The organism is Clostridium sartagoforme (genome assembly GCF_039521405.1).
Taxonomy (GTDB): Bacteria; Bacillota; Clostridia; order Clostridiales; family Clostridiaceae; genus Clostridium; species Clostridium sartagoforme.
In genome coordinates, this window is sequence record NZ_BAAACH010000032.1 from 115,344 (window position 1) to 164,733 (window position 49,390).

The following is a 49,390-nucleotide window of genomic DNA, read 5'->3' on the forward strand; positions in this document are numbered from 1 at the left end:
ATAATGATATTAGATGATTACTTACCATTATATAATGTTATTATAAAATAGGAAATACCAATTTTATAATTTATTGTAAAAAAAGAGTTATACTAAATTCATTAGCATAACTCCATTTTCTTTCAACCAAATTTTACTTTTTTTATAATCATTACAATAATAATTTACTAAACTCCAAAACTCCTTTGAATGATTCATATGTTTTATATGACATAATTCATGAATTATAATATACTCCATAACAGCATATGGCATTAAAACCAATCTCCAATTTAATCTAATTTCTTTTTTGGAATTACAGCTTCCCCATATGCTTTTTTGATTCTTTATTATAATTTTTGAAGGCTTTATTGAAATCTTATTAGATACTTCCATAGCTCTCGTTCCAATAATGTCTGTAGCTATTTTTTTATACCAATCTACTATTAATTTTCTTGTATAAGTTTTTTCTAGTGAAACAGTATTAATTATAACTTTATCTTTTTCTATAAAAACTCTATTAATATTAGATTTTTTTATTATTGTTTCATAGTATTTTCCTAATAAAATCACTCTATCTTCTTCTACTAAATTACCTTTTTCAATATTTTTCATAGATTTTATTATCCATTTACTTTTTTCTATAATTAGTTTATCTAAATACTCATAAGCTATTCCTTTAGGAGAATACACAAGTATATTCATTTTATTATCTATCTTTATAGAGATATTTTTCTTATTCTTAAAAATAATAGAGTATTCTATTTCTATATCTTTTAAAACAATTTTTCTTTTCATAATTTTCAAGCTTTAATCATATTATTTTGTCTATTAGCCTTTGGAAGGAATATAACTAATATTATTATTGATATAAATACTAATATAGCTCCAGATATATACATTCCGCCATAACCAAACTTTTGCTGCATAAAGCTATATATGGATGGATATATAAAATTAGAACCTCCAGTACTTAGTACAGAAAGAATTGCAAAAGATGTTGCAATTAAACTTTCGTCTAATATTTCTCTTAGATATTTAAATATAAAGGTTAAATATAATCCATACAATATACCATGAAGCTGGTCCCCAAAAACTATAAGTAATAGGTTACCACTTGAGAATAATAGCAATCTAATACAAGCTATTAATAATGCTATTATAAGACATCTTTTACTATTAGCTTTACTTAAATATTTAGCAATAATTAAAAATGAGAAAAACTCAATTACAACTCTAAAGCTTATTGAATAACTATATATATTATTTGCTTTATCAAAATCTCCAACAATATCAACTAAATATGATGAATAAGCAAAATCCAATCCCATATAGCTGCCCATACCTAAAAAAACTACTAATATAAGCAGTATTAGATTTTTATTTCTAAATAAATCTAATACCTTTGCATTTTTTTTCTGTTCTTTTCTATCTAAAGTCTCTTTGAAGTTAAAGAATATTATTGCCATGATTACTAAGATAATTGCTAATGCAATAATGTGCAATGTCTTATAACCAAATTTGTTAATTATAATTCCTGAAAGAAATACTATAAATCCAAAGCCTATAGATCCCCATTTTCTTATATCTGAAAATTCATACCCATTTTTTATAGATAATTCTTCTATATATATTTCAAATACTCCTACCATTGGACTTAATAATAAGCCATAGAAAGGTGCAAAAACAATAGCTAAATCCTTATTTATAAACATAAGTCCAACTATAGCTATAAAAACTATTGCTAAATAAGTTAATATAAATTTGTTCTTGTTTTTTGAATTTGAAAACCTATTAGACAATAAAGGTTGTGCAATTATTGTAAACAGCGCTCCTATTGAAACTACCTGTCCAACTTCTACCAGCGATAAACCTATTTCTTGATTTAAATAAGGAAAATAAAAAGTTGTTAAAATACTATAAATTCCAATAGTTAAGAAGGTAGTCATATTATAATACTTTTTCATTTGTATTACCTCCGTTTTATTCTTACTACCTGTAAATTCTATCATTTGTGATTAATAAAGTAAATAAAAAGGTTGATATATGTAAGTTTGCTTATCCCGTCGCTTCACTCCAAGTCAACTTAAACTTACATATATCAACTTGAAAACTGAAGGAAACTCTAAAAAGCTATCCTAGTATATCTAAGATAGCTTTTTATTTTTCTTATTATTTATTACTCCATAATCCATGTAAATTACAGTATTCTCTTACTCTATCAACATTTCCACTTACGTTAAATTTAGCTTCTGGCTTTTCACCTGGTTTCAATTCTTTTCTTATAACTTCACCTTCAGTAGTTATAACTTCTACCCATTGAATAAAGTGCTCGTCCAACATTGGATGTGCAACTTCTCCAACTTTAACTAAAAGTTCTCCATTTTCTTCTACTGCCACAGGAATATGTTTTTCTACAGCTGCATCAACTGTGTTTTCATTTAATAATGTCATTGGTTTACCGCAACATACTAATGTTCCACCTGCTTCATTTAATACTTCTACCATAGATCCACAAACTCCACATTTATATACTTGTAATTTTTTAACCATAAAATTTCACTCCTTAATTATTTAATTTAATATATTTTACTATATATTGTTTACATTTACAAAGTTTTCTTAAAGTTCAATTGCATCCTCAGCTAATGATCGAACATAGCTGTATTCACTTACATCAAAGTATTCAAAATTAACATTAAGTTTCAAACTTTTTATAAATATTTTTAGCTTGTCTACTAATATTTCAGTACTAGCACTAATATCAACATGCTTTTCATTTAAATAATCTACTAACATTAAATTAGATATATATACAGTTACACTTTCAGCATCTTTTGATTTTGAAATAATATCTATTCCATGTAAAATAGCATAAATTTGAGCTTCACAACAAGTCCCAGTACCTACATTTCTTGAAAATGATGTTTCATCTCCATAATCGTTTAAGATTACTCCTCCTATTCCAATATTACTTTGAAAACTTCTATAGTTTTTACATTTCCCATTTACATAAAGTCTATATTTCATATATCCTCCATTTATAAACTTATATATTATAAAATTATTCAATTTATAATATTATTATTCTTAAAGGATATATAAATTTTTATACTTATCTATAGGAAAATTTTTCATTATTAATATATATTTATGATAACATAAGTAATAATAGTTATCAAGTAAAATAAACTATTTATATTTTAGAGTTTTAATTATACATATATTTGATTTTTTATATTATATTTTTTATACTTTAATTTAATACTAATTATTATGGAGGTTTTTATGAAAAGTATATTAAAGATAAATGATACAATTGCATTAATTGCTTGTTCAAATGGTCTAGATAAAAATACTACGACTAAAATAAATGAATTAATTAATATATTAAATTCTTTAAATTTAAATGTAGTTTTATCAAATTCATTATATAAAGATGAAAATAATAACTCTTATTCTTATGAAATAAGAGCTAAAGAGCTTATGAATTTTTATAAAGATAATACTATAAATGCCATATTCGATTTGTCAGGTGGTGATTTATGTAATGAAATTCTTGACTTTTTAGATTATGAATTTATCTCTACATGCAATAAACCTTTTTTTGGATATAGTGACTTAAGTGTAATCTTAAATGCTTTACTAACAAAATCAAATACTATCAATTATAATTACCAATTAAGAAATCTTATAAGAGAAGACTCTGAGAATCAAATTATAAATTTCAAAAATAGTGTTTTAGAAGGAACTAATGATTTATTCAATTTTTCTTACAAATGGCTTCAAGGAAAGTCCATGATGGGAGAAGTAGTTGGAGGAAATATTAGATGTTTTTTAAAATTAGCTGGAACAAAATTTATTCCAAGTTTCAATGGTAAAATACTTTTTCTTGAAGCTTTAAGTGGAGATATTAATAAAATTTCTACATTTCTAACACAATATAAGCAAATTGGAGCCTTTACTAATATTAATGGGATTTTACTAGGTTCATTTACAGAATTAGAAAAGGACTTTTCTGAAGAAGAAGTTATAAATCTACTTTTAAGAAAAATAAATAATCCTGATCTTCCTATAGCCAAAACAAATGAGTTAGGTCATGGTTCTAATTCTAAATGTATAGCAATTGGTAAAACTTTATTTTTAAATTAGAATTTTACTTATTATTAGTTTTCTTGCAATAATATTCCTTAAAGTATATAATTTTAACAGAGATAAACGACATTGTTTATTAAGAATATTCTAGTGAGGTGAAAGTAATATGTTAAAAGAGGAATTAAAGAAAAACGAAATAGCTGCTATGAAAGCTAGAGATAAAGCAACTGTTAGTGTTTTAAGATTAGTTAATTCAGAAATAAAAGCATTTGAAGTTAATGAAAGGAAAGATATTTCAGATGAAGATGTTTTGAGAATTATAGAAAAACAAATTAAACAGCTTAAAGAAGCTCTTCAATATGCTATACAATTAAATGATAATGATAAAATTAATGAAGGAAATTTTGCTATTAACTTATTAACTCCTTATCTACCTGCACAACTTGCAGATGAAGAAGTTGAAACTATGCTTAGAGAAATAATTACAAATGGTAATTATGCTTCATCTGATATGGGAAAGATAATGAAAGAAATTATGCCAAAGGTAAATGGTAAATTTGATAAATCAAAAATTAATCCTATGGTAAAAAAAATATTAGCATAAAATAAAGCCTCTCTGTATGAGAGGCTTTATTTATATATTTAATTTATAGTTAAATATATAAATAAAAAAATAATTATCTTAATTACTTTTTTCAACTTTATCTAACTTCTTATTATAAATAAACATATAATAAGATGAAGCAAAAATAATAAAATATCCAATAAAACTTAGTAAATCTGGCAATACCCTAAATATTATGAAGCTGATAATAGCAGAAAATAAAATATTGGAATAATCAAAAATAGATATTTCTTTTGCTGGTGCATACTTATATGCAATTGTTATTCCAAATTGTCCTATACTAGCAAATACTCCTGCCATTAATAAGTAAAATAATTGTTCACTATTCATAGGTACATATACTGACATCATAAATGGAAAGATTACTATTAAAGAAAATAATGAAAAGTAAAATACTATTGTATAATGATTTTCTTTTCCTCCAAGGAACCTAAGGCAAGTATATGCCCCTGCTGCAAAAACTGCACCCAATACTCCCATAATAGCAGGAATCATGTCTAAATTAAAACTAGGTTTTATTATAAATAATGTTCCAATAAATGCTACAATAATTGCTAAGAATTGTTTAAAATTAATTTTTTCACTTAAAAATAAAGCAGAAAAAATAATTACAAAAAATGGACTTAATTTATTTAACATATTTGCGTCTGATAACACCAATTTATCTATTGAATAGAAATTTAATACTATTCCAATTGTTCCTAAAGCTGATCTTAATATTAACATCTTCTGATTTTCTCTTTTACCAAAAAAGCTTTCTTTATTTTTTACAATAAAAAATAAGGCTATTATGCAAGATACTAAATTTCTAAAAAAAGTCTTTTGAAATGATGGTAAATCACCTGCTAATTTTACAAATGCAGACATTACTGCAAAACCAAAGGCTGAAAAAATTAAAAATAAAATTCCTTTAGTTCTATTACTTAAATTATTCATATAATCACTCCCTTTTGATATAATATCATATTATTTTATATAAGTTATAATGAGCACATATATTATTGAACTATTAATTTATAGTTTAATGAAAAAATAACAATATAAAATAAAATTAATTAAAAAAACTCCCGTAGGAGTTTTAAAATTAAAATAAACTAATAGTTAAATTTAATTTTTAATTATTTGTCTTTAATTTGAACATCATCTTAAGATATTATTAATTTTCTATTTCCTTCATAAACTCTTCTTCTGTTTCAGTTTCGATATATTTTCCATTAGCATATCCTATAATAAGACCATCTCTGCCACCACATTCTCCAATGCATCCTACTTCTATATTATCTTCTCCAAACTTTTTTTCTAATTTTTCTATATCTATTCCTGAGCATACTGGACAAACTGATATCATTTTCAAATCTCCTTTTATATTAAATTATTATTATTAATTTAATTATATTAATAATAATTATTATTTACAAATGCTAATTATTTAAATAGATTTTATTTAGCTAATAAAATCTTTAACTTTCTTAAAAATAATCGAATTTTTACAGTTTTTAATTTTATAAAATTAAATTTTCATCAATAGTATTTAGCAAAATACTATTCATATTTCTTATTATTACTACATCTCCTAACTTATTACTATATATATATAATTTATAATCACATACAGATTTTTTCTTTTGAAAAGGATTTTCTCTTGTTTCTACAGATTGTAAATATTCTTGTTTAATTAGTGTTGTAACTTTTTCAATACTTCCGCTACTAGCTACTACTAAATCCTTATTAATAGACAATGATGTATTCTTATAATTTAAAAATCCTAAAAATATGTTTAAGATAATTAATATAATAAAAAATATTAATTTAAGTGTCAAATAAACTTTTGGAATTATAAAAAATAAAGGAATTATAAAAAAAACAATTAATATAACTGTTCTTTTTATTATGAATCTGCTTAATACGTGTTTAGATGGCTTATTGATTTCTCCATCAAATTTAAATGTTGGTAATACTGATTTTAATATTAAATTTATAAAGTTCTTGTTTCCTACTGGATATAGTATAGCCTGCTCATTCTTTTCATCTCCATATCCTACCGTCACAACTTCTATCTGAAATATTTTAAATAATTGTTGTAATAAATTCTGCTTATATCTTATTGCATATATTTTATTTCTTGGAATTGAATACTCTTTTACTGTTAATAATCCATATCTAATTTTAATATCATTCTTACCAGCAATTAAAGTAAAATTATAAAGCCTAATTATTTCAAATATGATAAATATAATACTTATAAGTATATATATTCCTATAATCGCTAATATTATTAAACAAATAGATTTAAATAATCCAATAGATAATAAACTTTTTACTTCAACATTTTCTACAATATCACTTGCTATAGAAAGATTAAATTTTTCCTCTAATTTTTGTAGAAAATCTCCTATTAAAAAGATTCCTCCAAATGCCCAAAATATCTTTGATTTACTTATTGAATATAAGAATATTTCTTTAAATGATATAGTTTTTAAAAATTCTTGTTCTTTTCTATTACTAATTCCTTCTAGGTTTTCATATATTTCTTCATCATTTGATTTATTTATAAAATTTCTAATTTCATAGGCATCTTCTTTTTTTACTTTTATTCTTATTTCCTGTCCAACCTCTTTTACAGCACCGGTATCAATTTTTAAAGTACAAACATTAAATATTCTATCAATAATATTTTTATTTATATCTATGGTATTTATTTTATCAAAAGGTATCTCTAATTTCTTTGAATTTATTATTCCACTTTTATATATTAACTCACTATCTTTAATGTAGAACTTTATAATTATCCATTTTAATATCGAAACTATAATAGATAGTACTACTAAACCAAGTGTTACATAAATTCCCCCTTCATCAAATTTAGCAATTGATAATGCTATAAATATAACTAATCCATTTACCAATTTTATAATTTCTTCTAATATAAAACTTATATGATTTTTTTTATATTTATCTTGTTTCATCATAACTATCTAAGTCCTTATCTGATAAAATATTTTCTTTAGAAATTTTATTTTTTATTACTTCCTTTAAATACTCACTTATCTCTTCTGCTCTTTCACTATCAATATTTGGGATTTTATGTTGTCCACCAGCGGTAAAAATGCTTATATCATATAAATCAAAAAATTTATTTATTGGTCCTTGATTTAATTGAATATGTTGGATTCTTATTATAGGAATTATGACTTTTCTTACAAAATATATACCTTCAATAAACTCAATTTTATCATTTGTTATTTTATACCTCCATTGTTTGTATTCAATTGTTGGGGATATAAAAGAATTAATTAGAAGTATAATTACTAGACTGATAATAGAAATCGTAAAAATAAACCTTACTTTATTAAAATCATCTATTATTCTTGAAAAAAATATTTCACCTGCTATTAAAACTATACTAGTAATAAAAGCACCTATTAATCTTGATATAGTCCATGACTTTATAGCATTTTTATTAAGTTTTTGATATTCCTGCATTATTACTCCCCCTTGATATAATAGAAATTCTTTATTATTATATCATTTATCTAAGTTACTTTTAAGCAAAATATGTAAATTATAACATTTTTAAAATTTAATTTCTTATATTTAGTTGAAAAGCTAAAAAGCAGTTCTTAATAAAGTTTTCCTTGTTTATAGTAATAGTTTATTTTAACTTTCTATAATAAAGGATTTTTCTTAATAAGATCTGCTTTTAAAAATTATATTTAATTTGGACTATTTATTTATTAACTTTACTGTATCTCTAGCAATCATAAGCTCTTCATTAGTTGGAATTTCATAAACTTTTACTTTTGAATCTTTAGTTGATATTTCTTGAATTTCACCTCTTATAGCATTTTTTTCATCATCTATATTAAATCCTAAGAACTCAAGACCATTTAAACATTCTTTTCTTGTTAAAGAAGAGTTTTCTCCTATGCCAGCAGTAAATACTATAACATCTACTCCTCCCATTATACCTGCATATGCTGCAATTTGAGCTCTAACTTTGTAATGGAATATATCTAATGCAAGTTTTGCTCTTTCATTTCCTTTATCTGCTGCATCAATAACATCTCTAAAGTCAGAAGAGACTCCTGAAATACCTAAAACTCCAGATTTTTTATTTAATAATTCATCTATATCACTAATTTTATATCCATGCTGTTCTGAAAGGAAACTGATAACTGATGGATCTATACTTCCTGATCTTGTGCCCATCATTACGCCTGCCAAAGGAGTAAAGCCCATGGACGTATCTATTGACTTTCCGGCTTTTACTGCTGCTAATGAACATCCATTTCCTAAATGGCATGTTATAATCTTTAAATCCTTTATATCTTTTCCCATTACCTCTGCTACTTTTTGAGATACATATTTATGTGATGTACCATGGAATCCATATTTTCTTATTCCATACTTTTCATATAATTCATATGGAAGAGGACATATGTAAGCTTCTTTTGGCATAGTTTGATGGAATGCTGTATCAAACACTGCTACCATTGGCGTATTTGGCATAAGTTCCATACAAGCTTCAATACCAACAATATTTGGCGGATTATGAAGAGGTGCAAGTGATATACACTCTCTAATTGAGTCTAACACAGTATCATTTATTATAACTGAATGAGAATATTTTTCTCCGCCGTGAACTACTCTATGTCCAACAGCACTAATTTCGTCCATAGATTTAATAACACCATGATCTTCATTTACTAAAGCTTCTAAAACCAACCTAATAGCAGCTTTATGGTTTGGCATAGCTTCTTTAATAATATACTTGTCTTTTCCTTCAACTTTTTGAGTTAATATAGACCCTTCAATTCCTATTCTTTCTACTAATCCTTGTACTAATGAATTTTCTGTTTCCATATCAATTAGTTGATATTTTAAAGATGAGCTTCCGCAATTTATTACTAAAGTCTTCATAATTATTCTCCTTTACATTCATTTGTTTCATTATTTATATAATACACTAAAAATCTATATATTCAAATTGATAGATTCTTATATATTTTACAATAATCTTAAATAAAAGTAAAAAGGGCTGTTTATTCAGCCCTTTCCTCTATTTTCCTGAAATTTGTATATTGTTTAATTTTATACCTACTTACAATTTATAAAATCTTAAACTTTGAATCTCTTTCTCTATACCATCAATATTAGATACTATTAATTTTTTGCATTTTTTCAATAAAAATTTCTTATGAATTAATAAATCCCTATTACATTAATATTGTTGTAAAAATATTAGTGTTAAATATTAAATAAATACACATATTTTTGTTTAAAAATACAATTCTTCTATTGTTCTATATTAATTAGAGGATTTATCACTTATAAAAAGAATTAAACTACATATAACTTGATTTAGGAGGCTTATATATGTTTAAAAATTACATATTTGATTTATATGGAACCTTAGTTGATATAAATACAGATGAAAATTCACATCTGCTTTTTGAAAAATTATCTCTTTTTTATTCTTATAAAGGTGCATATTACTCTAGTTCGGATTTAAAAGATACTTATATTCAATTAGTAAATGATAAACTAAAATCAATTACTAATACAAACTTTCCTGATTTTAATATCGAAATTATTTTCAAAGAATTATTTAATAAAAAAGGTATTTTCCCAAGTAAAGATACAGTCAAAGATACAGCTCAGATATTTAGAGTACTATCGTTAAATAAATTATCTCTTTATAATGGTGTTGTTGAATTGTTAGAAACTCTAAAATTAAAAAATAAGAATATATATCTGCTCTCTAATGCTCAAAGGATTTTTACTCTTTACGAGATGAAGTTATTAGGTATAGATAAGTATTTTGATGGAATATTATTTTCTTCAGACTTTGGTGTTTGTAAACCAGATAAACTTTTTTATAACACATTAATTGAAAAATATAATTTAAATCCAATTGAAAGTATAATGATTGGAAATGATTATATTTGTGATATACACGGAGCAAAAGAAATAAATTTAAATACTTTGTATATTCATTCAAATCTATCTCCTGAGCTGCTTAATAATATAGATAGTACTTATTCAGTTTTAGATGGGGATTTCAATAAAGTTAAACCCTTAATATTAAAATAAAAAAGAAAACTTATAAAGCATTCTTAAACTTTATAAGTTTTCTTTTTTTATAAATAATTATATTAATATATTAGAAAGTCTATTTTTTAATTCTGCTATATTTGAGTTATTTCTTTTTGAATAATCTTCTAATTGGTTAATATCTATTTTATAAACGTCAAAATATTTAGCTTCACTACTAGCAAAATATAACCCACAAACTGATGATGGAGGATCTATCATATTGCTTTCCGTAAAGCTTGCACCTGTTACTTTTTCTCCATTTAAAAGTTTAAATATTTTTCTTATTTCCTTTTGATCCTTTATTGATGGATAACCTACAGCAGGTCTTATTCCCCTGTACTTTCCAGAAAGTAATTCATCATAACTTAAATTTTCATCACTTGAATAGCCCCAATAATTTTTTCTAATATCCAAGTGTAGCTTTTCAGCAAAGGCTTCTGCTAATCTATCACAAACAAAACTTAAAAGCATAGAGTTATAATCATCTCCTTTTTCCCTCAACTTTTTAGAGTGTTCTCTAGCCTCAGTTCCACTTGTAACTAAAAATGCTCCAATATAATCATCAATTTTTAATTCTTCAGGAGCTATATAATCACTTAAACAAAGATTGATATTATTTTTATTTTTCTTTTGTTGCCTAAACATATTAAAAGTTTCTATTAAATTGTTGTCCTTATCAAAAATATTTATATCATCTTGAGCAGAACTTGCTTTAAACAATCCAAATACGCCCTTAAGCTTTACTATTTGATTATTTTCTAAATCATCTAATAACTTATTTGCTTCTAAATAAATTTTCTTTGCTTGTTCCCCATAAGTACTATCTTTTAGAATTTGAGGGAATCTCATTTTCATTCCCCAGGCTGCAAAAAAGAAGCTCCAGTCTATAAAAGGCCTTACATCTTTAATAGTATAATCATATATACCTTTAACACCTAAAAAATTTGGTTTTTTTATATTTGTACTGCTCCAATCTATTTTCAATTTATTTTCCCTTGCTTCCTTTAGAGAAATAAATTCAGTTTTAACATTTTCATAATTTTCTCTTTGAATTTTATAATTTTCTTTAGTTTCCTTTATAAATTTAAATTTTTCTTTGGATACTAATATTTTGCAAATTTCAACTGTTTTAGATGCATCATATCCATATATTACTGGACCACTATAATTTGGGTCTATCTTTAATGCTGTATGGATCTTAGAAGTAGTTGCTCCACCAATTATAAGTGGAATATTTAGACCTCTCTTTTCCATTTCCTTAGCCACAGTTATCATTTCATTTAAAGATGGCGTTATTAGCCCACTTAATCCAATTATATCAACATTTTCCTCTATTGCTTTATCTATTATTTCTTCACAAGGAACCATGACTCCTAAATCTATAACTTCAAAGTTATTACAAGATAAAACAACACTTACTATATTTTTACCTATATCATGAACATCACCTTTTACAGTAGCAATTAATATCTTTCCATCTCTTGTAAACTCTCCATTTTTTTCAGTGTCTATATATGGTGTTAAATATGCAACTCCTCTCTTCATAACTCTTGCTGATTTTACAACTTGAGGTAAAAACATTTTTCCATCACCAAACAATGTACCTACCTTTTTCATGCCATCCATCAATGGGCCCTCTATTATATCTAAAGGTCTTTCATATAAAGTTATGGCTTCCTTTAAATCTTCATCTATATAATTAGTAATTCCCTTAACTATTGAATACTCTAATCTTTTTTTACAAGCTAGACTTCTCCAATTTTCTTTATTTTCTTTATCTTCTTTTAAATTGTTTTTATATAAAATAGCTTCTTCTAATAGTTTCTCGCTAGCCCCTTCAAATTTATTTAATATAACATCTTCAACTAACTTAAGTAAATCTTTAGGAATATCATCATATATTTGTATCATACTTGGATTTACAATTCCCATATCCATACCATTTTTTATAGCATGATATAAAAAGACTGAATGCATAGCTTCTCTTATCTTATTATTACCTCTAAAAGAAAAAGATAAATTACTTACTCCTCCTGAAACCTTAGCATATGGTAAATTTTCCTTTATCCATTTAGTTGCATTTATAAAATCTACAGCATAGTTATTATGTTCATCAATTCCTGTTGCTATCGCTAAAATATTTGGATCAAATATTATATCTTCTGGAGGAAAGTTAATTTTATTTACTAAAAGCTCATAGGCTCTTTTACATATATTAATCTTTTTTTCATAACTGTCTGCTTGCCCATTTTCATCAAAAGCCATTACTACAACTGCTGCTCCAAAATCCTTAATAATCCCTGCCTTATCTAGAAAATCTTTTTCTCCATTCTTTAAAGAAATAGAATTTACTATATGTTTTCCTTGAATCACTTTAAGTCCATTTTCTATAACTTCCCATCTTGACGAATCAATCATTATAGGCTTTAAAGAAATATCTGGTTCTGAAGCCAATAGTTTTAAAAAATATTCCATTTCTTTTTCACTATCTAAAAGTCCATCATCAAAATTTACATCTATTATTTGAGCTCCATTTTCAACTTGTTCTTTAGCAATTTCAAGAGCTTCTTCATATTTCTTTTCTCTAATAAGTCTTGCAAACTTTAAAGATCCAGAAACATTCGTCCTTTCTCCAATGTTAACAAAATTAGATTCTCTATTTGATTTTGTTATTTCTAATCCACTATACACACTTTCTCTTTTAATTTCTTTAACAACTCTTGGTCTATAATTTTTAGCTACATTAGCAATTGCTTTTATATGCTCATAAGTAGTACCACAACAGCCACCAACAATATTTAAATACCCAGCTTTCAACATTTCTTCAATACACTTTGAAGTAATTTCAGGTGACTCCTCATAAAATCCTAATTCATTTGGTAATCCTGCATTTGGATAAACTGATATAAATAAATTCTGTGTTTCTGCTAACTCTTTTATAAATTGATTTAAATCTTTTGCTCCAAAAGAACAATTTAGTCCTATTGAAATTATATTTTCATTTTTCATTGAAACAGCAAAGGCTGAAAGGTTTTGTCCTGATAAAATTCTCCCTGACTTATCTGTTATAGTTCCAGATATCATTATTGGAAGAGTTATATTTTTTATCCTAAAAATCTCATTTGCAGCCATAATAGCAGCCCTTGCATTTAAGGAATCAAAAATTGTTTCAATTAAAACCAAATCAATGCCACCATCAATTAAAGCATCGATTTGCTCTATATATGCCTTCTTTAATTGATCAAATGATATATTTCTATAACTTGGATCTTCAACATTAGGAGATAGCGATGCCATTCTATTGGTTGGACCTATAGATCCGGCAACATATCTTTTTTTGCCGTCCTTCTTATAAAATTCTTCACAAGCATCTTTAGCTAGCTTAGCACTTTTATAATTTAAGTCATAAACTAAACTCTCAAGACCAAAATCACTTTGTGATATTTTATTAGAATTTAATGTATTAGTTTCAATTATGTCTGCACCAGCTTCTAGAAAACCCATATGTATTTCATATATTATTTCTGGCTTTGTAATACTTAATAAATCATTATTACCCTTTTGATCTAAATAAAAATCTTTTAATAACTTTCCCCTATAATCTTCTTCCTTTAACATAAATGATTGAATATTTGTCCCCATTGCCCCATCAATTACTAATATTCTTTTTTCTAAATCCCTAATTATTTCGAAGCCTCTTTTCATTACATAACCCCCTTGTATTACTAAAATAATAACTCTTATTATTATATCTAAATAAAAAATCCCTTCTAAAAGTAAGAAGGGATCTTATATAAAGTATATAAAAACTCTATTACTCTTATTTTCCAGAAAAATCTGTAGGATTTAGCACCACACTATAAGCAGGTTGCTGGGTTTCAAAGGGCCAGTCCCTCCACCACTCTCAATAAGATAATTATTATATTTTTTATAATTATATATTTTTTATAATTTTTTGTAAATATATTTTACTAGTACACCTCATATATTTATTTAATAATTATTATTAAATTAGATATTATATAATTTAAATAAAAAATACCTTCTCAGAATATTACTATCAATTTCGCCATTATTTGTAAAAAATATATTTCATAAATAGTGTAGTATTATTATTTATAAAAAATAGTAATACTACACTATTATTAAAGTCTTATACTTTTCTAAATACTAAAATACATTATTATTGCAACAAGAATTATTATTATTTCCGCACCAATTATTTGCAACAACTGTATTAGAGCCTAGATATTGACATCCCTCATAGATAGTTTGATTAGTAAAATGATATATATTACAGTCACGTAAGAAATCTTTTATATGATTACAATTATTCACATAAATATGATTATATCTAGTAAAATATCTATTATAAAAATTTCTATTAGTTATAACATAGTTCCTACCATTTATATTATAAAATGAATTATATCTTCTTACTTGTCCTGGTCTTTGAATAATATTTTGTCCACCTTGATTTTGACCGCATTGATTTTGAATTCCTCGTGCTCCACCTAAATATTGATTATTATTTTGAAAGTTTTCTGCTCCTTGAACTCTTTGATAAGCTCCATAACTTGCTAAATTACCTTGTTTAACTTCTGATACATTATGAAAATCATAATCTGCATTTTCTTGCCAATTATTTTGGCAACTATTTTGAGGATAATTATCCTTATTATTCATACCTTTATAATATTCTTCATAATTTGAGTTTTCATATTCATTGTTATAATAGTCCATTCTAAATACCTACCTTCTAAACATCTTTTGTTATATTGTTTTATATAATATATTATTCTTAATGTACTATAATGTTTCCTATTTATTTAAATATCATTTAAGAGTATATTACATTAGTGTATTATTAAAGCATCTTAAAGATTGACTTTTAAGATGCTTTAATATGTTAACCTGTTAATAATTTGTATAATTCTCCTTCTTTATTGATTATTTTATCTATATTTTTAAGAGGTATAGTAAAGGTTATAAATCCCATTGATTCAGGTGCTATTTTTTCTGGATGATAATAAATATATAAATTGTCATTATCTATATAAAAGTCTTGATTTTCAGTTATACCTTTAAATGAATCCGGAAATATAAAATTATAATTTGGTTCTTCATTAATTATTTTTAGTATATTATTATTAATCTCAATATCCCAGTTTGATCCTTCATTAAATAAATCTTTAATTTTATATAACTTTCCTGTTAGCAAATTAATACTACAGGTTTTTCTTACTTGTAATATGGATTCTTGATTTATTTCTGAATAATATCCAACTAAATCTAATACAAGTAAATTCTCTTTATAGAATAATATTTTAAAATTACCATAATAATTATATGGCAATATTTCTTCATCTGTAATTATGAGTTGCGTTTGAACATATATATCATCACTTGGCGGATCAAAAATTGATAATCTCCTCAACTCTAAATTTATTTGATTCTCAGCATTTTTATCATTCATACCATAAATATTAGGTATATATATTAAATAATTTATATTCGGTCTATATTTTTCAATAATAATTGAATAGGTTTCACTTAAATTTATTGTTTTATTAGGTCCATAAATCATCTTATTATTTTGAGCTAAATAATAGATATAATAATCTACATAAGCTTGTACTATATCTCCTAGTAGATCCAATTTGCCACTTCCTAAAAATATAGGTAAATTATTAAGTTCCTTTCCATCCTTATTTATAAAGAAAGTTTTTCTTGAGTCTGATACTGACGCCATTCCATTTGAAAAGTTATTTACTTTAAAAAACTTGAATTTAGTAAAAATAGTTCCTTTATCATCTCCAATAGCATAAATGCTTCTACTTTTTGATTTAGTTTTACCTATTGGTAACCCTAAAGCTAGTCTTCCCTCTCCTAAATATTTAATATCACTATATATTTCTCCATAGATTGGTCGCCCTAATTTATCTATTACTCCATATTTATCTATTTCATTAGATGTACTAACAATGGAAATTCCATCAATAAATTCTCTAGCATATGAGTAAATTGGATTAATAACTATTCTATCCTCTTTACTTATATAACCATAAGGGCCTCCTAATAATATAGAAAATACCATCATATCATTTCCATATGAACCTACATATTCGTACTTATAAGTATTTACAATATTACATTGATTATCTATTAATGAATATTCTCTATCTTTAATTTTTACTAATGCATAATCTCCATTAAAATCATTTGCTTCAATATATTTTGTTTCACAAGATTCTCCTCCCTTTAAGTTTAAATAACCATATCTATATTTATTTCCATATGTTTTTCTTATTACTGCATATCCATCTTTATAATTACCTATATAGTCATATACTGCATCCGTTAACTTATGTCCTTTCTCATCGAATACCCCCATAGCCGTATTTTCCACATAAATACTTCTTCCTTCTGAATATTGATTTATTAAACTATATTGAGCATTAACTATATAAATACCTTCTGAATTAATAATTCCATAACGTCCGTTCTCATTAACAATAGCTAATCCATATTCATTAAAATTATATGCATTAGTAAATTTAAAAGGAATAATTTCTTTTCCATATTTATCTATATACCCATATTTATTTCCATTTATAGTAATTCTAATTGCAGGATACAATTCAACTTTTCTATTTTTATCTTCTTCTTGTGGTTTATATTTATTTTTTTTCATGCAACCCCTCTGGAATATATTAATAATATTTATTATATTTGTACATTTAGGTATTCGATACAATAATTTTAAACATTTATTTTAAATAAACCACATTTAATATTTAATATAAAAAATTCTACTAACTATATAATAATTAGTAGAATTTTTATTAAAGTATATTTATAAACTTATTTTTCTTTTTATAAATCTTCCATTACCTTTTTTGCCTATGAAATTACCATTCTTAACTATAATATCTCCTCTTAAAATAGTATATATAGGATAACCTTTCACTTTAATTCCCTCATAAGCAGTATAATCAACATTTGAATGTAAATCTTTAATTGTTAATACTTTTTCTATTTTATGATCAATTATAACTATATCTCCATCAGCTCCAACTTGTATTGAACCCTTTTTAGGATATAATCCAAAAATTTTAGCTGGATTTGTACAGCATACCTCAACAAATTTATTTATACTAATTTTTTCTTTCATAACACCCTCTGAAAAGATTAAAGGAATTCTTTCTTCAATTCCTGGTGCTCCATTAGGACATTTTGTAAAGTCATCTTTTCCAAGCTGCTTATCCTTATTAAATGCAAAAGGACAATGATCTGTTGCTATAGTTTGTATATATCCATCCTTAATTCCTTTCCATAAGGAGTTTCTATCTTCTTCTTTTCTTAAAGGAGGGCTCATGATATATTTTAAGCCTTCATTATTTTCTAATTCATATTTGCTATCATCTAAAACCAAATATTGAGGACATGTTTCGGCATATATATTTTCATTTCTATCCCTTGCCATTTTTATATAACTTAATCCTAAATTTGAAGATAAATGAACTATATATAAAGGTGCATTACCTGCTATTGATGATAAATTTATCATTCTATTTACAGCTTCACCTTCTGCTTCTACTGGTCTACTTAAAGGATGATATTTAGGAGTTTTTAATCCATTTTTCACATAATAATCTTTTAATACTTTTATGCTGCCATGATTTTCACAATGAACAGTTGTAACTCCGTTAAGCTCTTTTAATCTATTTAGTACTTTTAATACTTCCTCATCATTTACCATATAATCATATGTTAAATAAACCTTAAAACTTACTATTCCTTCATCTTTTACTATACTCTCCATTTCCTTAAGTATTTCTTCATTAACATGTTGAATTACTCCATGAAAACTATAATCTACTACTGCATTTTTATCTGCATAACCATGATATACATCAACTTGATGCTTTAAAGTGCATCCCTTTGGTCCAAAGCCCATATGATCAACTATAGTAGTTGTTCCTCCACATGCCGCTGCAACTGTTCCAGTATAAAAATCATCATTAGCTACAGCAATTCCTACATCTAAGTTTAAATGAGTATGAACATCTACCCCTCCAGGTATAACATACTTACCAGCAGCATCAATTACTTCTTTTGCTTCTTTATTTATACAAGTCCCAATTTCTTTTATAATGCCATCTTCAATATATATATCACCTGTATATGTTTCACTTGCTGTAACAATAATTCCATTCTTTATTAGTAATGACATTAGCTTCACTCACTTTCTTATATTTGAAAGAATATATATTTTCTTTACATTATTTATTATACATAAGCAATGAATATGCCAAACTGTATTTATGTTCTATAACATACTTTTTAATATAATTTTATATCATTTTGATAATTTTATATCATTTTGATAAGCAATTTATATTATGATAACTTAATTTTGTTTCAAACACATATAAAATGATAAGACTCCTCAAAATTTAAATATTATAAGATTCATATTTTATTTAATACTTTTTATTACCTTAATATCGATTGAGCCATTCTTCTATAAGTATGTCTAATTCCTCTTATTGTTACTGAAAGTGCCATGATATTTTCAGGCAATGCTATTCCAAAAGTTCCACAATCTCCAATATGTTGAATATCAGCTCCTGCCATTTTTGAATTTAAAGCTATTTGTTCTATTATGCTTTTACTTGCACCTTCTTGTGATGTTCCTATTGTAGTCATTGCAAGAGCATTATTATCATGAACAAGAGTAATTATTTTCTTTGCTAAATCTAAATCATATCCTGGGACTGTTCCTGGGGCTGGGATTAATATAACATCTGCACCACAGTCTATAAAACTTTTTATAGACTTTTCATCATATATATTCCCACTACCTGCTCCATGCATTTTTCCTGCTATTATTAAAGTGCTATCCCCTAATACTTCCTTAGCAAGCTTTATTCCATCACAAATAGTTTTTTCTGTAACTCCTGTATTAGGATTACCTGTTATAACTATATAATCAAATCCATATTCCTTAACTTTCTTAAGATTTTCTATATTCAATCTATACCCTCTTTCATAAGTACTTCCTTCTGGTACAGGCTCTAAGTTTACTCCTATCATTCTACCAACTAACTTTTTAATATTCTTTATATAATCTTTATTAGTTAAGTTATCTCTAATTTGCTCTCCAATTTTATTAGCTAAATTATCTATTGATGAAAGTAAATTAGCTCCACCATCTATACCAAAAATAAAAGGTTTTTCAAAATTAAATGTATTTAAAGTAATCATATCAGCTCCAAAACTTGCAGCAAGTTCTAAGTTAGATACCTCCCTTATATATGGAGTATAGCTAATAATAGTTTCAGACATAACAGTTCTTCCTTCAGACTTACTTATTATATCCTTTAGTGTGTTTTTATTTAGATTTTCAATATCACTTGTTGTTAATTCAAATATTCTTTTCATAAATTTATCCTCCCTTATGATTATTATATATACTATTATATAGCATTTATTTTATAAATGAAAACGTCTAACAAAAGAACTTTATCTTAATACTATTTAGTAATATGGAGAAAATACATATTATATGATATTCTAGTAAATATAAGGGGGTAGATATTATGAAAAAGCTAACTTACACTTTAATTTTATTATTTTTATTTACAATTCCCATAACTGTATCTGCAGATACTAAAAATTATTCAATTGATAGGTTATTTATAAATGCAGAAATACAAAGTAATGGGGATATTATTGTAAATGACGAGTTTTCTTATACTTTTAATGGTGATTTTAATGGTATTTATTTGAATCTAAATTTAAATGGATCCAGCGGTTATTCAATTAATAACGTAACTGTCGAAGATAAGAATGGAACTTATGCTTTGAAAGAAAAAAATGATGAGTCAAATAATAGCTATGAAATTATAAATTCTAATGATAAGCTTCAAGTTAAAATTTATTCTAAAAGTAGTAATGAAGAAAAAAAATTTAAAGTTGAGTACTTAATAAATTCTGCTGCTATAAAGTATGTAGATTTTAGTTCTTTAAATTGGAGTTTTTACACTGCATCAAAAGAAAATCCTGTTAATAATATTGAACTAAATATAAGTTTAAATTCAGCTAACTTTAATGCTAACAATTTATATTATACTGTTTACGGTGATGGAAATTTTAATACTGAAACATCAGAAAATAAAATTAAAATTGCTGGTGAAAATTTAACTTCCGATTTAGGAATTGATTTAAAATTTCATCCTGAATTTCTTACGATTCCAATAGCAGAAAAAAATAGTGATTCAAATATTTTTGATGGTAATATACAAAATTATGGAGAAAAAGATTCTCCTAGTGTATTATTGCCGATACTAATTCCATCTTCACTAATTATTATAATAGCTATAACTTTTTATCTTTCTAATAAACGATCAAAAAGAATTTTCAATGAAGCTTTAAATGAATATAGATCAAATTTTATTTTTACATCAGATGATGTATTGCCTTATCCGCCTTCTAATACAAGTCCTGCTTTAGTAGCATATTTATATGATAAAAATAATATTGATTTATCTATAGTTCCTTCTACTTTAATGTATCTTGCAAATAAGGGATTTTATAAGTTAGATAGTACTTTATCAAATGGAAATGAACTTGTTACTGTTAAGTTTAAAAGAATAAAAGATAGCTCCAAATGTGAATATTCACATTTAAAAGTTTTAATGGATTGGTTTAAAACCTATGAAGATAATAAAAACGAATTTTCATTTGACTCTATAAAAATAAAAGTTGATGAAAGTAAAAATATAGCTAAAAACTTTTATAATTCCTACTGGGATTTTATAAATGAAATAAGACTAAATGGAAAACTCCATAATTACTATATAATTATAAAAAATAAAGAAGTATTAAGTAACGATGCTTATAATGAATATCTTCAATGGTGTGCTTATAAAAAATATCTATTATCATTAATAGATAATAAAGATATAAATAATATAAAAGAATCAATAATATATGCTTCTGCATTAGGAATAAGTAATTATGATTTAGAAATGGATTTAACTGATTCTAAAGAAAATTATTCTTATGACAATAATTTTAATAATACTTTTTATAGTTATTATATTACTAATGCATTTCTATTTAATGAAATACACAATATTGCAGATAATAATCATAATAGTAACTCTAATTTTAATAATGGGCTTGATTTTAGCAACAATAGCTTTAATGATTTTTCATCTGGAGGCGGCTTCTCTGGTGGTGGTGGCGGAGATTCTGGAGCCTTTTAAATTTAATTACTTTATATTCTTTAAATATATTATAAAAGATATGGGATATTTATACATAAGTAATAATCCTATGTCTTTTTATTTTAATTTTTTGTTAGTAAATTCTTAAATAAATCTTAAAGGTCTTCTATTTTCTAACTTTCTTTAATAATATTAAAGTAAAGTATTTTATATTTTAAAAGGAGATTTTTATGAAAAACAATATACTAAAGCTAATTACATCATATACTATTGCTTTTTCTTTATTTAGTTTTACTGTACAAGCTCAAAATAAAGAAAGAGTTACTTTTGGGATTGACTTAACAGATGCACAAGAAGTTCAAATGCTTAAAGAATTTGGTGTTTCAGAAAATGAAGTTAGTGTAGATAGAATAACTAATGATGATATAATCAAACAGTTAGGTCTTGATCCTAACGATAAATCAAATTATGAAGGTGGTTGCTACTCTTCTTCTTATGTTAAGATTACTAATAACGGTGGAATACAAGTACAATCTAATAATTTAACTGAAGTTACTTCTCTTATGTTATCAAATGCATTAGTTACTTCTGGGATAACTAATGCTGAAGTAAAAGCAGGCTCACCTTTTCCAGTCACAGGTACTTCTGCATTATCTGGAATATTAAAAGGTTTTGAAAGTGCTAAAGGTGAAGAATTATCATTAAAAAACAAAAAAGCAGCTCAAGAAGAAATTGAAACCACTTCAGCTCTTGGAGAAGAAATTGGATATGATGAAGCCGCTAAAGTTATTAATGATGTAAAAACAAAAATAATAAAGGAAGCTCCAAAAAATAGTGAAGAAATTTCTAAGATAGTTGAAGGTATTACAAATAACTATACAGTAGAAATATCTGATGAGCAAAAAGAGCAAATAAAAGCTTTAATGACTGACATAAATGATTTGGATATAGATTATAGTACTGTTAAGGAAACTTTAAAGAATATAGGTAATCAAATTTCAGAAGTTCTAAAAAACTCTGGTAAAGATATTCAAGATAGTAGCTTTTTCCAAGGAATATTTGCTGCAATAGGTAATTTTTTCTCTAAGCTATTTGATTCAATAAAGAATATAGGTAATAATTAATTAAGCTTTTCACTAAAATAAAAGGATATATCACTAACGTATTTTAAATACGCTAATGATATATCCTTATTATATTAATTCTAATACCCTATAATGATATTTTATATTTATATTTTAAATAAATCTTATAATTAAATTATTTATACTAAATCGGCTAACTGAACTCTAATAACCTTCTTAAGATCATCTAAACTTAATTCTACTTGATATCCTATTTTACCAGCACTAAAAATAAATGTTTCAAGATCTTTAACTGATATATCAATCGTAGTAATAAATTGTTTTTTTGTTCCGATTGGCGAGCATCCACCATGAACATATCCAGTTAGAGGTAATAAATCCTTTGATTTTATCATTTCAATAGATTTTTCACCAACACTTTTAGCCGCTTTTTTTAAATCTAATTCTTTTTCTACAGGTATTACAAATATATAATAGTTTTTTGATTTACCTGCTGTTACAAGAGTTTTAAAAACTTGTTTAGGGTCTTGCCCTAGAACACTAGCTACCTCTACTCCACTTATAGCATCTGTATTTACATAAGAATAACTGGTATATTTAATTTTCTTTTTATCTAAAATTCGCATTACATTTGTTTTTTCATCCATAAAGTATCCCTCCAAACAATATAATTATATCATTTTATAAAAATATTACCATTTTCTTATAAAATACAACTTTTTAATAAAAATAACTTAATTAAGTTATTATAAAAAATTATTTCTTATAAATAGTAAAATTTAATATATATAAGGTATATCTTATTAAAACGTTTTCCTTTATGTAATTTCATGTTAAAATATCAATATACTAGTAAATTTAAAATACTATTTTTTTGTTTTTAACTGTATAAACTATATTAAATTATAAGGGAGATTGAAATTTATGAAAATACAAAAAGAATTACCTGAAATTTTTGAAACCTTCGGAGAAATTAGAAGGAATTCATTCATTACGGCAAAAGAACAAAAAGAAAAAGATATACCTCTTATAGGAGTATTTTGTACCTACTTTCCTCAAGAAATAGCTTTAGCAATGGGAGCCTCAACTGTCTCTTTATGTGCATCTTCAGACGAAACCATTCCAGATGCTGAACAAGATCTACCACGTAACTTATGTCCATTAATAAAATCTAGTTACGGGTTTGGTAAGACAGATAAATGCCCATTTTTCTATTTTTCTGATTTAGTTGTTGGCGAAACAACTTGTGATGGAAAGAAAAAGATGTATGAATATCTTTCTGAATTTAAGCCTGTTCATGTTATGGAACTTCCAAATTCTCAAAGTGAAGATGGTCTTAATCTTTGGAAAAATGAGATTATAAAATTAAAAAATACTTTAGAAAAACAATTTGATACTGAAATTTTAGAAGAAAATATAAAAAAAGCTATAAAAATAAAAAATAATGAAAGAAAAGCTCTTAAAGAATTTTATGAATTAGGAAAATTAGATCCTGTACCAGTAACTGGAGTTGATATTTTCAAAGTCTTAAATGGGACAACTTTTGCTTTTGATAAAGAAGCAATACCAAAACAATTAAATGAACTAGTTTATAAAATTAAAAATGAATATGCAAGTGTAAAGAAATATGAATCTAAGCCTAGAATTTTAATAACCGGTTGTCCCCTTGGAACAGCAACTGAAAAGGTTATTAAAGCTATAGAAGAAAATGGTGCTTATGTTGTTGCATTTGAAAATTGTAGTGGTGCAAAAGCTATTGAGGACTTAGTAGATGAAGATAATCCTGATGTATATGATGCATTAGCAAAGAAATATTTGTCTATTGGCTGCTCTTGCATGACTCCTAACCCAAATCGTATTAAACTTCTTGATAAGATGATTGATGAATATAAAGTTGATGCAGTAATTGACGTAATCTTAACCGCTTGCCACACTTATAATGTTGAAACCTTATCAATTAAAAGATTTGTTAATACTAAAAAAGATATTCCTTATATGAGTGTAGAAACAGATTTCTCTAATGGTGATATTGGACAACTAAATACAAGAATGGCAGCATTTATTGAAATGCTTTAGGATATATTATGAATATTTACACTTTAGGAATTGACTCGGGTTCAACATATACTAAGGGAGCTATATTTGATGGCGAAAAAATAATCAACACCTATAAAATAAGAACATCGGCCAAGCCAAAGGAAAGCATTTATTTAGTTTATAATAAACTTTTTAGTAAAGATATTAAATATACCATTACTACTGGTTATGGAAGAAATTTATTAAAGGAATCTAATAAAACAGTTACTGAAATAACTTGTCATGCTCAAGGTGCAGCATTTTTAAATGAAAAAACTAGAATTATTATAGATTTAGGTGGACAAGATTGTAAAGTAATACAACTTGATAATTCATTAAATGTGATAGATTTTATTATGAATGATAAATGTGCTGCTGGAACAGGAAGGTTCATTGAAGTTATGATGCGTATTCTTGAAGAAGATATTAGTAATATAGATGAGTTTGTTAAGGATAAGAATAAAGTTAATATTTCTAGCATGTGTACAGTTTTTGCTGAAAGTGAAATTATTAGTCTTTTGTCAAAGGATGTAGCTAGAGGGGACATAGCCTTAGGAGTTATTGATTCAATTGCTAAAAGAACCGCAAACTTTGCTAGAAGATTAAAATTACAAAATGATGTATTTTTTACGGGTGGACTTGCAAATTCAAATTCATTTAGAAGTATTTTAAGCGAGCATTTAGACCTTGATGTAGTAACCGATGAATTAAGTCAATATGCAGGAGCAATTGGGGCAGCTATTATAGCCTATAAAAAATGTATGAAATCTATAAAATAAAAGAGAACCAAAATTTGGTTCTCTTTTATTTTAATTTTTATTCAAAATATATATTGGAAAACTCAATATCCATTGTTTGAATCAACCTATTATCCATAAGATTCATATCTACTACTTTAGTTTCTTCTAAAACTTTTTTATCTGGAAGCAAAATTCTAAAATTACTACCTACTCCCGTATCACTAGTTAATTCTATTTTCCCACCCATAGCATTAACTAATAATTTTACCAAGCATAAACCTATTCCAGTTCCTTCTGACTTTCTCGTCAGCTCATTATTTACTTGACCAAATCTATCAAAAATAACTTTTTGTTTTTCTTTAGGAATGCCTACTCCTTCATCCTTTACATCTATACTTATAAATTCACATTCATAACCTATCTTAACAATTACCTTTTCCCCATTTTTAGTGAATTTTAGAGCGTTTGATAGTAGGTTTAGTAGTATTCGTTCATATTTTTCATCATCTATTGCTATAACTTTTTCATTAAAATCACATTTAAATTCTAAGTTTATATTTTTTCTTGTTGCAAAGCTCCTTACAGATTCTGTAATTAATCTTGACATACTTACAATATCATAATTTCTTAAATTTATGTTTAAATATCCTGATCCTGCTTTTGTAATGTCTAAAAGGTTATTTACAAGTCTTAGTTGCTGTAAAACACTCAAATTTATTTTATCTATATAGTTTTGTACTTTTTCAGGTAAATCTTTCTTATATAGAAGATTTATTAGTTGAGTTGTTGAGCTCATCACAGTTAAAGGAGTTCTAAATTCATGGGCAATAAATGAAAAGAATTCCTCTTGAGTTTTTAAAATTGTTTCTAGTTCCTTCTGATATCCAATTTTATCTGTTATATCTATTCCTACTTTTACTACTTCACGAATTTTGTTATTATCATATATAAGCTGATAAAAAGTTTCTATATATCTTTCTTTTTTATTAATTAATGTTTTAATTGTACTACCACTAATCATAGTTTTCTTAGATTTTATTATATTTATTTTTTTCTTATCATTATAAGGAATTTGCATAAATAATTTATCACTACATTTATCAATCTCTAATATTTCTTCCTTAACCTTTTTATTATAATGTATTATATTAAAATCTGGATAAGAAAATCTACAAATCAATAAATCTAAATTATCTATTATATTATAGAAGCCGTCTCTTTGTTTTTCTAGACATTTTTCGACTTTTAAGGAATCATTTAAACACCTTATACTAGATACAGATCCAATTATATTATTTTCTTTATCATATACAGGATTACTGCTTATATCTGTTTTTATAGTTATATCTGGTCTTTCAACTATAAGTCTCATACTTAATATCTGTTTACCTTGCAGTGCTTTAAAATTGGGTAAATCAATTAAAGAAATTTTGTTTCCCTTTAAATCATAATAGTTAGTATGTGCAAGAGTTTCTCCTATATAACTAACATTATTATTATATATAAATTTCCTTGCAGCTTTATTAAAGTATTCTATTTTGCCATCTTTATTTGCTAAAAATATACCATCACTAATATTATCAATTATATTTTTATATTTATTATTTTCCTCTTGTAACTCTTCCTTCTCCTTTTTAAGCTTTTCTATTTCTTTTTCCATCCTTGTATTGTTTAACACATCTTTATTTACATTTATAAAAGTTATTGTTAGATATTTTATTGTATTATTTTTTATTATTGGATTTACTATACATTTTAAATATTCGGAACTTCCATTAATATTATGAAAATATATATATTCAGAGCATTGCATTTCTTGGGTTTCAATAGACTTTTTTAGAAGATCTATTAAAATATTATCTGCTCCTATTTCTTTTATTTCCTTTAATTTAAATTCAGAATCCTTTTTTATTTTTATACTACTATTATTTAATATATCTATATAAATTTGATTCGATTTTATCAATTTTAGTTCTGGAAAATTATAAACACCTACTGCTATCTTATTATTATTTAATAAATTATCTATAAAATATATATTGTCTACATTATCTAAATTTATATTAGAACTTTTTAAACAAAAATCAATTAAGTTACTCATATTTAGCCCACCCTCTATTTAATAATTAGTGTGAAATAGAAATTTATATATAATAACCAATATTATGATATCATACGCAAACATTTTTTACCATATTTTCTCAAGAAAATGTAATTTTTTTACTATATCATATAAATTTGTTTTATATGATACTTTTATATGATACATAGTTAAATATTAAAAAGCATATTTAGATTTTATCTAAATATGCTTTTTAATTCTTTATGAATTTACTATTTCTCCACCATTAACATGAATTGTTTCTCCAGTTATGTAAGAAGCTCCATCACTAGCTAAGAAAACATAGCTTTCACCTAATTCTACTGGTTGTGCCGCTCTTTTCATAGGGCTTTGTTTGCCAAAACTTGAAACTTCAGTCATATCAAAAGAAGCTGGTATAAGAGGTGTCCATACTGGCCCTGGAGCAACTGCATTTACTCTTATATTTTTATCTGCTAAATTTAATGCTAATGATCTTGTAAATGAAGTTAAGGCTCCTTTAGTCATTGAATAATCAATTAACGTTTTATGTCCATGATAAGCCGTTACTGATGTTGTGTTAATAATACAATCTCCAGCATTTAAATGCTTTAAAACTTCTTTAGTTATATAAAAAGCTCCAAATACATTTGTTTTAAAAGTTCTATCAAATTGTTCTTTGGTTATATCAGTTAATGCATTGCATACATGTTGTTCTGCTGAATTATTAACTAATATATTTATTTTATTAAATTCTTTTATAACTGTATTTACAGCATTAATACAAAAGTTTTCATCTCCAATATCTCCACTTATTAAAATACATTCACCATTTATATCTTCTATAAGCTTTTTAGTTTTTTCTGCATCTTCATGTTCATTTAAATAAATAATTGCTATTTTCGCTCCTTCTTTTGCATAAGCTAAAGATACAGCTCTTCCTATTCCACTATCACCACCTGTTATTATTGCAACTTTATCTTTTAATTTATTTGATCCTTTGAATAATTCTTCTATTTTATAAATAGGCTTAGGATTCATTTTTTCTTCTATTCCTGGTTGTGTATTTTGATGTTGTGGAGGAAACTCCTTTGGAAAATTATTACTCATCTTTTTTCTCCTTAATACTATAATTATTTTTGAAATTTGAATTGCTTTCTATAGTTTCTAAATAATTAGTTTTACTTATTATATTATTTTCAAATTCCTTTACAGCATTTTTTGTAAAATTACCAATATTATTTAAATCATTGTAAACTTCCTTCATAATCACTTCTCCTTTACTTATTTATATACTTATTTTTTATTATTTAATCGCTAAATATACTTTTAAATAAATTTAAATTCTTCATATATTTGTAAAGTAGTGCTATAATAATTTTATTACAAAAATTACTTGAGGTGGAAGCTTATGCATTTAAAAAAAATTGAGGAAACAAGAGAAAAAATTAAAGATGTAATTAATAAAACTCCTATTTTATACAGCCCAACTTTTTCAAAACTTTCAAATTGTTCAGTTTATATGAAATGTGAGAACTTACAAGTTACTGGCGCTTATAAAATACGAGGGGCTCTTAATAAGATACGCTCATTAAGTGATGATGAAAAGTCTAAAGGAGTTGTTTGTTCTTCAGCTGGAAATCATGCTCAAGGAGTTGCTTATGCTGCTGAATTATTAGGAGTTAAATCAACAATAGTTATGCCAAGGACTACTCCTTATCTTAAAATACAATCTACTAAAGACTTTGGTGGTGAGGTTATATTATATGGTAATTGCTATGATGATGCCTTTTTAAAGGCTAAAAGTATTGAAGAAAATAATAACTCAGTATTTATACATCCTTTTAATGATATAAATGTAATTTATGGACAAGGTACCATTGCTTTAGAAATTTTAGAAGAAATACAAGATGTAGATGTAATCTTATGCCCAATTGGTGGTGGCGGATTAATAAGCGGTATTTCATTAGCTGCAAAGGAAATTAATCCCAAAATAAAGATAATAGGAGTTCAAGCTGAAGGTGCAAATGCTATGGAACAAAGTTTTAAAAATGGAACTTTAGTTTCATTAAATTCAGTTAATACTATTGCTGATGGTATAGCTGTTAAAAATCCAGGAGATTTAACTTATAAAATAATTCAAGAATATGTTGATGATATAATTACTGTTTCTGACAAAGAAATTGCTGAAGCATTTTTAATATTATGTGAAAAACATAAGTTACTTGCAGAAGCTTCTGGAGTTGCTTCTCTCGCTGCATTAAAAAAACTTAATATGAAAGATAAAAAGATTGTTCCTATAATTAGTGGTGGAAATATAGATATGATTACTATCTCTTCTTTAATTAATGACGGATTAGTTGAAAGAGGTAGATTATTTTGTTTTTCTATAGAGCTTCCCGATACCCCTGGACAATTACTTGAAATATCTAAAATTCTTTCAGAACTTAATGCAAATGTAGTTCAGCTTGAGCATAACCAATTTAAAGCCTCAAATAGATTAAAGAATGTCTTGTTAGAAGTTACTGTTGAAACTAATGGTATTGATCATATAAATTTAATTAAAGAATCTTTTACAAATATGGGCTTTAAAATAAATCAAATGTATTAATAAACGTATAAATAAAAACAACTTAAGATACAGCTATGCTTTATTTCTTAAGTTGTTTTTTATTTGATTATTTAAATTTTCTTTTAGCTTTTTTCATTTTCTTATATAATTTAGCATTTTGAACAACATCCATAAAATCTTCTGCCATCTCCATCACTAAATTACTTTTCATTCTTTTTCTTTTAAAATTTCTTTTCATCTTTTTCATTAGTTTATTCATCCTTAATCCCTCCTAAGGTTATACTTTACACTTATAGTTTACCCTTAAGAGTCAATTTTATTATAAAATTTAAACTATACTAGTTACTATAGCATTTATAAAATCTTCCTTTTTAGAATTTAAATATTCACCATAATAATCATTATTTATATCATTATTAATTTTAATTATACTAGATAATATAAAATTATTTATATCTATTTCATATCTAAGTTCTATTTCATTTTTAATACTTCTAAATTCTTTTATACCACCATTTTTTCTATATTTTCTAATTAAGGAATCTAAATAAGTATTATATTCTTTAATTTTAAAAGCTATTTTTTGAACATATTTTTTCTTATCTTTTATATAGCTTTTTTCATATTCTAATTTTAATTTTAGTAATTCCGAAATAGAATATCTTTTTTCTAAAATTTCTATACATGAATATTCATTTTGAAAAGCACTTTGCAGTATAAAAAGTGCCAATTCATCATCACTTCTTATACTTTTTAAAAATTCTTTTCCCCCTGCTATTTCAATAGCCTTTTTTAGCTGCTTTAGCTTTTCTTCTATAAGTTTATTATTAATAGTTATCATGGTACTCCCCTTTGTTATATTTTGCGAAGCATTTTTCAGTTCACAAGGCACAGTTGTTTTTATTTTTTTAGGTATCAGAGAACAGGTATCAGGTAACAAGTACTAAATGTAACCTATAATTAAAAATTAAGAAACATCCACTTCAAGGTGAGCTTCAGTAGATAGGCTTTCATACTAAGTTCAGTTATCGCTACACTCAACTTCACTAAGTATTTAATGCCGTACACATTATATAGTTTAAGTTTTGTGCAGCAAAACAACCTAAATTTTTTCATGCTTTCATTTATAAATTGCTTTGCAATTTATATCATAACCTGTTATCTGTGCCCTGTTACTTTATTCCAAAAACTGTGAATTGTACACTGTGAACTAAAAGAAATTGCTTTACAATTTATAAAACGTTTATGCAATTTATATCTAAATTATAAGTTACATCCTTACGTTCTACAATTATTTTTATCTTTTCTTTTATTTCTTCATCTTCCATAACTTTGCTTAAAAGTTCTTTTGTTGGATTTATTGCATATGGTATACCTACTGATTTGAACATACTTATATCTCCAGATGTGTCTCCATAGGCATAGCTTTTGCTTAAATCAATATTATATTTTTGTTGAAATTCATTAATTGAATTCAATTTGCTTTCATGATCCCACATAGGAATTACATCACCGCTATACTTATTATTATTATCTAGTTCATAAACTGTTCCTTTATAATCATCCATATTATACTTCATAGACATTTCTTTTACTAATTCACTTGGAGAGCCTGATATTGCAATTACTATATGTCCTTGATCTTTGTGCCACTTTATTCTTTCTCTACTAAAAGTGTACACTCTATCTCCCTTTTGTTCTATAACTTTTTTCGCTATATAATCTATATGATACTTATCTATTCCTTTTATTGCTTCAACATAAACATCTACCATTTTTAGTAGATAGGTATCGTAATCACCTTGTCTTTTATCCCATTTTATGTATGAAGGTCTTACGTCTTTATACCATTTATTTTCGCTGACTAGTTCATATTTTATTATTTTTTTAAATACTTCTGTAATTAAACCTTCTCTGTATATAGTCCCATCAATATCAAAAAATGCTGCTACGTTTTTCATAAAACCCCTCCTATTTACTTTTTAATATCTATTATATATATGATTCAATTAAAAATCTACAATAATATTATATTAAAATAACTTATTATTGTAGATTTTTATCTTATATTAAATTTCCATAATTATAGGGATTATCGTAGGCCTTCTTTTAGTTTTATCATAAATATATCTTTCTAAAGCTTTTTTAACATTTGTTTTAATTAAGTACCACTCTATAATTTTATCATCTAAACAATTTTGAAGTTCTTCTGTTGCAATTTGTTTTAACTCTTTAATTAGCTCTTCTGATTCTTTCACATATACAAAGCCTCTTGTTATTATATCTGGTCCTGCAATTATACTATAACTTTCTTTTTCTATTGTTACAACAATATTTACTAATCCATCTTGTGCTAAATGCTTTCTATCTCTTAAAACAAGACTTCCTACATCTCCTACTCCTAATCCATCTACCAAAACAGTTCCACTAGTTACTTTGCCACATATTTTAGCAGATTCTTGCTTTATCTCTAGTACGTTTCCAACTTCTAATATGAATATATCCTTAGATTCCATACCAAGACTAATTGCTAAATCTTTATGATGTTTTAGATGTCTATATTCTCCATGAACAGGCATAAAGTATTTTGGCTTTATAAGTGTGTGCATCAATTTTAACTCTTCTCTATAGGCATGCCCTGATACATGGACTTCTTCTAAATCTTCATAAATAACATCCGCACCTTTTTTAAATAACTGATTTATTACTTTTGAAATTAGTTTATCATTACCTGGTATTGGGGATGCTGAGATTATAAATAAATCATCTCTTTCTATTTTTATTTTTCTGTGGTTTCCAAAAGCTATTCTTGCTAAGGCTGCCATAGGTTCACCTTGACTTCCTGTTGTAATAATTGTTATATTTTCATTTGAATAATTTTTTATATCGTCTATTTCTACTAACATATCATCTGGAATATGAAGATATCCAAGTTCTTTTGCTGATTTCGAAATATTTTCCATGCTTCGACCTGAAAAAGAAACTCTTCTATTATTTTCTATTGACGCATCTATTATTTGCTGCATTCTATGTATATTAGATGCAAATGTCGCTACAATTATTCTCCCCTTTGCACTTCTAAAGATTCTTCTGAATGTGTTTCCTATTGATTTTTCTGACATTGTATATCCTGATCTTTCAACATTAGTACTGTCGGCCATTAATAAAATAACGCCCTCTTTTCCTATACTTGAAATTCTATTTATATCTATGACTTTTTCATCTATAGGTGTTAAATCTATTTTAAAATCACCAGTATGAAATATAACTCCAAGTGAAGTTTTTATAGCTAAACAGCAAGATTCTGCTATACTATGTGTACTTTGGATAAACTCAATGCTTATATTTTCTAAATCAACATTTTCTCCTGGATTTACACTAATTAAATTACTGGTTTCTATTAAGTTATGCTCTCTTAATTTATTTTCAATAATAGCTAAGGCCAATCTTGTTCCATATATGGGTACATTTAACTGTTTTAATATATATGGAATTGATCCAATATGATCTTCATGAGCATGTGTAATAAAAAATCCCTTTACCTTATCTTTGTTTTGAATTAAATATGTTATGTCTGGAATTATTAAATCTACTCCATACATTTCTTCATCTGGAAATGCAACTCCACAATCAACTACTATTATTTCTTCACCAGCTTCTATTGCTGTAATATTTTTTCCTATTTCTCCTACTCCACCTAAAGGAATAATTTTAACAGATAAATCATTATTCATTGAAAAACCCTCCTAATCTATTAAAAATAGTATTCCCTAAATTTTTAATTTAAATAATAAAAACCATCCTTTAAAAGATGGTTTTTATTACTAATTATTATAATATAAATTTTCACTTTGATATTCAGCATCACAAGTTATATCTATTCCAAGCCTTCTGAAGGTTTGTTCATCATTAGTTGGTATAATAGTTGTAGAGTGTGCTTGGCATCCCTTTAACATAGTCAGTTTTTCAAGGGCAACTTGTGCTGTAGGATTAGTTGCTGCACATATGCTTAAGGCTATTAATATTTCTTCACAATTTAAAACTGTATTTTTTATTCCTAAAGTTTTTAATTTTAAATTTTTTATTGGTTCTAATATTACAGGTGAAATAAGATGAATTTCATCTGATATATTTGCAAGATGCTTTATTGAATTTAATATTACAGCTGCAGATGCATCCATTAACTCCGAGCTCTTTCCTGTTATTATATTTCCATCTTCAAGTTCTAATGCAACTGATGAGATCCCATCATTTTTCCCTTGCAGCTTTCTTTGTTTAGCTAAATAATCTCTTGCTGGAATTACAACATTTCTGTCAGTTTCCTTTAAGCTTAGTTCTTCCATAATCAACTTAGCTCTATCTGATGTTTCTTTATCTATATATCCTTTTTTATATTCACAAGTAGTTTTAAAATATCTTCTTATTATTTCTTGCTTAGAAGCTTCTTTTATTACTTCATCATCTATAATTCCATAACCAACTCTATTTACTCCCATATCCGTAGGAGATTTATATACTGATTCCTCTCCAGTAATTTTCTCAATTATTCTTTTTAATACCGGAAAACTTTCTATGTCTCTATTATAATTTACAGCTAACTTATTATAAGCATCAACGTGAAATGAATCTATCATATTTACATCTTTCAAATCAACAGTAGCAGCTTCATAGGCTATGTTTAAGGGGTGTTTTAATGGAACATTCCAAACTGGGAAAGTTTCAAATTTAGAGTATCCAACAACATTTCCTCTTTTATTTTCGTGATATAATTGACTTAAACAAGTTGCAAGCTTACCACTTCCTGGGCCTGGGGCAGTAACAACTACTATAGGCTTAGTTGTTTCTATATATGGATTTTTTCCATATCCTTCTTCACTTACTATAGTATCAACATCAGTTGGGTATCCCTTTGTAGCCTCATGCTTATAAACTTTTATTCCTCTTCTTTCTAGCTTATTTATAAAAACAGTAGTAGCTGGTTGTCCATCGTATCTTGTTATAACTACACTATTTACATCAAGTTCATATGTTCTTAAATCATCTATTAATCTTAATACTTCTAAATCATATGTAATACCAAAATCTCCTCTTATTTTATTTCTTTCTATATCTCCTGCATAAACACAAATAACAACTTCAACTTTTTCTTTTAACTTTTGAAGAAGCTTTATTTTAGCATTTTCATCAAATCCCGGCAAAACTCTTTTTGCATGTAAATCAAACATAAGTTTTCCACCAAATTCTAAATATAATTTATCATAATTATTAACTCTTTCTAGTATATATTTAGATTGTTCTTCAAGATATTTTTTATGGTCAAATCCTATTTTCATTTTATTGCCTCTCTTCTTTTATTCTTTATGTTCTTCACTAAAAACTAATTATACATTAAAAATTTTTATCTTTCTATAATAAGTTATATTAAAAGTATATGTTAATCTTTTTTATTAAAAATTATAGTTATATATTTTATAATGAATTATATAAAAAGCATATGCTTATTTTATTATATGCATATGCTTATTGGTAAAATCATTATCACTTTTCCTTTTATATTACATTCTGGTTTTTTAGGAAGAATTATATTATTTTCTTTTAATACCTCTAAATATGGATCTATTGAATCTATTACTTGTTGATAATATTCTTCTTGTGAAGTCTTTCGTAATAAGCTTATACATTTATTTTCATCTTCTTTTATCATCATTACCTTCCCGAATACTTTGCAAGAACAATGAACCAAATTAAACATATGTGCATGATTACTTAAAAAGTTATTTTCATTTATTGTTAAAAGTAATGATATGTCTTCATTTTGCATTAGGAGATCATGACTTCCTCTTGAAGTTATAGACATTCTTAATCTTTCTAATAACTTACATATTATATTAAAATTTAAGTTTTTCAAGTTCTTTTTTTCTAATAAAGTGTTTAAAAAATCTGCCCCATAGCAGTTTATGATATAAATCAAGGTATCTATATAAAAAGGGAGTGATGTTTCTTTCAAAAACCCATCAACTTCTACATATTCCCCTTCCTTAATATTTCCACTTTCCATATCTTTATAGCTTATTTTTTTTACGTTTTTATTATCATACATCCTATTTAATAAACTACCATGAAGAGTAAAGATGGTACTAATTTTTTTAATTTCTTGTTCATTTCTATCAAAATCACGGCCTTCAAAACCTAAACTCCTATCACTCCCATTTTCATAATGATCATCACATCTTTCTTGTTTGGTTTTATAACCCTCTATCTTATCTTTTTTACTTCCAAAATCAGAGCCATTTGATTCCCTGTCACCTATCTTAATATTTCCTCCAATAGTTCTATCTTTAATTCTCCTATATGTTCTTATATCTATATATCCATTTAATATTACTGAATTTAAATTTTTTATTAGAGCTTCATCTAAATATACCAATAAGTCTAACATCAGTGTCCTCCTAAGATTATTATACTTTTACACCATATTATATTAGACTAGTAAATATTTAATAACTTAAATATTATTTTTTATTTTTTGATAAAATACTTTTTATTTCATTTAGTATATCTTTTTCATCTTCTCTTAATACAAGAGTACCTTTTTTATTACTTTCTATTATTTTTAATATAGTTACTTCATCCTCTAGTTCTTTTATTTTCTTATTTATTTCCTTTTTATTCTTTTTTGATAACTCTGATGAATATACTTCATTATTACATACTGAGCATTTTCCATACAACTTATTATAAGCTACTTTTCCTATGTTAAACTCTTTAATTTCTGTACAACTATCAATTTTAATATTTTGAATTTTATTGCATTTTTCACAAAAACATCTGTTTTCAAGCATAATTTCACCCCTAATATATTGTACCATATTAGAATATTATTTTTATCATAAAATTTTATCTAAGTCTTTATTATATATTTATATATATATTCTTCCATTTATTCTTTTGTCAAAGTCACTCCAACTTCCACTTTCTAAATCTTCGCATATTATATTTATTTTATTTAGAGTTGCATCAACATAATCTGCATAATGAACTATATATGCTTCCATGGTATTAGGCTCCTTTGGTGATCCAAACTCTTGCTTTCCATGATGTTGAACTACTATTGCCTTCAATCTATTTATAAAATCACTAGAGTATATTTCTTTATTACTATTAAAGGCTTCATCTAACATACTTAACCCTATAACTATATGGCCTTCTAGCTCTCCTTCTAAGGTATAACTAAAGGGTTTATCATAATTCATTTCTCTTATTTTTCCTATATCATGTAACTTTGCTCCTAATATTGCAATTTCTTTATTTCTGCAATTATATCTATAAGCAAATTCACGTGCAAGTGAAGTTACTGCTAGTGTATGCTCTGCTAATCCCCCGATGTAATTATGATGGTTAAACACTCCTCCAATTGCTTTTTCAAACTTATTTAAAAATTCTGAGCTGCCAAAAAAATATTCATCAATTGTTTTTGCTTCTAAGCTTTTAAATTCAATTTTGCTTATTTTATTTAATTCATCCATTATTTCATTAATAGGTCTTTTCACTGATGGTAAATAATCTAAAATATCTATTTCTAAAACTTTTTTTATAAAATTAACTTTAAACTTTGGAGCTAATTTCCCTTTTACTAATATAACATCTCCTATATTTATTGATGCATTTATATTTTTTATATAAGCTTTTATTTCTCCAGAATTATCTCCAATAATTGCAATAAAATTATCAACTTCATAAGATATTATTTTTATTACTATAAAAGTACTTTCAATATTTTGATGCATTTTAATATCTTTTAAATATATCTTTTTCATATGTATCACCTCTATTTAATGCTTGTTTATAAATTATTATTAACTATATTTTTATAAAAATTCTATTTTACTAAACTCATATGCTTTAATTTTTAGTGTTTATGGAAATATAAAATAAAAAATTCTATAAAGTAATAAAAGGATGCCAAAGCACCCTTTTATTATTATTTTACTACCAACAAAAACCTAGTAATAATAACCATATTAATGGTGAACATCCGCAGCCACATCCGCCAAATCCTCCACCGAAGCCTCCACAGCCGCATCCTCCACAGCCTCCACCGAAGCCTCCGCAGCCACAGCCACAATTAGAGTAGTTACCGCAGCAGCCACCTCTGTAGCCACCACCACAACAGTTATTTCTACTATAACAAGATCTTCTTGACATGTTTATCAACTCCTACTCTTTCGTATAGTACATTGTATTCATTACATATTGTTTATGTTCTGTAATATTTTTTATATTTTAATAATCATTTACGAGTATATTATTTAAATGTACTTTTTCTATTTCTTATGATAAACTATTATTAAGGAGGTGTTTATATGGAAAAGAGAAATAGATTGGTGGCTCCAAGAAATGTTGTAAACACAAAAATGCTTTATAGTTTTTACATATTAAAAGAATTATCAAAAGGAAATACTATATTTGGTAATAAGGTTCTTGAAGAATTTAGAAATAGATTTTCAGAGACTTCTCTCCCTTTTCCGGTTTCTTCTAGTACAATATACGAAACTCTCTATGATTTAGAAATGAAGGGATATGTAAAAAGCTCTTGGACAGGTGATGAATTTTTAAATAAAAGAAGTAAAAAAATATATTCTATTACAGATAGCGGCGTTGAATATTATAAATATCATATAGCAGATTATATTAATAATCTAAATAAAACTAAAGCCACTTTAGATATTATGATAGATATGCTTATGAAATAAGATACACAAATTTGTAAAATATATTTATTAAATAATATAAATTTAATCATAGGAATATCTATAAATATAAAATTTTGTTGTAAACTTTATATTTATAAATTATTGTGTAACTATTTCTTTAATAAGAAATAGTATAATTAATATATTATTTCTATGGAGGATTATAATGAAAGAAAATAAAGTTATTAATAATTTTATTTATTTAAATAAAAATTTGAATTTTGGGGAATTAAATCAAAATACTTTAATTTTAGAATTTAGTGATATTAATTTTTCAATTTATAATAAAGTATCTGTATTTATTAAAAATATAAAAACTCGAGAAGTCTTTAAATGTTTATCCTTTATAAAAAATGCTGAAATAAATGTTAATTTAGATAGCATAAAACATTTATGCACAGATTATGAATACATTATTCTTATAAGAGCTGAATTAAATAATTCATCATATATAATATATCCTAAATTCACTTGTAAATCTAAAACTTATATAAGTAATAACTCATCAAAAAATAATCATAGATGGTTTATTAGAATATCTGAAAATGGTGAGCTTAGATTATCTACTATATTTATTTTTCCAAATCAAGACAATGTTAAAGAAAATATTTCATTTTAAAAAATGGATATATGTAAATTTGTTTGTTCTATTACTAAGTTAATAGTATCTCAAACTTACATATATCCATTTAAAAATTAGAACAAATAAAATATAAAATAAATTTACTTTTAATAAGCTTAAAAGTATTTTGATTTTAAATATTCTATAAAACAATATTTTGAACAAAAAACATTTAACTCTTCTTTATCTATATAGGCCTCTTTAGAATTAGTTACATTATTACAATATCTACATTTAAAAATTACTTCATTAGAAATTTCATTTTCCATTTCTTCTCTTGTTATCTTGTTTATTAAATTTTTAAAGCTATTCATTGTAATTCCTCACTTATACTATATTAGTATATATATATTAATATAGTATAAGCATATAACTATTGTTTAAAATAAATTATTAGATTTTGCAATATCTATATACTCTTTTATGTTCTTTTCATCATTATAAAATATAGGAAATTTAAAATTATAATTTCCCCATACCAATATTGGCCCTTTTGTAAAATAAAAGGTTATAAAAAATAATTCTCTTGTACATAATTTAGTTAAAAGCTTAATATATTTTTTATCTCTTATTTCAAAAAATATACTATTACTACTTCCTTCATTTAAGATATCATTAAATAGTTTTCTTTCTTGAGAATCTATATTATCATAAATAAACTTAATACTATCATGATCCAATTTATTTTTATAAAAATCTATTATTAGTTTATCTTCATTAGAATTTAAGTCAAAAAATTCTTCTAAAGTATTTATGAAATCTTCTTCTACTATTTTAATCTCTTTATCTTCTTTAGGAAAAAGCTCAACATATTTATATTTATTAAATCCCTCTAAAACATTACAAAATCTTATCTTTATCATTTTTTCAGCTTCTTCATTCTTTAATGACTTAACTCCCATACTTCCCCCTATTTTAAAGTTATTTTATTCCATTCCATTCATAAAGTTGCTTTCTAACTTCACTAATTAATTCATTAAGATTTTCAGTTTCAATTTCAGTTACTTCATTTAAAGTATTGTTTTTTATTACTTGCTTATACTTTACAACCTTATTATGATTAGAATTCCATACTTCTAATATTTTACTTTTTTCTATATCCATATCATTACTCCTTATATTGCTATAAGGAGATAAAATTAACTTTTAAATTTCGCTTTCATATCTCCAATAGCATCATAATAACAAATTCCTATTTTGCTTTTACTCATCTTTCCTTTTTCAAATAAATATGCGCTATAGTAATTTGTATTATTTAGTATATCCCTAATTATATAAATTAATAAGATATCTTTTTCTATTTTTAACTGAGATGTATTAACTATATTATTAAGGTAATCTATCCTTGTGCTAGAAGAGGTTTCTAAAATTTGTATATACATTTTGTTTGGATCTTCTTTTATTTTTTCTAATAAGTTTTGTACTGATAATAAATCATTAATTAAATCAAATTCTCTAAAAAGTTGTAATTCATTTATATTATCTGATAATTTATTAAAATCATCATTCTTCCATTCTATTTCTACATTATTTAAATGTTTTGGTTGATTTTCTTTTATTACTTTAGATATAACTGAATAACCTAATAATTGTCCTAACATTATAAAATATTTATTTTCCCTTTTTACAACTTCAAATTTATCACTTTCTTTATTTAACCCAAAGTTTATATAATTTTTTATAAAGCCATTAAATATATCCATTAAATCAAAATTTAACATACTAACTCCTTATTTAAAATTTATATGCTTTCAATTTTGCTATTTTACTTAAATAAGTCTATTAACTTTTAATTTTATAAGACTATAATGATGTAGATTATTAATTGAAACATATATATTATTTTATCATTTATATTTATATTATTCTACTTATATAAATATCTAACTTATCGTCTATTTTATATATTTATACTTATTTACGAGTATATTATTTTAGCTATAAAAATAAATTTATTTGACATTAGAAATTATTGGTGATATCCTGTAATTGATAATGATTATCAAGGAGAGATAAATATGATAAAATATAGATTGAAAATTATAGATATTATTAATGAAGCAAAAGGAACAAAAACATACTATTTTGAAAAACCAAAAGATTTAACATGGGAGGCTGGATCTCATACCCATATAGGAATTATTGGATTTGATGAAGGTGAAAAGCCTAATAAAAGTTTAGTGAGACACATGTCTATAATGACTTTGCCAACTGAAAACAAAGTTGGGTTTACAACAAGAGTGCCTAGAATCTGTTCTGAATTTAAAAGCAAATTATCTAACCTAAATGTTAATGATGAAATTGTAATGTTTAAATTAGGATCAAAATTAGCTTTAAGACGTTGCAACAGACCTGTAATTCTACTATCAATGGGAGTAGGAATAGCTGCAATGAGACCAATTATTCTTAATTTTATAGAAGATAACTCTAATATTCCTTATTTAATTAATGTAAATGTAGATTCATCAAATGATTTTATTTTTAAGAATGAACTTGATAATCTTTCTAATGAAACATATAAAAATTATTGGTTAAATTCTAGGAAATCATTTTATGAAAATTTAGAACAATTATCACAATTACAAAACCCTATTTATTATATAGTTGGAAGTTATGATTTTCTTAAAGATACTATCCAAAGCCTAAAGACTAAGAATGTGAATATCTCAGATATTGTCATAGATCAAAAAGATGAAGTTTTAAATCAACTTTTTGGAGCTTAAAATTGATTATTTTAAAGCCCAGTGATTTAAAATCACTGGGCTTTAATTCGTAATAGATTTATATAGTTTACAGTTTAGATGAAACTATCAATTTTAAGTTATATCAGCTATTTGATCGTTGATATAATGATTCCTTAATTCGGCAGAGCTAAATTATTTCCATAACTGTGCACTGTGCCTTGTGAACTGCTTTTTAATAAAATATAACAGATAAAAAAATTTACTCTATTCCAAAACTATTTTCATATATATCAAAAAATACACTTATATCAAGACATTGTTTTTTCAATTCATCATCTTCTGTAGTCACTTGCCATCCGTAGGTTTTATACGGTTTCCAATAAAATCTATTTACTTTATTAAGATTAAATTCATCTTTTATAAAATCAAATCCATAGGCAAAATCAATCTTTGCTTGTTTAAATGCTTTATTAGCATCTTTAAAAACAGGCATTCCACTTTCGGCTAATCCAATATCATAAGCTTCATTTTCTTGAAATATTTCGCTACCTATCCTTTTATTATATTCTCCTACTGCTTTTTCAGGGCTAGTAGCTTTGTATATAAGAATGATTATGAATAAAACTGCCACAATTGATATTAAAATAGTCATTTTAGATTTCTTTTTCAAGATATACACCTCTTTTTATTCTTATAATCTTAATATTTCTATTTATCATAACATATTTTACTAATAAATTCTTTTTTAAATTTAAACTTCTATTAAACTATATTATGAGCAAATATATAAGTTAGTATTAATAAATAATAATTTTTAATACTAAAAATATAATTATCTAACCTTTTTTCTGCATATTTTAAAAAGATTGTTCATTAACATAATATTAATTTTACGATAATTCATCACTTATTAAGATTGTAAAATTAAATCCACTTGTCCAATTATTATTTTCTTGGCAGTTTATTACTCCAAATTATTTCATAACTCCCATCTGCATTTATTGGCTGTAAATTAAGTTTATATACACCAGTTTGGCTTCCAGCTTCAAATTGAAGATAATTAAAATTCGGAATATGTATTATATTTCCATTTTTGTCAGTTTCATCTTTTACTTCTTCTTTTAGGTTAAGAGTTCCACCTAAATAATCTAATGGATAAGTTAATTCACGATATATCTTTCCATCTTCATAAACTACATATCCTTTAAAAACTGATTCATTTTCAGGGTTTATAATTTCCCAATCAACTTGCCCTTCAGTTAAGTTAAAATCAAGAGAAGCATAAAATCCCTGACTTGACTTAGTTTCTATATCCACAGCAATAGTCTCTGCTTTTAATTTTGAAAATGAACCTTCATAGGTAGTATGTTTTATTGGGTTGTTGGAGCAGGAAACAAGAGTTAAAATTAAAAATGCTAGCAAAACTAAATATCTAAGTTTTTTATTCTTCAAGATTTCTCCCCCTTATAATTTTGTAATATATTACACTTACAAGTTAATTATACCATATTTTTCCAATATTCCACTATTCAGTTTTCAATGAAAGTTTCAATTACTTAATTTAAATCACGTATGGTATTTAAACTACACACTAAAAATACCGCATATTAATTTTTAATAGTACGGCATTTTTATGGACTTAATAAACTTATTCGTATTCCACATATTATGACCAAAAGAGATATTGAATAATTGAAATATCATGCTGTTAATAAAAAACTAATAATTTTCCTTAAAATCTTTTATCTCATCTATTTTTTTCTCAAGTCTATTTAAACGAATATATAATTCTTTTAAGTATAATACATTTTTCTCTTCTTGCGCCTTTAACTTATTAGGTATGTAATACACAACATTAAATATAATTAATAAAATTAGTATTATAATAATAAACTCTATCACAATCTAATATCCCCCTTTAAAACTCCTATAATTACATTTATTCACTTTATTTATAACTACTATTATACTCTAAAAACTACATTCCAACTATATATTCCCATATTTGTCTTGAATTTATTTCCTTTTTACTATAGAAAATTTTATTGTTTACGAAGAGGTTATTTCTCTAAATAAAAATAGAAATAAAAAAAGCTATTGCTTACCACAAAATTTATGGTTCATAATAGCTTTAATTAAAACTATAAAGGTTTGTTGCTTTTTAATAGTTGATACGCTATAGTCTAAAAGTTTTTCTACTGCATCAGATAATTGAACTAAATTATCATCAGTTGCATCAGCAGAAATATTTTTAAAGTTTTGCTCCTTAAAAACATCCTTACCTTTAGAATCATCCCCTATTTGATATCTAACCTTAATAACATTTTCCGTTAATACTGAATTTGCTGCCATATTATCACCTCCTCTTTACAATCTTCATATATGCAGAAAAGAAGGTTATAAAAATTTTATTTTTAATTTTTTGATTTAATTAATTGGAAGCACAAAAAGCACCAACCTGAGAACATTTTTCCCAAGTTGGTTCCTATAATTTTTGTTATCATATAACATTTGTAAACAGCTCAGTTCCGATAGCATTCATTAAAAATATTTATATTCATTATATTTATCCAGATAACTATTACTTGTTATATCCTTACAATTATTTATAAATATATTATAATCATTATTAATAAATTCTGTTTTTATTATATTAAACTCTTCTTTTGAAATTTTTTATTATAATAATAATTGCCCCAAAAACAAATTGCTTTTCCTTACTTTATCCATAAAGCAGGACGAACTCCACCTGTACATTTTCCATCACTAATGTTGCCCTTCAATATATTGTTTCCTTGTATCCCGATATTACCGTCAGTACCAAAGATATACACAGCTTTTACATTAACACGGCCAGGTGAACGAAGCCACCACCACCAAGCCCATTCTTTATTATGAAGTTTTGCTAATCTGTTACTGTTATTTTCATCTTTTCTTTGAAACCAATATCTTTGATTTTTACCAGGGTTGTTCAGTTTTGAAGTGCTATCACCAAAATACTTGCATACTTCCTCAAGGCTTAATAAAAAGATATTGTCTTCAGTATCTTCTCCTCCCTTTGTCCCATACCACTGATTATCAAGATTCTTATTTATTACCGTAATGATTCTTGATTTATCATCTGCATTAAATTTCTCATAAAATTCACCATTAAGATATTTCCTTAAAGTACAGTCAGCCCATGTTATATCTTTATACGCATCATGGTAAGGTCGTTGGTCTATAATTTCTTCTGTTATAATCAAAGCTGTATTGTTTTGTATATCAAGCACACGCCAGTTATAATCACCAAATGATAATACTGAGCCAATTTTAATCTCTTCCATTATAAGCACTTTCCCTTCTTCTTTGTAACATGTGGATTTATCAGATTTATTTCATCCTATTTAAAGGCGGTGTTTTCATCATTATCGCAACTAATCCCCAATAAATTCCCATCATAATTTCTTGTTCTTTCTCAAAAAAATTCAAAAAATTGTCTGCTTCATTTTTACATTTTTCAATATCTTTATCTAAATAAAGCCAAGTACTGTTCTTCTTTAATTTTATGCAATTTTAGCTTTTAAGCCTAGCTGCTTCATTATAATTCTGTCTAATCCTTTTAAATCTTCTTCATTTAACATATCTCCAACATCTATGATTTGTGATTTATCAATAACTGTTAGCTGCTCTGCCATCATTATATTTCCTTTATAAGCTACATCATAATCTTTAGTTAGCTTAGTATGTATTGGTAATTTAGTTTTATCTTTACTGGTTAAGGGTATTACCATAGTTGTAGTTGAAAATTTATTTCCTGTATTATTTTGTACCACTACAGCTGGTCTCTTTCCTCCCTGACAGCATCCATAACCTTCTTTAAAATCACACCATATTAGTTGTCCTCTTTTTATTACCATATTAATTTCTCCTCTCAATTTAATATTATAGGTTGTGAAGATGTTAAATTATAAGAAACATCTTCACAATACCTTTTACTTATAGTTTTAAATAAATATCTTTTAGATACTTTTTATATTTATATAACAATTTTAAGTACTCTTTCAATACTAAAAAATCTTTTTGACCAGTTATATCTAAAGCAATATAACCTAAATCATTATCAATTTTTCTTATCTCAGGATCTTCTAAGATTAATTTATTTCTGTCTAAAAACATGTTATAAACTAAATTTTCTAACTCATCCTTTAGCTTATATACCTCATATTTACAACGCTCCTTTAGACTATTATTCATCCCAAGGATCGTTATCACTTTCATCCATACCGTAATCCTCTATATCACATTGATATTCAAACTCTTCTCTAGACAAACTTCCTCCTTCATTCCTATGCTCTCTCCATCTTTCATCTCTATCGTCTCTACACATTTATAATTCTCCTTTCATTTATTATCTAAAGTGCCTGTATTAAAAGTACTTTTAAATTTACTTTATACTTTTCCTGAGCACATTTTTAGTATACTATAGGAAAGCATATAAAGCATTTCTGGTTTCAGACAATCTTTTAGGAACAAAAAAGAGGAAACCCAAGACTTCCTCCAACTAATTCAAATTTTAAAATTTTAAATCTAATTATCTTAATTCTTCTAATTATTTCTTAGAATTCCTAATTATTTCTTGAGATTTCTCACTTATTCATTTAACACTTAAATTTATTAGAGGTTTTTAATAGATTTCTTATGAATTTTGTTTTAAACAATCATACTAATTTTCAAAATTAATCATATTATTAACTTTATTCATAACATCTTTCATTGACTTAAATTCCTTTTTATCAAAATCACTAGCTTTTTTATAAAATACATCATTGTCTATTTCATTATTTTCTATAATATAGTTGAAATTATTTTTGTCTACTATTTCAAAGCTTATCCTATCTATTTTCTTAGCAATTAATTTAATGTCTTCATCAAAGGTAGTTAAAATAATAAAATTAGTATCCTTGCTATAATATTTATTAAACTCTTCAATTGTATTACTTATAAATTCTATTTTTTCTGCAATAGTTGATTTTCTATCTTTCTTTAAATCTTTATTGTTGTCTTTATATATTGTATCAGATTTAACTTTTCCCCACGAAATACTGTTATATACTATATCTTCTTCTGTATATAAAACATTATAATGTATATTTTCAGCTCCTATTATCATTCCTAAGCTTACATTTAATATTCTCTTTTTACTTCTTTCATATTTTGGAACTTCAGCTGATGAAATGGTTCCTAAATTAATATATTTCAAGATAAATGCTATGCTGTTATCTTTATTTAATACTTCTTCCAATATAATATTTTTCCCTTCTGCTTATTTTGTAATTACACTTTTAATATGAATTACTAAAAAAATTTGTTGTTTTGTTTGATGAGTTTTTTAAGTTATCTAATAATTACCTACTACTTTTGCTGCTATTATAACCTTCTTAGAAAGCCCTCCATGAATAAGCTGAAGCACATCATTTTCATTATAGTCACAATAATCATACACCCTAAATTTAAGTTCTCTTTTATTTTCAAAATCAGTTACATATACTTCATAGTAGTTCCTTCTACCTCTTCTTCCTAATTTCATTACGATCCCAGTACAAATTCCTTTTGTCTCTGTATATAAGCCCAAAATTGCATCTATAAAATATAGTACATCTGAAATAATAAATATAAAAGCAATAACCATAGCAGGAATATACTCTAACCTAAATTTACCTGAGAATGGTAATATAAATATAAGTACAATCCAGTCAATATGCTTAATTCTTTCAATAAAACTTACTGATACATGAGGATGTATCATTGGCTTAATCTTCCATAACAAATTAATATCCTCGTAAGAATTTTTATTATAAGCCTTTCTCCAATTTCTTTGAGTTTCAGAAAGCATATAAGATGACTTAATCTTACTTTTGAACATATACAAGTTTATATATCCAGCAAACATGAGCAATGCTGAAATAATTATACTAATATTTCTAACAATAATAATTGTAAATAATATATATCCAATAAAAAGTGCACCTAATAGTTTCATAAAATACATCTTTTTATTAAGCTCTTTCTTCTCTTCACCTGAAAGATTCCTACTCTTTTCAAAAAAATTAAGAATGCAGCATATAAAAATAGTAAAAAGTGTAAAAGAATTAACATTATTTACAGCCCCTATAGTTTCATAAGAGCCTCCCCTCATAAAATATACAAAGTTTGTAGCTACATTTAACACTATGGGAAATATAGCAAAAATCAAATTACTTTCCAACCCTCTTTTTTCAGACCACATATTTTCTCCCCCGCATTTTTTAAGTTAAACTAAGTTTTGTTTATATGTAAAACATGGTAAATATATTATTCATTTTATCATAAAAACAAGCTGTATATTGTAAATTTTATATTTTTACTCTTTCATTTTTTATTAATAAATAGTATAAAAAAAGGTACCACTTAATAGATTAATTGAACTTGTAAAATGAAAATAGACATTATAAAAAGTAAAATTTTTATAATGTCTATTTTTGCATATAATTAAATTATCGGAGGTGTAATTATGAATAAAGTAGGAAGGCCTAAAGGTGGAAAAAGTAAAAGGTGGACTCCTGAGGAGAAGGAAAGAATAGTTAAACGATATTTCGAAGGTGAAATATCAAGAACACAGCTAGCTAAAGAAGAAAAAGTTACAGATAGTATGCTTCATGTAAATGTCAACCTCAAAATGTTGAAAAGTTCCAACATGAAAATGCATAATTATTTGATAGTTATTT

At 25.3% G+C, this 49,390-nt stretch carries 53 protein-coding genes and 1 riboswitch; of the genes, 12 read left to right on the forward strand and 41 right to left on the reverse strand.

Going from position 1 to position 49,390, the window contains the following annotated elements:
* Nucleotides 1–87: 87 nt before the first annotated feature.
* From ABDZ60_RS12640 to ABDZ60_RS12655, 4 genes are all read right to left on the reverse strand, one after another.
* Entirely contained in the window at nt 88–777 is a 690-nt protein-coding gene (locus ABDZ60_RS12640; protein WP_343778504.1) for a M48 family metallopeptidase, read from the reverse strand.
* Nucleotides 778–782: 5 nt separating this feature from the next.
* Complete coding sequence (locus ABDZ60_RS12645) at nt 783–1,946, reverse strand: MFS transporter (RefSeq protein ID WP_343778506.1); 1,164 nt, start codon at nt 1,944–1,946, stop codon at nt 783–785.
* 205 nt (nt 1,947–2,151) lie between these two features.
* Nucleotides 2,152–2,532: a desulfoferrodoxin gene (locus tag ABDZ60_RS12650; RefSeq protein WP_016209144.1), complete on the reverse strand. Its 381-nt coding sequence runs from the start codon at nt 2,530–2,532 to the stop codon at nt 2,152–2,154.
* A 69-nt stretch (nt 2,533–2,601) separates the two neighbouring features.
* On the reverse strand, nt 2,602–3,009 hold the full coding sequence (locus ABDZ60_RS12655; protein ID WP_343778508.1) for a ribonuclease H family protein: 408 nt from the start codon (nt 3,007–3,009) through the stop codon (nt 2,602–2,604).
* 258 nt (nt 3,010–3,267) lie between these two features.
* Here ABDZ60_RS12655 and ABDZ60_RS12660 point away from each other — a divergent pair, with 258 nt between their 5' ends.
* Both ABDZ60_RS12660 and ABDZ60_RS12665 read left to right on the forward strand, forming a co-directional pair.
* A complete protein-coding gene (locus ABDZ60_RS12660) occupies nt 3,268–4,131 on the forward strand; it encodes an LD-carboxypeptidase (protein WP_047001346.1) in 864 nt (287 codons plus the stop codon).
* Between the two features lie 109 nt (nt 4,132–4,240).
* A complete protein-coding gene (locus ABDZ60_RS12665) occupies nt 4,241–4,678 on the forward strand; it encodes a GatB/YqeY domain-containing protein (protein ID WP_343778510.1) in 438 nt (145 codons plus the stop codon).
* A gap of 78 nt (nt 4,679–4,756) precedes the next feature.
* On the opposite strand, the gene ABDZ60_RS12670 is transcribed toward ABDZ60_RS12665, so the two are convergent.
* The 5 genes from ABDZ60_RS12670 to ABDZ60_RS12690 form a co-directional block, all read right to left on the reverse strand.
* The gene (locus tag ABDZ60_RS12670) at nt 4,757–5,635 is read right to left on the reverse strand and encodes a DMT family transporter (protein ID WP_047001345.1); all 879 of its coding nucleotides are present in this window, start codon (nt 5,633–5,635) and stop codon (nt 4,757–4,759) included.
* A 220-nt stretch (nt 5,636–5,855) separates the two neighbouring features.
* Nucleotides 5,856–6,047, reverse strand: a complete 192-nt coding sequence (locus tag ABDZ60_RS12675) for a YuzB family protein (RefSeq protein WP_016209041.1) — start codon at nt 6,045–6,047, stop codon at nt 5,856–5,858.
* Nucleotides 6,048–6,201: 154 nt separating this feature from the next.
* A complete protein-coding gene (locus ABDZ60_RS12680) occupies nt 6,202–7,668 on the reverse strand; it encodes a PH domain-containing protein (protein ID WP_343778513.1) in 1,467 nt (488 codons plus the stop codon).
* Nucleotides 7,652–8,182: a PH domain-containing protein gene (locus ABDZ60_RS12685; RefSeq protein ID WP_016209038.1), complete on the reverse strand. Its 531-nt coding sequence runs from the start codon at nt 8,180–8,182 to the stop codon at nt 7,652–7,654. Before ABDZ60_RS12685 ends, ABDZ60_RS12680 begins: the two co-directional genes overlap by 17 nt.
* A 240-nt stretch (nt 8,183–8,422) precedes the next feature.
* Complete coding sequence (locus ABDZ60_RS12690; protein WP_016209037.1) at nt 8,423–9,619, reverse strand: acetate kinase; 1,197 nt, start codon at nt 9,617–9,619, stop codon at nt 8,423–8,425.
* Between the two features lie 456 nt (nt 9,620–10,075).
* Between ABDZ60_RS12690 and ABDZ60_RS12695 the strand changes: the two genes are divergently transcribed.
* The gene (locus ABDZ60_RS12695; protein ID WP_016209036.1) at nt 10,076–10,792 is read left to right on the forward strand and encodes an HAD family hydrolase; all 717 of its coding nucleotides are present in this window, start codon (nt 10,076–10,078) and stop codon (nt 10,790–10,792) included.
* 57 nt (nt 10,793–10,849) lie between these two features.
* On the opposite strand, the gene metH is transcribed toward ABDZ60_RS12695, so the two are convergent.
* The 5 genes from metH to ABDZ60_RS12720 form a co-directional block, all read right to left on the reverse strand.
* Nucleotides 10,850–14,500, reverse strand: coding sequence for a methionine synthase (gene metH / locus ABDZ60_RS12700; RefSeq protein WP_343778516.1), 3,651 nt, complete (start codon nt 14,498–14,500; stop codon nt 10,850–10,852).
* Nucleotides 14,501–14,612: 112 nt separating this feature from the next.
* A riboswitch (SAM riboswitch) is annotated at nt 14,613–14,709 on the reverse strand.
* Nucleotides 14,710–14,965: 256 nt separating this feature from the next.
* Nucleotides 14,966–15,538: a hypothetical protein gene (locus ABDZ60_RS12705; protein ID WP_016209033.1), complete on the reverse strand. Its 573-nt coding sequence runs from the start codon at nt 15,536–15,538 to the stop codon at nt 14,966–14,968.
* Nucleotides 15,539–15,704: 166 nt separating this feature from the next.
* Nucleotides 15,705–17,489: a WG repeat-containing protein gene (locus tag ABDZ60_RS12710; protein WP_343778519.1), complete on the reverse strand. Its 1,785-nt coding sequence runs from the start codon at nt 17,487–17,489 to the stop codon at nt 15,705–15,707.
* Between the two features lie 162 nt (nt 17,490–17,651).
* Nucleotides 17,652–19,031 carry a dihydropyrimidinase gene (gene hydA, locus ABDZ60_RS12715; RefSeq protein WP_343778521.1) on the reverse strand — a complete coding sequence of 460 codons (1,380 nt, stop codon included), beginning with the start codon at nt 19,029–19,031 and terminating at the stop codon, nt 17,652–17,654.
* A gap of 263 nt (nt 19,032–19,294) precedes the next feature.
* On the reverse strand, nt 19,295–20,242 hold the full coding sequence (locus ABDZ60_RS12720; RefSeq protein ID WP_343778523.1) for a DUF7916 family protein: 948 nt from the start codon (nt 20,240–20,242) through the stop codon (nt 19,295–19,297).
* A 158-nt stretch (nt 20,243–20,400) separates the two neighbouring features.
* Between ABDZ60_RS12720 and ABDZ60_RS12725 the strand changes: the two genes are divergently transcribed.
* On the forward strand, nt 20,401–22,071 hold the full coding sequence (locus ABDZ60_RS12725; protein ID WP_343778525.1) for a DUF2207 domain-containing protein: 1,671 nt from the start codon (nt 20,401–20,403) through the stop codon (nt 22,069–22,071).
* A gap of 191 nt (nt 22,072–22,262) precedes the next feature.
* Nucleotides 22,263–23,156 carry a DUF1002 domain-containing protein gene (locus ABDZ60_RS12730; protein ID WP_343778527.1) on the forward strand — a complete coding sequence of 298 codons (894 nt, stop codon included), beginning with the start codon at nt 22,263–22,265 and terminating at the stop codon, nt 23,154–23,156.
* A gap of 140 nt (nt 23,157–23,296) precedes the next feature.
* Here ABDZ60_RS12730 and ybaK read toward each other — a convergent pair whose 3' ends face one another.
* Nucleotides 23,297–23,764 carry a Cys-tRNA(Pro) deacylase gene (ybaK, locus tag ABDZ60_RS12735; RefSeq protein WP_016209026.1) on the reverse strand — a complete coding sequence of 156 codons (468 nt, stop codon included), beginning with the start codon at nt 23,762–23,764 and terminating at the stop codon, nt 23,297–23,299.
* A 277-nt stretch (nt 23,765–24,041) separates the two neighbouring features.
* Between ybaK and ABDZ60_RS12740 the strand changes: the two genes are divergently transcribed.
* The gene (locus tag ABDZ60_RS12740) at nt 24,042–25,193 is read left to right on the forward strand and encodes a double-cubane-cluster-containing anaerobic reductase (RefSeq protein ID WP_343778529.1); all 1,152 of its coding nucleotides are present in this window, start codon (nt 24,042–24,044) and stop codon (nt 25,191–25,193) included.
* 8 nt (nt 25,194–25,201) lie between these two features.
* Entirely contained in the window at nt 25,202–25,972 is a 771-nt protein-coding gene (locus tag ABDZ60_RS12745) for an acyl-CoA dehydratase activase (RefSeq protein ID WP_343778531.1), read from the forward strand.
* Nucleotides 25,973–26,009: 37 nt separating this feature from the next.
* On the opposite strand, the gene ABDZ60_RS12750 is transcribed toward ABDZ60_RS12745, so the two are convergent.
* From ABDZ60_RS12750 to ABDZ60_RS12760, 3 genes are all read right to left on the reverse strand, one after another.
* Nucleotides 26,010–28,034: a sensor histidine kinase gene (locus ABDZ60_RS12750; protein ID WP_343778533.1), complete on the reverse strand. Its 2,025-nt coding sequence runs from the start codon at nt 28,032–28,034 to the stop codon at nt 26,010–26,012.
* 222 nt (nt 28,035–28,256) lie between these two features.
* Nucleotides 28,257–29,123 (reverse strand): SDR family oxidoreductase, encoded by an 867-nt coding sequence (locus tag ABDZ60_RS12755; protein WP_343778535.1) that lies wholly within the window; start codon nt 29,121–29,123, stop codon nt 28,257–28,259.
* Complete coding sequence (locus ABDZ60_RS12760; RefSeq protein ID WP_343778537.1) at nt 29,116–29,280, reverse strand: hypothetical protein; 165 nt, start codon at nt 29,278–29,280, stop codon at nt 29,116–29,118. Before ABDZ60_RS12760 ends, ABDZ60_RS12755 begins: the two co-directional genes overlap by 8 nt.
* A gap of 144 nt (nt 29,281–29,424) precedes the next feature.
* On the opposite strand from ABDZ60_RS12760, the gene ilvA reads away from it, so the two are divergent.
* Nucleotides 29,425–30,624 carry a threonine ammonia-lyase gene (ilvA, locus tag ABDZ60_RS12765; protein ID WP_343778539.1) on the forward strand — a complete coding sequence of 400 codons (1,200 nt, stop codon included), beginning with the start codon at nt 29,425–29,427 and terminating at the stop codon, nt 30,622–30,624.
* 67 nt (nt 30,625–30,691) lie between these two features.
* Here the strand turns inward: ilvA and ABDZ60_RS12770 are convergent, their stop codons facing one another.
* The 9 genes from ABDZ60_RS12770 to ABDZ60_RS12810 all read right to left on the reverse strand — a co-directional run bounded on the left by ABDZ60_RS12770 (nt 30,692) and on the right by ABDZ60_RS12810 (nt 38,790).
* Nucleotides 30,692–30,844, reverse strand: coding sequence for a hypothetical protein (locus ABDZ60_RS12770; protein WP_172655002.1), 153 nt, complete (start codon nt 30,842–30,844; stop codon nt 30,692–30,694).
* Nucleotides 30,845–30,913: 69 nt separating this feature from the next.
* A complete protein-coding gene (locus tag ABDZ60_RS12775) occupies nt 30,914–31,426 on the reverse strand; it encodes a hypothetical protein (protein WP_343778541.1) in 513 nt (170 codons plus the stop codon).
* A gap of 391 nt (nt 31,427–31,817) precedes the next feature.
* A complete protein-coding gene (locus ABDZ60_RS12780; protein ID WP_343778543.1) occupies nt 31,818–32,546 on the reverse strand; it encodes an HAD-IB family hydrolase in 729 nt (242 codons plus the stop codon).
* Nucleotides 32,547–32,654: 108 nt separating this feature from the next.
* Nucleotides 32,655–34,319: a ribonuclease J gene (locus tag ABDZ60_RS12785; protein WP_343778545.1), complete on the reverse strand. Its 1,665-nt coding sequence runs from the start codon at nt 34,317–34,319 to the stop codon at nt 32,655–32,657.
* A gap of 90 nt (nt 34,320–34,409) precedes the next feature.
* Complete coding sequence (locus tag ABDZ60_RS12790) at nt 34,410–35,918, reverse strand: DUF1846 domain-containing protein (protein ID WP_343778547.1); 1,509 nt, start codon at nt 35,916–35,918, stop codon at nt 34,410–34,412.
* A gap of 173 nt (nt 35,919–36,091) precedes the next feature.
* Nucleotides 36,092–37,024 (reverse strand): DUF6414 family protein, encoded by a 933-nt coding sequence (locus tag ABDZ60_RS12795; RefSeq protein ID WP_047000470.1) that lies wholly within the window; start codon nt 37,022–37,024, stop codon nt 36,092–36,094.
* A 73-nt stretch (nt 37,025–37,097) separates the two neighbouring features.
* Nucleotides 37,098–37,427, reverse strand: coding sequence for a hypothetical protein (locus ABDZ60_RS12800; protein WP_343778550.1), 330 nt, complete (start codon nt 37,425–37,427; stop codon nt 37,098–37,100).
* Nucleotides 37,428–37,505: 78 nt separating this feature from the next.
* The gene (locus tag ABDZ60_RS12805) at nt 37,506–38,402 is read right to left on the reverse strand and encodes an HD domain-containing protein (RefSeq protein ID WP_343778552.1); all 897 of its coding nucleotides are present in this window, start codon (nt 38,400–38,402) and stop codon (nt 37,506–37,508) included.
* A 172-nt stretch (nt 38,403–38,574) separates the two neighbouring features.
* Entirely contained in the window at nt 38,575–38,790 is a 216-nt protein-coding gene (locus ABDZ60_RS12810; RefSeq protein ID WP_083935722.1) for a hypothetical protein, read from the reverse strand.
* Nucleotides 38,791–38,948: 158 nt separating this feature from the next.
* Here ABDZ60_RS12810 and ABDZ60_RS12815 point away from each other — a divergent pair, with 158 nt between their 5' ends.
* Complete coding sequence (locus ABDZ60_RS12815; RefSeq protein WP_016209009.1) at nt 38,949–39,338, forward strand: PadR family transcriptional regulator; 390 nt, start codon at nt 38,949–38,951, stop codon at nt 39,336–39,338.
* A gap of 166 nt (nt 39,339–39,504) precedes the next feature.
* Complete coding sequence (locus ABDZ60_RS12820; RefSeq protein WP_343778555.1) at nt 39,505–39,957, forward strand: hypothetical protein; 453 nt, start codon at nt 39,505–39,507, stop codon at nt 39,955–39,957.
* 119 nt (nt 39,958–40,076) lie between these two features.
* Here ABDZ60_RS12820 and ABDZ60_RS12825 read toward each other — a convergent pair whose 3' ends face one another.
* The 4 genes from ABDZ60_RS12825 to ABDZ60_RS12840 form a co-directional block, all read right to left on the reverse strand.
* Entirely contained in the window at nt 40,077–40,274 is a 198-nt protein-coding gene (locus ABDZ60_RS12825; RefSeq protein WP_016209097.1) for a hypothetical protein, read from the reverse strand.
* Nucleotides 40,275–40,340: 66 nt separating this feature from the next.
* Complete coding sequence (locus ABDZ60_RS12830; RefSeq protein WP_343778557.1) at nt 40,341–40,862, reverse strand: hypothetical protein; 522 nt, start codon at nt 40,860–40,862, stop codon at nt 40,341–40,343.
* 19 nt (nt 40,863–40,881) lie between these two features.
* Nucleotides 40,882–41,064 (reverse strand): hypothetical protein, encoded by a 183-nt coding sequence (locus ABDZ60_RS12835; RefSeq protein WP_343778559.1) that lies wholly within the window; start codon nt 41,062–41,064, stop codon nt 40,882–40,884.
* A gap of 35 nt (nt 41,065–41,099) precedes the next feature.
* Entirely contained in the window at nt 41,100–41,681 is a 582-nt protein-coding gene (locus tag ABDZ60_RS12840; RefSeq protein WP_343778561.1) for a hypothetical protein, read from the reverse strand.
* Between the two features lie 297 nt (nt 41,682–41,978).
* On the opposite strand from ABDZ60_RS12840, the gene ABDZ60_RS12845 reads away from it, so the two are divergent.
* A complete protein-coding gene (locus ABDZ60_RS12845) occupies nt 41,979–42,683 on the forward strand; it encodes a ferredoxin reductase domain-containing protein (RefSeq protein WP_016209095.1) in 705 nt (234 codons plus the stop codon).
* A gap of 220 nt (nt 42,684–42,903) precedes the next feature.
* Here the strand turns inward: ABDZ60_RS12845 and ABDZ60_RS12850 are convergent, their stop codons facing one another.
* From ABDZ60_RS12850 to ABDZ60_RS12895, 10 genes are all read right to left on the reverse strand, one after another.
* Nucleotides 42,904–43,314, reverse strand: a complete 411-nt coding sequence (locus ABDZ60_RS12850) for a hypothetical protein (RefSeq protein ID WP_343778564.1) — start codon at nt 43,312–43,314, stop codon at nt 42,904–42,906.
* A gap of 275 nt (nt 43,315–43,589) precedes the next feature.
* On the reverse strand, nt 43,590–44,096 hold the full coding sequence (locus ABDZ60_RS12855) for a hypothetical protein (RefSeq protein WP_047001202.1): 507 nt from the start codon (nt 44,094–44,096) through the stop codon (nt 43,590–43,592).
* A 267-nt stretch (nt 44,097–44,363) separates the two neighbouring features.
* Nucleotides 44,364–44,546, reverse strand: coding sequence for a hypothetical protein (locus ABDZ60_RS12860; RefSeq protein WP_343778567.1), 183 nt, complete (start codon nt 44,544–44,546; stop codon nt 44,364–44,366).
* Nucleotides 44,547–44,738: 192 nt separating this feature from the next.
* Entirely contained in the window at nt 44,739–44,996 is a 258-nt protein-coding gene (locus ABDZ60_RS12865; protein ID WP_343778569.1) for a DUF1659 domain-containing protein, read from the reverse strand.
* Between the two features lie 365 nt (nt 44,997–45,361).
* A complete protein-coding gene (locus ABDZ60_RS12870; protein ID WP_343778582.1) occupies nt 45,362–45,970 on the reverse strand; it encodes a DUF6273 domain-containing protein in 609 nt (202 codons plus the stop codon).
* Nucleotides 45,971–46,189: 219 nt separating this feature from the next.
* Complete coding sequence (locus ABDZ60_RS12875; RefSeq protein WP_047001205.1) at nt 46,190–46,543, reverse strand: type II toxin-antitoxin system PemK/MazF family toxin; 354 nt, start codon at nt 46,541–46,543, stop codon at nt 46,190–46,192.
* A gap of 79 nt (nt 46,544–46,622) precedes the next feature.
* Nucleotides 46,623–46,904, reverse strand: coding sequence for a hypothetical protein (locus tag ABDZ60_RS12880; protein WP_343778572.1), 282 nt, complete (start codon nt 46,902–46,904; stop codon nt 46,623–46,625).
* On the reverse strand, nt 46,873–47,013 hold the full coding sequence (locus ABDZ60_RS12885; protein WP_343778574.1) for a hypothetical protein: 141 nt from the start codon (nt 47,011–47,013) through the stop codon (nt 46,873–46,875). The genes ABDZ60_RS12880 and ABDZ60_RS12885 overlap by 32 nt, the downstream gene beginning before the upstream one ends.
* 336 nt (nt 47,014–47,349) lie before the next feature.
* The gene (locus ABDZ60_RS12890) at nt 47,350–47,928 is read right to left on the reverse strand and encodes a hypothetical protein (protein WP_343778576.1); all 579 of its coding nucleotides are present in this window, start codon (nt 47,926–47,928) and stop codon (nt 47,350–47,352) included.
* Nucleotides 47,929–48,024: 96 nt separating this feature from the next.
* The gene (locus ABDZ60_RS12895) at nt 48,025–48,912 is read right to left on the reverse strand and encodes a hypothetical protein (protein ID WP_343778578.1); all 888 of its coding nucleotides are present in this window, start codon (nt 48,910–48,912) and stop codon (nt 48,025–48,027) included.
* A gap of 264 nt (nt 48,913–49,176) precedes the next feature.
* Here ABDZ60_RS12895 and ABDZ60_RS12900 point away from each other — a divergent pair.
* Nucleotides 49,177–49,390, forward strand: a 214-nt coding sequence (locus ABDZ60_RS12900; protein ID WP_343778580.1) for a transposase, incomplete at its 3' end; no start/stop codon positions are given.

Bases quoted from the DNA above. Each gene is read 5' to 3' on its own strand.
- ABDZ60_RS12640 (WP_343778504.1), bottom strand. From the start codon at position 777: ATGAAAAGAAAAATTGTTTTAAAAGATATAGAAATAGAATACTCTATT.
- ABDZ60_RS12645 (WP_343778506.1), bottom strand. From the start codon at position 1,946: ATGAAAAAGTATTATAATATGACTACCTTCTTAACTATTGGAATTTAT.
- ABDZ60_RS12650 (WP_016209144.1), bottom strand. From the start codon at position 2,532: ATGGTTAAAAAATTACAAGTATATAAATGTGGAGTTTGTGGATCTATG.
- ABDZ60_RS12655 (WP_343778508.1), bottom strand. From the start codon at position 3,009: ATGAAATATAGACTTTATGTAAATGGGAAATGTAAAAACTATAGAAGT.
- ABDZ60_RS12660 (WP_047001346.1), top strand. From the start codon at position 3,268: ATGAAAAGTATATTAAAGATAAATGATACAATTGCATTAATTGCTTGT.
- ABDZ60_RS12665 (WP_343778510.1), top strand. From the start codon at position 4,241: ATGTTAAAAGAGGAATTAAAGAAAAACGAAATAGCTGCTATGAAAGCT.
- ABDZ60_RS12670 (WP_047001345.1), bottom strand. From the start codon at position 5,635: ATGAATAATTTAAGTAATAGAACTAAAGGAATTTTATTTTTAATTTTT.
- ABDZ60_RS12675 (WP_016209041.1), bottom strand. From the start codon at position 6,047: ATGATATCAGTTTGTCCAGTATGCTCAGGAATAGATATAGAAAAATTA.
- ABDZ60_RS12680 (WP_343778513.1), bottom strand. From the start codon at position 7,668: ATGATGAAACAAGATAAATATAAAAAAAATCATATAAGTTTTATATTA.
- ABDZ60_RS12685 (WP_016209038.1), bottom strand. From the start codon at position 8,182: ATGCAGGAATATCAAAAACTTAATAAAAATGCTATAAAGTCATGGACT.
- ABDZ60_RS12690 (WP_016209037.1), bottom strand. From the start codon at position 9,619: ATGAAGACTTTAGTAATAAATTGCGGAAGCTCATCTTTAAAATATCAA.
- ABDZ60_RS12695 (WP_016209036.1), top strand. From the start codon at position 10,076: ATGTTTAAAAATTACATATTTGATTTATATGGAACCTTAGTTGATATA.
- metH (WP_343778516.1), bottom strand. From the start codon at position 14,500: ATGAAAAGAGGCTTCGAAATAATTAGGGATTTAGAAAAAAGAATATTA.
- ABDZ60_RS12705 (WP_016209033.1), bottom strand. From the start codon at position 15,538: ATGGACTATTATAACAATGAATATGAAAACTCAAATTATGAAGAATAT.
- ABDZ60_RS12710 (WP_343778519.1), bottom strand. From the start codon at position 17,489: ATGAAAAAAAATAAATATAAACCACAAGAAGAAGATAAAAATAGAAAA.
- hydA (WP_343778521.1), bottom strand. From the start codon at position 19,031: ATGTCATTACTAATAAAGAATGGAATTATTGTTACAGCAAGTGAAACA.
- ABDZ60_RS12720 (WP_343778523.1), bottom strand. From the start codon at position 20,242: ATGAAAAGAATATTTGAATTAACAACAAGTGATATTGAAAATCTAAAT.
- ABDZ60_RS12725 (WP_343778525.1), top strand. From the start codon at position 20,401: ATGAAAAAGCTAACTTACACTTTAATTTTATTATTTTTATTTACAATT.
- ABDZ60_RS12730 (WP_343778527.1), top strand. From the start codon at position 22,263: ATGAAAAACAATATACTAAAGCTAATTACATCATATACTATTGCTTTT.
- ybaK (WP_016209026.1), bottom strand. From the start codon at position 23,764: ATGGATGAAAAAACAAATGTAATGCGAATTTTAGATAAAAAGAAAATT.
- ABDZ60_RS12740 (WP_343778529.1), top strand. From the start codon at position 24,042: ATGAAAATACAAAAAGAATTACCTGAAATTTTTGAAACCTTCGGAGAA.
- ABDZ60_RS12745 (WP_343778531.1), top strand. From the start codon at position 25,202: ATGAATATTTACACTTTAGGAATTGACTCGGGTTCAACATATACTAAG.
- ABDZ60_RS12750 (WP_343778533.1), bottom strand. From the start codon at position 28,034: ATGAGTAACTTAATTGATTTTTGTTTAAAAAGTTCTAATATAAATTTA.
- ABDZ60_RS12755 (WP_343778535.1), bottom strand. From the start codon at position 29,123: ATGAGTAATAATTTTCCAAAGGAGTTTCCTCCACAACATCAAAATACA.
- ABDZ60_RS12760 (WP_343778537.1), bottom strand. From the start codon at position 29,280: ATGAAGGAAGTTTACAATGATTTAAATAATATTGGTAATTTTACAAAA.
- ilvA (WP_343778539.1), top strand. From the start codon at position 29,425: ATGCATTTAAAAAAAATTGAGGAAACAAGAGAAAAAATTAAAGATGTA.
- ABDZ60_RS12770 (WP_172655002.1), bottom strand. From the start codon at position 30,844: ATGAATAAACTAATGAAAAAGATGAAAAGAAATTTTAAAAGAAAAAGA.
- ABDZ60_RS12775 (WP_343778541.1), bottom strand. From the start codon at position 31,426: ATGATAACTATTAATAATAAACTTATAGAAGAAAAGCTAAAGCAGCTA.
- ABDZ60_RS12780 (WP_343778543.1), bottom strand. From the start codon at position 32,546: ATGAAAAACGTAGCAGCATTTTTTGATATTGATGGGACTATATACAGA.
- ABDZ60_RS12785 (WP_343778545.1), bottom strand. From the start codon at position 34,319: ATGAATAATGATTTATCTGTTAAAATTATTCCTTTAGGTGGAGTAGGA.
- ABDZ60_RS12790 (WP_343778547.1), bottom strand. From the start codon at position 35,918: ATGAAAATAGGATTTGACCATAAAAAATATCTTGAAGAACAATCTAAA.
- ABDZ60_RS12795 (WP_047000470.1), bottom strand. From the start codon at position 37,024: ATGTTAGACTTATTGGTATATTTAGATGAAGCTCTAATAAAAAATTTA.
- ABDZ60_RS12800 (WP_343778550.1), bottom strand. From the start codon at position 37,427: ATGCTTGAAAACAGATGTTTTTGTGAAAAATGCAATAAAATTCAAAAT.
- ABDZ60_RS12805 (WP_343778552.1), bottom strand. From the start codon at position 38,402: ATGAAAAAGATATATTTAAAAGATATTAAAATGCATCAAAATATTGAA.
- ABDZ60_RS12810 (WP_083935722.1), bottom strand. From the start codon at position 38,790: ATGTCAAGAAGATCTTGTTATAGTAGAAATAACTGTTGTGGTGGTGGC.
- ABDZ60_RS12815 (WP_016209009.1), top strand. From the start codon at position 38,949: ATGGAAAAGAGAAATAGATTGGTGGCTCCAAGAAATGTTGTAAACACA.
- ABDZ60_RS12820 (WP_343778555.1), top strand. From the start codon at position 39,505: ATGAAAGAAAATAAAGTTATTAATAATTTTATTTATTTAAATAAAAAT.
- ABDZ60_RS12825 (WP_016209097.1), bottom strand. From the start codon at position 40,274: ATGAATAGCTTTAAAAATTTAATAAACAAGATAACAAGAGAAGAAATG.
- ABDZ60_RS12830 (WP_343778557.1), bottom strand. From the start codon at position 40,862: ATGGGAGTTAAGTCATTAAAGAATGAAGAAGCTGAAAAAATGATAAAG.
- ABDZ60_RS12835 (WP_343778559.1), bottom strand. From the start codon at position 41,064: ATGGATATAGAAAAAAGTAAAATATTAGAAGTATGGAATTCTAATCAT.
- ABDZ60_RS12840 (WP_343778561.1), bottom strand. From the start codon at position 41,681: ATGTTAAATTTTGATTTAATGGATATATTTAATGGCTTTATAAAAAAT.
- ABDZ60_RS12845 (WP_016209095.1), top strand. From the start codon at position 41,979: ATGATAAAATATAGATTGAAAATTATAGATATTATTAATGAAGCAAAA.
- ABDZ60_RS12865 (WP_343778569.1), bottom strand. From the start codon at position 44,996: ATGGCAGCAAATTCAGTATTAACGGAAAATGTTATTAAGGTTAGATAT.
- ABDZ60_RS12870 (WP_343778582.1), bottom strand. From the start codon at position 45,970: ATGGAAGAGATTAAAATTGGCTCAGTATTATCATTTGGTGATTATAAC.
- ABDZ60_RS12875 (WP_047001205.1), bottom strand. From the start codon at position 46,543: ATGGTAATAAAAAGAGGACAACTAATATGGTGTGATTTTAAAGAAGGT.
- ABDZ60_RS12880 (WP_343778572.1), bottom strand. From the start codon at position 46,904: ATGAAAGTGATAACGATCCTTGGGATGAATAATAGTCTAAAGGAGCGT.
- ABDZ60_RS12885 (WP_343778574.1), bottom strand. From the start codon at position 47,013: ATGTGTAGAGACGATAGAGATGAAAGATGGAGAGAGCATAGGAATGAA.
- ABDZ60_RS12895 (WP_343778578.1), bottom strand. From the start codon at position 48,912: ATGTGGTCTGAAAAAAGAGGGTTGGAAAGTAATTTGATTTTTGCTATA.